Source organism: Candidatus Lernaella stagnicola, from assembly GCA_030765525.1.
Taxonomy (GTDB): Bacteria; Lernaellota; Lernaellaia; order Lernaellales; family Lernaellaceae; genus Lernaella; species Lernaella stagnicola.
In genome coordinates this window covers 1-57,671 of the sequence record JAVCCK010000034.1, presented here as the reverse complement: position 1 = coordinate 57,671, position 57,671 = coordinate 1, and the positions used below count along the sequence as shown (strand labels likewise).

The 57,671-nt window shown below is 59.2% G+C and carries 47 protein-coding genes, 2 tRNA genes and 1 other RNA gene (1 of these 50 running past the window's edge); 24 read left to right on the top strand and 26 right to left on the bottom strand.

The window, feature by feature from the left end:
- Together P9L99_15070 and P9L99_15065 are read right to left on the bottom strand one after the other, a co-directional pair.
- Positions 1 to 294 carry the 5' portion of a MaoC family dehydratase N-terminal domain-containing protein gene (locus P9L99_15070; GenBank protein MDP8224679.1) on the bottom strand. 147 nt of this gene lie to the left of the window's left edge, so 294 of the gene's 441 nt are visible here — the first part of the coding sequence; the start codon lies at positions 292 to 294; the stop codon falls past the left edge of the window.
- Positions 295 to 378: 84 nt separating this feature from the next.
- Positions 379 to 2,298, bottom strand: a complete 1,920-nt coding sequence (locus tag P9L99_15065; GenBank protein ID MDP8224678.1) for a sulfatase-like hydrolase/transferase — start codon at positions 2,296 to 2,298, stop codon at positions 379 to 381.
- 197 nt (positions 2,299 to 2,495) lie between these two features.
- On the opposite strand from P9L99_15065, the gene P9L99_15060 reads away from it, so the two are divergent.
- Complete coding sequence (locus P9L99_15060) at positions 2,496 to 3,284, top strand: inositol monophosphatase family protein (GenBank protein ID MDP8224677.1); 789 nt, start codon at positions 2,496 to 2,498, stop codon at positions 3,282 to 3,284.
- A 98-nt stretch (positions 3,285 to 3,382) separates the two neighbouring features.
- Positions 3,383 to 4,036 carry an NAD(P)H-dependent oxidoreductase gene (locus P9L99_15055; protein MDP8224676.1) on the top strand — a complete coding sequence of 218 codons (654 nt, stop codon included), beginning with the start codon at positions 3,383 to 3,385 and terminating at the stop codon, positions 4,034 to 4,036.
- A gap of 107 nt (positions 4,037 to 4,143) precedes the next feature.
- Here the strand turns inward: P9L99_15055 and P9L99_15050 are convergent, their stop codons facing one another.
- Positions 4,144 to 5,667, bottom strand: a complete 1,524-nt coding sequence (locus tag P9L99_15050) for a CoA-binding protein (GenBank protein MDP8224675.1) — start codon at positions 5,665 to 5,667, stop codon at positions 4,144 to 4,146.
- Positions 5,668 to 5,853: 186 nt separating this feature from the next.
- Here P9L99_15050 and P9L99_15045 point away from each other — a divergent pair, with 186 nt between their 5' ends.
- From P9L99_15045 to P9L99_15035, 3 genes are read left to right on the top strand one after another with little or no spacing between them, the layout of a single operon-like run.
- Positions 5,854 to 7,056: an MFS transporter gene (locus P9L99_15045; protein MDP8224674.1), complete on the top strand. Its 1,203-nt coding sequence runs from the start codon at positions 5,854 to 5,856 to the stop codon at positions 7,054 to 7,056.
- 42 nt (positions 7,057 to 7,098) lie between these two features.
- The gene (locus P9L99_15040) at positions 7,099 to 7,932 is read left to right on the top strand and encodes a MoxR family ATPase (protein MDP8224673.1); all 834 of its coding nucleotides are present in this window, start codon (positions 7,099 to 7,101) and stop codon (positions 7,930 to 7,932) included.
- A gap of 9 nt (positions 7,933 to 7,941) precedes the next feature.
- Complete coding sequence (locus P9L99_15035) at positions 7,942 to 9,141, top strand: hypothetical protein (protein MDP8224672.1); 1,200 nt, start codon at positions 7,942 to 7,944, stop codon at positions 9,139 to 9,141.
- Between the two features lie 294 nt (positions 9,142 to 9,435).
- On the opposite strand, the gene rny is transcribed toward P9L99_15035, so the two are convergent.
- The 6 genes from rny to P9L99_15005 form a co-directional block, all read right to left on the bottom strand.
- Positions 9,436 to 11,007 carry a ribonuclease Y gene (gene rny, locus P9L99_15030; protein MDP8224671.1) on the bottom strand — a complete coding sequence of 524 codons (1,572 nt, stop codon included), beginning with the start codon at positions 11,005 to 11,007 and terminating at the stop codon, positions 9,436 to 9,438.
- A 404-nt stretch (positions 11,008 to 11,411) separates the two neighbouring features.
- A non-coding RNA gene (gene ssrS / locus P9L99_15025) (6S RNA) lies at positions 11,412 to 11,598 on the bottom strand.
- A gap of 42 nt (positions 11,599 to 11,640) precedes the next feature.
- Complete coding sequence (locus P9L99_15020) at positions 11,641 to 11,925, bottom strand: cell division protein ZapA (protein MDP8224670.1); 285 nt, start codon at positions 11,923 to 11,925, stop codon at positions 11,641 to 11,643.
- A gap of 527 nt (positions 11,926 to 12,452) precedes the next feature.
- A tRNA-Leu gene (locus P9L99_15015) sits at positions 12,453 to 12,535 on the bottom strand.
- A gap of 34 nt (positions 12,536 to 12,569) precedes the next feature.
- Positions 12,570 to 13,022 carry a preprotein translocase subunit SecG gene (gene secG / locus P9L99_15010; GenBank protein MDP8224669.1) on the bottom strand — a complete coding sequence of 151 codons (453 nt, stop codon included), beginning with the start codon at positions 13,020 to 13,022 and terminating at the stop codon, positions 12,570 to 12,572.
- A 188-nt stretch (positions 13,023 to 13,210) separates the two neighbouring features.
- The gene (locus tag P9L99_15005) at positions 13,211 to 14,725 is read right to left on the bottom strand and encodes an agmatine deiminase family protein (GenBank protein MDP8224668.1); all 1,515 of its coding nucleotides are present in this window, start codon (positions 14,723 to 14,725) and stop codon (positions 13,211 to 13,213) included.
- A 242-nt stretch (positions 14,726 to 14,967) separates the two neighbouring features.
- Between P9L99_15005 and P9L99_15000 the strand changes: the two genes are divergently transcribed.
- The 4 genes from P9L99_15000 to P9L99_14985 all read left to right on the top strand — a co-directional run bounded on the left by P9L99_15000 (position 14,968) and on the right by P9L99_14985 (position 20,727).
- Positions 14,968 to 15,273, top strand: a complete 306-nt coding sequence (locus tag P9L99_15000; GenBank protein ID MDP8224667.1) for a hypothetical protein — start codon at positions 14,968 to 14,970, stop codon at positions 15,271 to 15,273.
- A gap of 583 nt (positions 15,274 to 15,856) precedes the next feature.
- Positions 15,857 to 17,902, top strand: a complete 2,046-nt coding sequence (locus P9L99_14995; GenBank protein MDP8224666.1) for a beta-galactosidase — start codon at positions 15,857 to 15,859, stop codon at positions 17,900 to 17,902.
- Positions 17,899 to 18,702: a hypothetical protein gene (locus tag P9L99_14990; protein MDP8224665.1), complete on the top strand. Its 804-nt coding sequence runs from the start codon at positions 17,899 to 17,901 to the stop codon at positions 18,700 to 18,702. The genes P9L99_14995 and P9L99_14990 overlap by 4 nt, the downstream gene beginning before the upstream one ends.
- 3 nt (positions 18,703 to 18,705) lie before the next feature.
- Positions 18,706 to 20,727 carry a glycosyltransferase family 39 protein gene (locus P9L99_14985; protein ID MDP8224664.1) on the top strand — a complete coding sequence of 674 codons (2,022 nt, stop codon included), beginning with the start codon at positions 18,706 to 18,708 and terminating at the stop codon, positions 20,725 to 20,727.
- 1,248 nt (positions 20,728 to 21,975) lie between these two features.
- On the opposite strand, the gene queC is transcribed toward P9L99_14985, so the two are convergent.
- The 9 genes from queC to P9L99_14940 form a co-directional block, all read right to left on the bottom strand.
- Positions 21,976 to 22,668, bottom strand: coding sequence for a 7-cyano-7-deazaguanine synthase QueC (gene queC, locus P9L99_14980; GenBank protein MDP8224663.1), 693 nt, complete (start codon positions 22,666 to 22,668; stop codon positions 21,976 to 21,978).
- Between the two features lie 69 nt (positions 22,669 to 22,737).
- Positions 22,738 to 23,598: a PHP domain-containing protein gene (locus P9L99_14975; protein MDP8224662.1), complete on the bottom strand. Its 861-nt coding sequence runs from the start codon at positions 23,596 to 23,598 to the stop codon at positions 22,738 to 22,740.
- A gap of 4 nt (positions 23,599 to 23,602) precedes the next feature.
- Positions 23,603 to 24,523, bottom strand: a complete 921-nt coding sequence (locus tag P9L99_14970; protein ID MDP8224661.1) for a hypothetical protein — start codon at positions 24,521 to 24,523, stop codon at positions 23,603 to 23,605.
- Between the two features lie 15 nt (positions 24,524 to 24,538).
- Positions 24,539 to 24,730, bottom strand: a complete 192-nt coding sequence (locus P9L99_14965) for a hypothetical protein (GenBank protein MDP8224660.1) — start codon at positions 24,728 to 24,730, stop codon at positions 24,539 to 24,541.
- Between the two features lie 48 nt (positions 24,731 to 24,778).
- Positions 24,779 to 26,797 (bottom strand): alkaline phosphatase family protein, encoded by a 2,019-nt coding sequence (locus P9L99_14960; GenBank protein MDP8224659.1) that lies wholly within the window; start codon positions 26,795 to 26,797, stop codon positions 24,779 to 24,781.
- 29 nt (positions 26,798 to 26,826) lie between these two features.
- Positions 26,827 to 28,971: an alkaline phosphatase family protein gene (locus P9L99_14955; protein MDP8224658.1), complete on the bottom strand. Its 2,145-nt coding sequence runs from the start codon at positions 28,969 to 28,971 to the stop codon at positions 26,827 to 26,829.
- A gap of 105 nt (positions 28,972 to 29,076) precedes the next feature.
- Positions 29,077 to 30,378 carry an alkaline phosphatase family protein gene (locus tag P9L99_14950; protein MDP8224657.1) on the bottom strand — a complete coding sequence of 434 codons (1,302 nt, stop codon included), beginning with the start codon at positions 30,376 to 30,378 and terminating at the stop codon, positions 29,077 to 29,079.
- A gap of 126 nt (positions 30,379 to 30,504) precedes the next feature.
- On the bottom strand, positions 30,505 to 31,203 hold the full coding sequence (locus P9L99_14945; protein MDP8224656.1) for a hypothetical protein: 699 nt from the start codon (positions 31,201 to 31,203) through the stop codon (positions 30,505 to 30,507).
- Positions 31,204 to 31,276: 73 nt separating this feature from the next.
- Positions 31,277 to 32,227 (bottom strand): GDSL-type esterase/lipase family protein, encoded by a 951-nt coding sequence (locus P9L99_14940; protein MDP8224655.1) that lies wholly within the window; start codon positions 32,225 to 32,227, stop codon positions 31,277 to 31,279.
- 146 nt (positions 32,228 to 32,373) lie between these two features.
- On the opposite strand from P9L99_14940, the gene P9L99_14935 reads away from it, so the two are divergent.
- Positions 32,374 to 32,970: a DUF4390 domain-containing protein gene (locus tag P9L99_14935; GenBank protein MDP8224654.1), complete on the top strand. Its 597-nt coding sequence runs from the start codon at positions 32,374 to 32,376 to the stop codon at positions 32,968 to 32,970.
- Positions 32,942 to 35,209: an ATP-binding protein gene (locus tag P9L99_14930; protein MDP8224653.1), complete on the top strand. Its 2,268-nt coding sequence runs from the start codon at positions 32,942 to 32,944 to the stop codon at positions 35,207 to 35,209. The genes P9L99_14935 and P9L99_14930 overlap by 29 nt, the downstream gene beginning before the upstream one ends.
- A 3-nt stretch (positions 35,210 to 35,212) precedes the next feature.
- Here the strand turns inward: P9L99_14930 and P9L99_14925 are convergent, their stop codons facing one another.
- The gene (locus P9L99_14925; protein ID MDP8224652.1) at positions 35,213 to 37,594 is read right to left on the bottom strand and encodes an HDIG domain-containing protein; all 2,382 of its coding nucleotides are present in this window, start codon (positions 37,592 to 37,594) and stop codon (positions 35,213 to 35,215) included.
- Between the two features lie 162 nt (positions 37,595 to 37,756).
- Between P9L99_14925 and P9L99_14920 the strand changes: the two genes are divergently transcribed.
- The 5 genes from P9L99_14920 (at position 37,757) to P9L99_14900 (ending at position 43,465) form a co-directional block, all read left to right on the top strand.
- A complete protein-coding gene (locus P9L99_14920; protein MDP8224651.1) occupies positions 37,757 to 38,539 on the top strand; it encodes an AAA family ATPase in 783 nt (260 codons plus the stop codon).
- Positions 38,539 to 39,168, top strand: a complete 630-nt coding sequence (locus P9L99_14915; GenBank protein MDP8224650.1) for a hypothetical protein — start codon at positions 38,539 to 38,541, stop codon at positions 39,166 to 39,168. The genes P9L99_14920 and P9L99_14915 overlap by 1 nt, the downstream gene beginning before the upstream one ends.
- 57 nt (positions 39,169 to 39,225) lie before the next feature.
- Positions 39,226 to 40,938: a hypothetical protein gene (locus P9L99_14910; GenBank protein MDP8224649.1), complete on the top strand. Its 1,713-nt coding sequence runs from the start codon at positions 39,226 to 39,228 to the stop codon at positions 40,936 to 40,938.
- Between the two features lies 1 nt (position 40,939).
- Positions 40,940 to 43,321 carry a hypothetical protein gene (locus tag P9L99_14905; GenBank protein MDP8224648.1) on the top strand — a complete coding sequence of 794 codons (2,382 nt, stop codon included), beginning with the start codon at positions 40,940 to 40,942 and terminating at the stop codon, positions 43,319 to 43,321.
- Positions 43,322 to 43,391: 70 nt separating this feature from the next.
- Positions 43,392 to 43,465 (top strand) — tRNA-Arg (locus tag P9L99_14900).
- Between the two features lie 184 nt (positions 43,466 to 43,649).
- Here P9L99_14900 and P9L99_14895 read toward each other — a convergent pair.
- The 7 genes from P9L99_14895 to P9L99_14865 are packed head-to-tail and all read right to left on the bottom strand — an operon-like array spanning position 43,650 to position 47,706.
- Complete coding sequence (locus tag P9L99_14895; GenBank protein ID MDP8224647.1) at positions 43,650 to 43,973, bottom strand: helix-turn-helix transcriptional regulator; 324 nt, start codon at positions 43,971 to 43,973, stop codon at positions 43,650 to 43,652.
- Positions 43,970 to 44,206: a hypothetical protein gene (locus P9L99_14890; GenBank protein MDP8224646.1), complete on the bottom strand. Its 237-nt coding sequence runs from the start codon at positions 44,204 to 44,206 to the stop codon at positions 43,970 to 43,972. Before P9L99_14890 ends, P9L99_14895 begins: the two co-directional genes overlap by 4 nt.
- Positions 44,203 to 44,499 (bottom strand): hypothetical protein, encoded by a 297-nt coding sequence (locus tag P9L99_14885; protein MDP8224645.1) that lies wholly within the window; start codon positions 44,497 to 44,499, stop codon positions 44,203 to 44,205. The genes P9L99_14890 and P9L99_14885 overlap by 4 nt, the downstream gene beginning before the upstream one ends.
- Positions 44,496 to 45,194 (bottom strand): hypothetical protein, encoded by a 699-nt coding sequence (locus P9L99_14880; GenBank protein ID MDP8224644.1) that lies wholly within the window; start codon positions 45,192 to 45,194, stop codon positions 44,496 to 44,498. The genes P9L99_14885 and P9L99_14880 overlap by 4 nt, the downstream gene beginning before the upstream one ends.
- Positions 45,184 to 46,440 carry a hypothetical protein gene (locus tag P9L99_14875; GenBank protein ID MDP8224643.1) on the bottom strand — a complete coding sequence of 419 codons (1,257 nt, stop codon included), beginning with the start codon at positions 46,438 to 46,440 and terminating at the stop codon, positions 45,184 to 45,186. Before P9L99_14875 ends, P9L99_14880 begins: the two co-directional genes overlap by 11 nt.
- Before the next feature lie 2 nt (positions 46,441 to 46,442).
- A complete protein-coding gene (locus P9L99_14870) occupies positions 46,443 to 46,958 on the bottom strand; it encodes a hypothetical protein (GenBank protein MDP8224642.1) in 516 nt (171 codons plus the stop codon).
- Positions 46,951 to 47,706 carry a hypothetical protein gene (locus tag P9L99_14865; protein ID MDP8224641.1) on the bottom strand — a complete coding sequence of 252 codons (756 nt, stop codon included), beginning with the start codon at positions 47,704 to 47,706 and terminating at the stop codon, positions 46,951 to 46,953. The genes P9L99_14870 and P9L99_14865 overlap by 8 nt, the downstream gene beginning before the upstream one ends.
- 532 nt (positions 47,707 to 48,238) lie before the next feature.
- On the opposite strand from P9L99_14865, the gene P9L99_14860 reads away from it, so the two are divergent.
- The 8 genes from P9L99_14860 (at position 48,239) to P9L99_14825 (ending at position 57,600) form a co-directional block, all read left to right on the top strand.
- Complete coding sequence (locus P9L99_14860; protein ID MDP8224640.1) at positions 48,239 to 48,676, top strand: ribonuclease H; 438 nt, start codon at positions 48,239 to 48,241, stop codon at positions 48,674 to 48,676.
- 198 nt (positions 48,677 to 48,874) lie between these two features.
- On the top strand, positions 48,875 to 49,666 hold the full coding sequence (locus P9L99_14855; protein ID MDP8224639.1) for a hypothetical protein: 792 nt from the start codon (positions 48,875 to 48,877) through the stop codon (positions 49,664 to 49,666).
- 771 nt (positions 49,667 to 50,437) lie between these two features.
- The gene (locus P9L99_14850; GenBank protein MDP8224638.1) at positions 50,438 to 51,622 is read left to right on the top strand and encodes an SIR2 family protein; all 1,185 of its coding nucleotides are present in this window, start codon (positions 50,438 to 50,440) and stop codon (positions 51,620 to 51,622) included.
- Entirely contained in the window at positions 51,619 to 53,340 is a 1,722-nt protein-coding gene (locus P9L99_14845; GenBank protein ID MDP8224637.1) for an ATP-binding protein, read from the top strand. The genes P9L99_14850 and P9L99_14845 overlap by 4 nt, the downstream gene beginning before the upstream one ends.
- A 420-nt stretch (positions 53,341 to 53,760) precedes the next feature.
- Positions 53,761 to 54,798, top strand: a complete 1,038-nt coding sequence (locus P9L99_14840) for a DUF3883 domain-containing protein (protein ID MDP8224636.1) — start codon at positions 53,761 to 53,763, stop codon at positions 54,796 to 54,798.
- A gap of 508 nt (positions 54,799 to 55,306) precedes the next feature.
- Positions 55,307 to 55,753: a hypothetical protein gene (locus tag P9L99_14835; protein ID MDP8224635.1), complete on the top strand. Its 447-nt coding sequence runs from the start codon at positions 55,307 to 55,309 to the stop codon at positions 55,751 to 55,753.
- Positions 55,750 to 56,214: a thermonuclease family protein gene (locus tag P9L99_14830; GenBank protein ID MDP8224634.1), complete on the top strand. Its 465-nt coding sequence runs from the start codon at positions 55,750 to 55,752 to the stop codon at positions 56,212 to 56,214. Before P9L99_14835 ends, P9L99_14830 begins: the two co-directional genes overlap by 4 nt.
- Positions 56,215 to 57,078: 864 nt before the next feature.
- Positions 57,079 to 57,600, top strand: a complete 522-nt coding sequence (locus tag P9L99_14825) for a hypothetical protein (protein ID MDP8224633.1) — start codon at positions 57,079 to 57,081, stop codon at positions 57,598 to 57,600.
- Positions 57,601 to 57,671 lie beyond the last annotated feature (71 nt).

The window sequence follows — 57,671 nt, the reverse complement described above, 5'->3', positions numbered from 1 at the left end:
GTTGTGCTTGACCGCTTTGTGGAAAATGAATTCCTGCTCGCCATGCACGAGCATCATCATGTTCAAATCCAGTTCCTTATCGAACAGGAACTGCGCGGCCATGTCCTTGGTGTAAACAACCGCGAAGGTCGGCGGCGCCACGATTTCCCCGTAGGGGCCGGCCGCGGCGGCTTTCTCGTCCACGCACAGCGGGTTCGTCTCGCCCACCGCGCGGGTGTACTCCTTGATTTTTTCGATGCCCACCACGTACTTCGTAGGCGGGTAGGTTTTGCCAACCAATTTCGGGTCGATCATGCCTGCCTCCGCATTGAGAATGAATTACCGCGGTCCCGATTATTCGCGGGGGGCGGGACCTTGTCAAACACCGAAGAGGACCGGTCAGTTGATGTAGCCCAGTTCGCGCAGACGATCGGTACGCGTCTCATCCAACTCCACCGAGGAACTTTCCATTTGGCCGTAGGCCTTGAGTTCGCGGCCGACGTAATGGTCCATATCATCCCGCCGCTTGTCGGCCTCGGCGGGCTTCGCGGCCAGCAGGTCGTTGATTTCGGCCCGGTCGTCAAAAAGCATCGGCGGCCGTTGGATATGGCGTTCGCCGTAGGTGAAATCGGTTTCGGTCAGGAATGTCCAGCCGCCGTTGCGATAGCTGTATCGATGGTTGCCGAACGCGTTCGTGTGACCGTAAGCGTTGTCGTGCTCGCGAATCTTGCGCCAGTCGCGTTTGAGCGGATCGGCCAGCCCGGCCAAATCCATCACCAGCGGCGGCAGCATCGACATCGAGGTGATCTCCTGCCGCACCACGCCTTTGGCCACGCCTTTGCCCGCCAGAATCAACGGCACGCGCAGCGACTCGTCGTGCAGTGCCACCGAGTGGCCGTTCCAACCATGTTCGAAGAATTCTTCGCCGTGATCGGCGGTGATGATCACTATCGTGTTGTCCAGCCCGAAGCGGTCCCTGATTCCCTTAAGCAAACCGCCCAGCGCCCGATCGACGTCGCGCACTTCGCCGTCGTAAAGCAGCCGCACGATGTCCTTCTTTTCCTGATCGTAGGGCAAGTAGATGTCAACGAAGCGATACAGCAGGTGCGTCATGGCTTCGTCGACTTCCCGCACGGTCGGCCCGGCAATGCCCAAATCCCGACGCGAAGCCGGAGTGGGCGAATACGGCAAATGCGGATCGAAGTAATGGACGAATCCGAACCACGGTTCCCGGGCCCGGTTGATGAGTTTCATCGCGCCGTCGTTGACTTCCCGCGCCTCGGCTTCGGGACGGAACAAGAAGCGGTCGAATCCCCGTCCGAAACCATAGGGCGGACTAACCAGAAAATTGCTGGTCATCGCAAAGGTGTGGAACCCGGCGTTCTTGAACACCTCGGCCAGCAGCGGCGCCTCGCGCGGTATCTGGCGGTCGAGCAGGTAGGTGCCGTGCACGTCGGGGATCAAGCCGGTGAGCATGGAAACGTGACCGGGCAGCGTCCAGGGGGCGTGCGAGTAGAAGTTCTCGTAGCGGGTGCCCTTCTCGGCCAGTTTGTCGATCACCGGACTAGTGAGATTCTTGTTGCCGTAGCAACTCAAGCCGTCGGCGCGCAACGTATCGATGCTGACCATCAGCACGTTCGGCGCACCCTGCGGGCGACCCATCGCCTTGGGCGCAATAATCACCGCGATACCCAGGAAGACAACCGCCCCCGCCGCGATCGCCGTCTTGCGCGTCATGGCCAGCGAGGGGATACGCCCGAAAGGCTTTTTCGGCAGGCGACCACGCAGCATGAAAAACACGCCCAGCGCCAGCGCGGCCGGAATCAGGAAACTCAAGAACAGCAGCGCCAGCACCAGCACGGGCTTGACCGTCACGGTGAAGGAAACCAGCGGCCAGATAAAACGCGTCAGAAATACCCGCGGCGTGACGTGATCCTGATACGGCAGGGGCAGCTTTTGCTCGAGCCCCTGCACCAAATGCGCGGCAAACAGGACGATGCCCAGCAACCAGAAAAGGACGGCCATCAGCATCGGTATGACTGCACGGCGACCGTCGCCGGAAATTTTCGTGAGGGCGAAACCGTATACCGACGCCACGAGGCCCCATATCACGCCCCATCGCAGGCCGTCGCCGACGTCGCGCGCCACGGTTTCAATGGCCAATCGGAACATGCCGTAGGGGAAGGCGGCCGAAGCGAAGGCCTCGACGATGCCGTAGATTAATCCCCACGCCAGACCGCTAAGCAGGCCAAACGCGAAATACGTCGCCACCGTTGCGCCGATGCCCGACGCTTTCTTGCTCGTGTTTTTTTCGGTCATGTTGTCAAATCCGAGTTCCAGATTTCGCTGTCCGCGACACCGTACCGCCCGCGCGGCCGGCGGCGTTTTCCATAAGACGTTCGGTTATACCGTCCGTTTCCGGGCGAATCAAGGCAACGAGGGGAATACCCGCCGCTCAGTTTGCGCGGCGGCGCGACAACTCGTAACATGGATACAATAACCAGTTGGGGGTCACCGTGCCGCATTCCGACTACACCCTCGCGCTCACCGTGGCGCATGAAGCCGGGCAACTACTGCAGTCTTTCTATGGAAAGGTCGTCGTATCACAAAAGGGCGACAAGGACCTGGTGACCAACGCCGATCGCGCCTCGGAAAAGCTGATCACCGACCGCCTGCGGCACGCTCGTCCCGGCGACACCATCATCTCCGAGGAAGGCACCTTCGTGCCCGGCGACAAACAGCGCAGTTGGATCGTCGATCCCTTGGACGGCACCAACAACTTCGCCCACGGCTTTTTCGCCTTTGCGGTATCCATCGCCCTGGTGGTAGAGGGCGAACTCAAGGTCGGCGTCGTGCACGCCCCCACCCTGGGCAAGACCTTCGCCGCTCGCGCGGGCACCGGCGCGACACTCAACGGTATTCCGGTGGGGGTCAGCGACATCGAACACATCGCCGACGCCATCGTCGCCACCGGCTTTCCCTACGCCCGCCGCACGCTGGCCCGCGACAATCTGGCCGAGTTCAACACCGTGATGATGGAAGCCCAAGGGGTGCGCCGCGTCGGCGCCGCGTCTCTCGATCTGTGCTGGGTCGCGGCGGGCCGTTGGGACGCCTTCTGGGAGTTGCACCTGAAACCCTGGGACGTGGCCGCCGGTATGTTGATTTGCCGGGAAGCGGGAGGACGCGTGACGGATTTCGCCGGGCAGCCGGTCGATTTGGACGAACCGGAGGTCGTGGCGAGCAACGGTCGCGTTCACGACGAACTAATGCGACTACTCAACGCGGCGAACGAATCCAACGCCTAATCTGTAATTAACCTCACCTGCGCGGCGACTACCCACCTGATTGATAAAAAAAAGCGCCTGGCCCGTATACCGCAGCGGTGCTCAGGAAGGAGAATACTATGAAAATACTGCATGTTAACGCGAACCCCAAACCGCTGGACGAATCAGCATCCAAGCAAATCACGGATGCCTTTTTTGCCACGTTGGCCTCCACCGACGCGGATTTGGAGATCACCCACCGTGATCTTACCGTCGACGCACCTCCTTTTTACTCCTACGAACACTATCGCAACTTCTGGTATCCGGTCGGCGACGCGCAGTACAAGCCCTCCGAGGAGGAGGCAAAACAAAGCGAGTATGCCCGGCGCGAGATCGAGCGATTCAACAAAACCGACGTGTTGGTCATCACCACGCCGATGTGGAATTTCGGCGTCCCGGCGACCTTGAAAGCGTGGATCGATCAGGTCCTGGCCCCCAAACATGCGTTTTCGCTCGGCCCCAGCGGAGTCAAAGCCCTGCACAACGTCAAGAAGGTCGTGGTGCTCTTGGCCTCCGGCGGTGCCTACCCCGACGGCGACCCGGTCACGATGCAACTCAAAATGGTATTTGGATTCGTGGGCATCAGCGACGTTCAGTTCGCGTGGGCCGACGGTCAAAACCCCGTTTTCTTTACCGACAGCGATGAACGATTGAAAAAGGCGAGGAAAGCCGCCGTGTCCTTGGCGCTGGAAATCACCGCGCAAGCCAACGGCATTCCGGCGGCCCAGGCCTAGAAACGAAGTAACGGCGACAGGTATCGGTAGCGGCCGAACCCATCAACTTCAACCAACGTACGGTCCCTAGACCGAACACGACGACCCGTCGATACCTGTCGCTTTCTTTACGACCGCTGTTGCAGCGAACGCCACCGTTGGTAGTAAGTCATCCCGGCCAACACGCGAACGGCCTTCTCGGGCGTGTTGTACGCCACGATGTGATTGCCGCGGGTATCATCCAGAATGACCCGGTTGTGCCGCTTGTCCAACGATACGTTGACGACCGGCTTGCCGTACTTCGTGGTCAACCACGCGATCTCGTCGCGCAGCGTCATTTCAAACGCATCTCTAATACCGGCGAAGCGCTGCTTGATCTCATCATCCACCACGCCCGGCGCTACGTCGGCCGTCACCTCGGCGATTTCGTATGCAAAAGACGAACTGCCGATCAGCCCCAGCGTGATCACCGCGTCGAAAGCGTCCGAAGCGCAGGCTTGCTCCAGGGCGGTGACGTACACGTCGGGGTCGACCTTGCCGACCAAATCAATGGGGTTGGAGCGGCTCCAAAAAGGCGGCAGCTTCTTGTCCATCACGCTGCGGATTTCGTCCGGCAGCGGCGGCAGATCCAAACCGTACTCGTTGCACAAATCCGTCGCCACCACGCCCCAGCCGCCGCCCAGCGTGATCACGCACACCCGGTTGCCGTGGGGCATCGGCAAATTCTCCATGCCCGCCGCGCCGTCGATCAAGTCCATGGGCTGCTTCACCAAGACCACACCCGCCTGACGCATCGCACCACGCCAGATATCGTAGCTGCCCGATAGGGCCCCGGTGTGGCTCGACGCCGCGCGCGCCCCGTCGTCGGTCCGGCCGCTTTTCAACACGACGATCGGCTTGCGACTGGCCACCTCGTGCGCCACCCGCAGGAAGAGCTGGCCGTCTTCGATCCCTTCCAAATAAACGAGCACCGCGGTCGTTGACTCGTCGTGTCCCAGGTAGGCCAGCAGTTCGGTGGCCGTCAGATCAGCTTCGTTGCCCGAACCGAAAAACTTGTTGACGCCCACGCCCTGCTCTTGCGCCCACAACATGACCTGCGCGCCCAAGTTGCCGCTTTGGCTGATCATGCTGATGCCGCCGGACGGCGGCGTGGAAACCGAGCCCGTCATGCACAGCTTTTGGCGGGTTGAAATCATGCCCATGGTATTGGGCCCGAGCAGCCGTATGCCCGCTTCCCGCGCAATTCCCACCAGTTCTTTCTCAAGCGCCGCGCCTTCCGCGCCGGTCTCGCTGAACCCCGAGGTCACCACCACCACGTTCTTGACACCGCTTACCGCGCACTCGCGCATCGCGTCCACGGCCTTTTCACGCGGCAACGTGATAAACGCCAGGTCCACCGGCCCAGGGCAGTCTTGAATGTGCTTGTACGCCGGGCGATCCAGGATCCGCTCGGCACTGTTGTGGATCGGATACACCTGCCCCTCGAAACCGCCCTTGAGCAAGTTGGCCGTCAGCAGGCTGCCCCATTTGATGAAACTCTGGCTCGCGCCCATGATGGCCACGCTGCGCGGATAACACAGTTGGTCCATCTGCTCGAACAGTCCCGGTGAAATTTCCAAGTCGAAGGCGCCGGAAGTTGTTTCGCGTGTCATCGTCTGCCTTTCGTGACGCAGTGTGTCGCGCAGTGTAGGCAGAACCCTTCCCGGCGGCAAGGCGGCTGTGAAATTTTCCACAGGTCACGCCCTTGCGAGCCGCTAGGCGAGCGGGTAAAAGAGTGGGCTTTCGTGAAACCGGCTTTGAGAAGACCGCACCCCCTGTATTCACACGAGGTGAACCGCTTGCCCGACGAAACGCGCCGCATTTTCGTGGTCCTTTGGCTGTCGCTGTTTACAGCCCTATTCGGCATGGGGATTCTAGCGCCCCTGCTGCCGACCTACGCGACGGAAATGGGTGCGTCGGGCACCATGCTCGGCCTTATTTTCGCCGGTTTTTCGCTCGGTCGCCTCATCACCATGCCCATTGTCGGGCACCTCTCGGACAAGTACGGACGCAAAGGTTTTATCGCCCTGGGATTGGGCGTACAGGTTGTGGCCGCAGTCGCCTTCCTCGCCGCGTCTTCCCCGACGCACTTGATGATCATCCGCATTTTCCAGGGTATCGCCGGAGCCACGGTGATCCCGATATCCATGGCGATGGTGGGAGAAATCAGCCCCAAGGGCAAAGAATCGACCTATATGGGTTATTTCACCGTCGCCCTGTTTACCGGTTTCGGATTGGGACCGCTCGTTTCCGGCTTCGTACGCGACTACATTTCGATGGACGCGAACTTCATTTTGCTGGGCCTGCTGTGCTTCGCGGCGTTCGTGGCGTTGTTGCTTTTCCTTCCCGCCAAATACCACGTGGAAAATCCGCGCAGCCAGATCGTGGTTCCCTATCGCAAGCTGGCCCAAAACCGAGTGTTGCGCGCCATGTTCTTTTACCGCGTCGCCACCTCGTTCGGCCGCGGCGTCGTGGCGGCGTTTTTCCCGCTCTACGGCGAGATGAACGCCGGCCTAACCGCCTCGCTCGTCGGCGTGGTCATCAGCGCCAACATCCTGGCCACCGCCGCGTTGCAGCCCTTTTTCGGCCGCTTGGCTGATCGCGTCGGGCGACGGCAGCTCATCATCGCCGGTTTGATCCTGCAGGCGATACCCATATTCATCATGCCTTTCCTGAACTCGTTCTGGCCGCTGCTTCTGCTCAACGTCTGGATGGGCGCAGCGGGGGCCGTTTCCCTGCCCGCCGCCAGCGGTTTGATCACCCAGCAAGGGAAAAAAGGCGGCATGGGCGGATCAATGGCTATTTTTAATATCGGCATGAGCGTCGGCTTGGGGAGCGGCCCGGTCATCGGCGGCCTCGTGAGCGATTCCGTAGGTTTTACCGGAACCTTCATCCTGGGCGGAATGGTCGTTCTGTTGGGTCTGATTCCGATTTTACGCATGCGTACCGCCGACTCCGAGCCCTGCGAGGGGCTTGACTGTGCCGAGGAAGCTGCCTTTTAAAAGTCAACGAACCCCGCGACGCTCGCGGAAAGGAGAGCCAACATGCCGAAGTTCACCGGCACCAGCACCTATATCCTGGACGATGAATTGCGCCGGGTGGTCAACGTGGCCATTCGCCTCGAACTGCCGCTCTTGCTCAAAGGGGAGCCGGGTACCGGCAAAACCCTGCTGGCGCACGCCATCGCCGAGGACCTGGGCTTTCCGCTTATCCAGCTCAACGTCAAAAGCAGCATGAAGGCCGTGGACGCGCTGTATCAATACGACACCCTCACGCGCCTTAACGACAGCCGCTTCGGCGACAGCCAACGCAACGTTTCGGATATCCACGACTACATCAAGATGGGCAAAATCGGCCAGGCCTTCACCCGCGACGAGCGCTCCGTGCTGCTGATCGACGAAATCGACAAGGCCGACGGCGACTTCCAGGACGATCTGCTCGACGTGCTGGACCAGATGAGTTTCGACATCATCGAAGTCGACGAAACGACCCACGCCCTCCACCGGCCGATCGTCGTGATCACCTCGAACGCGAAAAAAGACCTCTCCGATCCCTTCCTGGGCCGCTGCGTCTTTCACCACATCGCGTTTCCCACGCCGGACTTCATGCGGCGGATCATCGTCGCGCACTTCCCGGACTTGGCCGACCAGATCGCCGACGCCGCCATCGCCTCCTTTTACGACATGCGGAAAATCGCCGGCGTCGAAAAGAAACCGGCCACCCGCGAACTGATTCACTGGGTCCGCGCCCTGATCAGCGAGCCGGGTTTCGACATCAAAGACCTCTCCGACAGCCGCAAGATTCCCCTGCTCGGCTTGCTGTTCAAGAAATCCGACGACCTCCAGCGGGCGCAGCGTTCGTTGGGGCAAACCGCCTAGGAGCGGCCGATGTTCGTTGAGTTTTTCTACCGCCTGCGTGACTACGGGGTGCCGGTCAGCCCGACGAATTTTCTGCAGCTTCAGCGCGCCTTGGCCATCGGCCTGATTACCGATTTGAACGACTTCTACGTCGTCGCCCGCTCGCTGATGGTCAAGCGCGAACGCCATTTCGACCTCTACGACCAGATCTTCGCCAACTACTTCGAAGGGAAGAAAATCGACGAAGCTTTCGCCAGATCGCTCGAAGACGACTTGCAGCAACTGCTGCAGAAGTGGCTGGAGGATCCCCAATTCCATGAAAGCTTGTCGCCGGATGAACGGGAAAAAGTCAAAGGCATGACGCCCGACGAGGTGATGGCCTATTTCCTCGAACGACTACGCGAACAAACCTCACGCCACGACGGCGGCAGCCGCTGGATCGGCACCGGCGGCACCAGCCCGGTCGGCCACGGCGGCGAGCACCCCGGCGGTATGCGCGTAGGCGGACAAGGCAGAAACCGCAGCGCCATCAAGGTCGCCATGGACCGGCGCTACGTCGACTACTCGCAAGATACGCCCCTAACCGCCGAGCAAATCGGCGAAGCCCTGCGCGCCCTGCGCCACTTGGTTCCCATGGGTCCGCGCGACGAAATCAACGTGGAGAAAACGATTTACGAGACCGTGCGGCAGGCGGGCGAAATCGAACTCGTCTTCGACCGGCGACTGCGAGACAAACTCAGCGTGTTCCTGTTCATCGACAACGGCGGCTGGTCGATGAATCCTTTCGTCGAGCGCACCCGCGCCCTGTTCACCCACGCCCGCAGCAACTTCAAGCGCCTGCAAACCTACTTCTTCCACAACTGTATTTACGACACCGTGTGGGAAGACACGCGGCGCTTCTACAAACCGGTTCCGCTCGAGGATATCCTCCGCGCCGAACCCGAGACGCGCCTGATCATCATGGGCGACGCCTCCATGGCGCCCTGGGAATTGCTGCACCCGCGCGGGGCGATCGACGTGACCACGCGGCAGCGGCGCAGCGGCCTGGAGTGCCTGCGCGATCTGGCCGAACGCTTCCCGAAACACGTGTGGATCAACCCCATTCACTCCAACCGCTGGAGTTGGGCCGAAGGGGCGCACACCATCGAATCGATCAATGAGATATTCCCGATGCTCGACCTGACCTTGAGCGGAATCGAAAAGGCCGTCGAGCTTCTCAAAGGCAAATAGCCGACCGTTCCGGCCCCGTCCGATTGGCTCTCGGAAGCGGCACTTTCGCTAAAAAATCGGTGTCATTGTCAGCGACGGTGTCATTATCGGTGACGAAATCGTCATCGATCGCGTCGTCGTTGGTGACGTTCACGTTTTAATCAGTGACGAAATCGTCATCGATTGAGTCGCCGTCACCGATTATTTCGTCGTCACCCACGCTGAATATGTCGTTTTCCTCGTGCTGTCTTCGCGGCACGCAGGCATAAAAAAAGGGCGGCCCTGACGACCGCCCTCTCAAGATTCTTGCGTTGACTATTTCGCGTATTCAACCGCCCGGTGTTCACGGATGCAGGTCACGCGAATCTGGCCGGGATAGCTGAGTTCCTGTTCGATTTGTTTGGCGACGTCGCGGCTGAGTACCGCCGTCCGGTCGTCGTTGATCTGCTCCGCTTTGACGATGATGCGAATCTCGCGCCCCGCCTGGATCGCGTAGCAACTGTCGATACCGTCGAAGTCCTTGGCGATGCGTTCCAGATCTTCCAGGCGCTTGACGTAGCTTTCCAGCATTTCGCGCCGCGCCCCCGGCCTCGCCCCCGACAACGCGTCGGCGGATTGCACGATGATGTCCAGCACGGTTTCCTGCTTGACCTCTTCGTGGTGAGCTCCGATGGCTCGCACGATGTCTTCGTGTTCACCGTATTTGCGGGCTAAATCCATGCCGATAATCGCGTGGCTGCCCTCGACTTCGTGGTCGACGGCCTTGCCGATGTCATGCAGCATGCCGGCCCGCTTGGCCATCTTGACGTTCTGCCCGAGTTCGGCGGCCATCACCCCGGCGATAAACGCCACCTCCAACGAGTGCTGAAGGATGTTTTGGGCGTAGCTGGTGCGGTATTTCAGACGCCCGATCAGCTTCACCAATTCCGGATGGATGCCGTGAATGCCCAAATCGAAGGTCGCCTGTTCGCCCGCCTGTTGAATATCTTGATCGATTTCAACGGTGACTTTCTTGACGATCTCCTCAATGCGCGTGGGATGGATGCGCCCGTCGTTGATCAACCGCTCCAAGCTGATACGCGCGATCTCACGCCGTACCGGATTGTGGCAGGAAAGAACCACGGTTTCCGGCGTGTCGTCGACAATGAAATCGACACCGGTTTGAGCCTCCAGGGCCCGGATATTGCGCCCCTCGCGCCCGATGATGCGGCCCTTCATATCGTCGTTGGGTAGCGACACGACACTGACCGTGCGCTCGGCGACGTACTCGCCCGCGTAGCGTTGGATCGCCAACGAGATGATTTTTTTCGCCTCGTTGTCGGCCTTTTTCTTAGCTTCCTCGATGACTTCGCGAATCGTTTTCGCGGCGTCGTGCTTGGCGTCGTTTTCCATCGCCCGCATCAAGTGTTGTTTGGCCTCGTCCTGGCTCATGCCGGCGACACGTTCGAGTCGAGTTTGCCATTCCTCGATCAACGCATCGTATTTCTTTTCCTGCTGGGCCAGCGCGGCCTCCCGAACGACCAGCACTTTTTCGCGGGCCGTTACTTCGATTTCCTTCTCGTCCAGCAGCACCACTTTCCGCTCGAGGTTCTCCTCCTTTAGCGCCAAGCGTTTTTCGGCATTGTCAATCTCGCCCTGCCGCTGGCGCATCTCACGTTCGACCTGCTCCTGCAACTGCAGGCGCCGGTCCTTCATCTTTAATTCAGCCTCTTTTTCCAGAGACTGGGCCTTCGACCTTGCGTCGGTAATTATTCGTTCCGCCTGATTCTCGGCGTCATCAAGCCGGCGCCGGGCGAGTGAGCGATGCAGCAAGATGCCGCCGCCCAACCCGAGCCCCAAAGCAACCAACGCCGCCAAGGCGGAAATAACGTAGTGAATAGATTCCACAGTGTTGCTCCTTCAAACAGTTTATGTAATCGCCCGTTTTTCATCGGGACTGGGCGCTTCCCGTCAAAATTTAACGCAGCGGAGGTCAGGTCAAGATGAGGTGAGTTTCGGGCGCGGCGCTATGCGCCGCAACGGCAGCCTAAAAGGGCGTACGAAGACACTAGAGGCGGCGGCGCGACTCAATGCCGGGCGCGCGACCTCCTCTGACTAGCTTTTGCAAGTGTTTTCGCATGGTTATCAAAATTGCTCTCGTTCCCTCCCGTTTGGCTGCCAATTTCTTCGGCACGGGAACAAATGCCGAAGTTTTCTTGAAGCGGCCGACGAATCGGCCGAATTACCTGTGTCTCTCCCTCAATCTTGATGCCCCGCCGGAAGCAAGCTTCCTTTGGGATCTATGTATAAAATCTTCCCCCGCGCAAACCGTGTGATCCTTTGTCTAATAACCCTACCCAGTAATGTCAGGTGGGCACGGTTTTACTACTTTAGGCAAAGCCTGCGCACCGCCTCGCTCACCGTAGCAGGGAATCGTTCCCGTTTTTAGGCTACTGGGTTATAAGCAAAAAAGCCCATCACGCGTAAGCGCAGGGGAAATCGCTTTTCAGTTTCAAACAACGTATCGACACCGACGGTCAACTATTGGAGTTTGCTGTCAATATAATTGACCAACTCCAAGCATTGCCGGTCGACTTTCTCGCAAATCTCTCGTTGCAGCCCGAGCTGCTTGAAAAACTCATCGGCGATATCAAGCGCCGTCAAAATCGCGATATTGATTGTCGAAGACGACTGCGAAGCGGTTTGAATTTGCTCCATTTTGTCGTTAACGTATTCCGCGATTTCGCGCACATAACTCTCGTCACTGTCGGTACTCAACAGCATCTTTCGACCGAGAATTGTTACTTCAACGACGTTGTTCGCCATGCTCATCACCCGTCTGTGATCAATTCGCATCTTACGTTGCGGCAAAAGGCCTTGTCAATCATTTCCGCCCTTTTTTGAATAATTTGCCAATGCTTCTCTCATTTTTTCCCTCAAGTCGCCACAACCACCCGACATGTCCAATAAAACACGCGGCAGGACAAGCCTTTAGGCTCCCTCCCGACAAAGTTGACGGAAAGGGAGATTGAAGCCCGGCCGGTGTTGCCCGCGGTCCATAAAAGTGGTTTTCGCCGACCTTCGCCAAGGCGGCGGTCCAGCCATGGACCGCGGGTGGTGAGCAAAAAAAAAACCGCAGGCATGCCGCGGTCTCCATTGTGCTGAAGGGGGGATTTGAACCCCCACGAGCGTCGCTCACGCTGCCAAACGCGCCTACGGCCATCCCTGGCCTGCGGCACACACGGTCGGCAAAAAGCGTCGTTTTTACCGACCTTCGCCAAGGCGGCGGTCCAGCCATGGACCGCGGGTGGTGGGCATAAAAAAAGACCGCAGGCATGCTGCGGTCTTCGTTGTGCTGAAGGGGGGATTTGAACCCCCACGAGCGTCGCTCACCACCCCCTCAAGATGGCGTGTCTACCAATTCCACCACTTCAGCGTCTTGTTGATAAGGAGCAAAAACTACCAGGCGATCAACCGTCGCCCGGCGAATCCGAGCCCGGAGCCGATGCCGGTTTCGCATCGCCCGCCGCCGGCGCAGCGGCTGCGTCGGTCTCGTCGCTCGGTCCGGCATCGCCGGTCGCCGGCGCGTTCGCGGCGTCCGGTGTGGCAGCGGCCGGTGCCGTCGCGCCCGGTGCTGGGTCGGAAATCGGCAGCGTGGCCGCGTCATCCGCCTGGTCGGTGACGGTTCCCGAACGGGCACTCAAGTACGCCAATCCCAAACACGTCAGCATGAAAACTACCGCGACGACCGTGGTCGCGCGCGTCAAAAAATTACCCGCACCGGAACCGCCGAACATCGTATGCGACCCGGCGCCGCCCAACATCGCGCCCAGATCGGCGCCTTTGCCGGCTTGCAGCAGAATCACCAAAATTAAGGCGATGCAGATCAGTACGTGAATTACCGAAACAATCATCAAAAGCATTCGTTCTTCATCCTTCGCTTTCTCCGCAAAATCACAGGCGGAAGAATATAGCGACCTCCCCCCGCAATTGCAAGGCCTTTTTTCGGCCGCTTCCCACCTTCAATGGGCAGGGGAAAGCTTCTGAAATACAGTGTTTAGCCGACTTCCTCCACACCGGTCAGCGCGCTGAATCCGGCCGCGCGTTTCGGCTAGTTGCACCCGCCGCTGTCGTCGTCATCATCGTCATCGCCGCCGCCTCCGACGTCGTCGTCGGACGCATCATCGTCGGTGGCGTCGTCATCGTCGCCCGCGGTATCGTCGTCGTTATCGTCATCGTCGTCCGCGGTGTCGTCGTCGCCCGCCGTGTCATCATCGCCCGCGGTATCGTTGTCGTCGTCGTCGTCGTCGTCGTCATCATCGTCGCCGGCCAAACCGTGAACCGACCGTTCCATCGTCACGCAGTGTACCGCGCCGAGCCACTCAATGATCGCCTCGGAGTCCACACCGATCACTTCCATGTCTTTGCCCGCGTAATAGTCCTCGTACGCCTGCAGGCCATCGGTGTCCATGGGGATGTTGTACGTGGGCACCAGTATTTTGTTGTTGATAATCAGCGAGTTCGTGTACGAGCGGTAGATATCCATCATGCCGTAGAAAGGCTCCCAAATCTCGTAGACCTCCGGCATCGGAACACGAATCACGTCGAACGGATCACCGTCCATGTTGGTCGCCGCGGCGATTTGCGTCGCCACGCCTTCCAACCGGTCGTAGTTTGGGTCGCCCGCTTCGTACTGGCCCACCATCACGGTATTGCGGCCCAGCAGCTTGGCGTACATATCGATGTGCGTGGTGGCCTCGCCGATCAGCGGCTGCACCATGATGTGCTCTTCGCAGCCGAAATAATCTTCCAGCTCCTGTTCAATTTGCGTGAGCGGTCGCGCCGGGTTGAAGGTTTGAATGCCGGTCGAGGTGAAACACGTCCCCTGCCCGTCGCTCATGTAGTTGCCGCCCTCGAAACTGATGCTCCAACTGTAGGACGGAATACTCCAGATACCGGCCAACAGACCGGCGACATAGTTGTCTTGCGGGTAGAAGTAGTTCATGTCGACCAACGACTGCACCGATGCTTTGTCCACGAATTCTTCCAGGAAAATCGGGCCGTAGTCCCGCGTCCAAATCGAGTCCGTATTCATTTGATAGTAAATGAAATTATCGCCCGTGATTCCCGCCCCGGACAGGTGAGCCTTTAGCGCGTTCTCCGAAGCCTGGTTCTGCACCAATATGTACACTTCCAGGTTCGGGTCGCCGTCGAATTCCGCAAGCATCCCGTCAAATGTAACTTCCAGCGACGAAGTGCCCAGCGGGTAGCGAATCAGCACGCCCATCACTTCTTCGAATTCGGCAGGAGTCCGCACCGGGTTGGTCGGCGCGGCCTTGGCGCCCGTCGGTAGAATCGGATCCGGATCGATGCCCTGCTTGTGCAGCAAAGCGCGAACGTAGACCTCGCCCTCCGTGTCGGTCAGGCCCAGTTCTTTGAAATAGCCGTTCGCCGCAAATAAGTGCATGTACGCAGGTACGTTCGGCGACACGTGCAGGGCTTTGAGTTCCGGGCTTTGCTCCAGCCGTTGCAGGGCGGCCCTCAGTGCAACCGGATCAGCCAACGATGAATTCGCAAAACCGCAGATGAAAACCAAGACGACAACGAGCAACACGGTGCGTTTCATTTTCGTTCCTTTCACGCCCCCTTCACGGGACACCAATTTCTACACCTTTTACGCGCTTTTGGAAAGCACGCGTCCGCCGCGTCGAGATTGAATGCCGCGTGCGACTTACGTCGTCACCTTCTCGAACGTGCGAGATTTCCGCGAGGCATTTTTCCTCATTCGGTCGGAATCAGCCGTTGCGTCCGCGGCGGGTTCATGGAAGAATGCGGCGTCAGTTTTCTCTGTTTTTGGGAGACGTTGAGATGTTGAAAAACGGCCAGTGGATAAAACTCGTAACCATTATCGCTTTCGTGGTCGCCGCCTGTTTGACCCTGGCGCCGCAGTGCCCCGACGTATGCGAGGACCACTCGGATTGCGCCGACGGCTCGTACTGCAAACGGCTGGTGGGCGATTGCGACGGCACGGGTATCTGCGATCCCAAGCCCGAAGGCTGCTACGAAATCGTCTCACCGGTATGCGGCTGCGACGACGTCACGTACCTGAACAATTGCTACGCCGCCATGGCGGGCTATAGTGTGCAAGACGACGGCGAGTGCCCGATCAAGTAGCGTCTTCGCTCACGTCGCCAATCAAAGCCAAGCCCATCGTAGCCAATAAATGATCCGCGCTTTTTGACGCCTCGCACGGCCGAATTTGAGGTTATTTCCTCATCGATTTCGCCTGCCTTTCCCCGCCCCGGCAGGCCGATTTGCAGCGCGACGACCGCTTTTTTACGCTCCGGACGCGGGTTCTAATTCTCTTAAAAGGAACGTAAGCCTATAATATCACTGGAACTTTGCCCAAAGCCAGGAAAGCCTTGCGCCGCGCGGTCAAAAACCTTAACTTTCTGCGTGTTGATTGATTGCGGCACCAGGTGTCGATAATCATTTGGATGGATGGTTAGGGATTCGTAAACAGGAGTCAATCATGACTAAGAAATTTATCTACGTGTTTTTTGTCAGCACCATGACTCTCTTGGTGCTCGTCGCGGCCAATTACCTGTAAACCGAAAAATCGTCTCACCGGGGCGCGGCCGTTGCCGCGCCCTTTCTGTATTAAAATCATTTCGCCCTTGATCCCCTTCGCCGAAACCCGCATTAAATACCAAGCGGCGGTCGGCGGCGCACCGCCCCAAACCAAAAAGGATTTCCCGTGAGTGTCACCCTAGGTGATCAGGGCCTCATTCTCGACGGCCAAAGTCTCCCGCTCGTGTCGGGCAGCGTCCATTATTGGCGCCATTCCGCGAAGGATTGGCCGCTACTGCTGGACCGCGTCGTCGCGCTGGGCTTCAAGATCATCTGCGTGTACCTGCCCTGGTCGGTGCACGAAGCGGGCGTGGGCACCTTCGACTTCGGCGAAATGGACCCCGCGAAAAATGTGGGACGCTTTCTGGACATGGCGGCGGAACGTGGTTTGTACGTCCTGGCCCGGCCCGGCCCGCACATCAACGCCGAGTTGACCTACTTCGGTTATCCGGCCCGTTTGTTCGCCGACCCAATCTACCTGGCGCGCAACGCTCGGGGCGGAACGGCGATCCTGCCGGTGCCGCCGCGCAGCTTTCCGGTCATCAGCTATGCCTCTGAGGCGTTCTGGAAAGAGCTTACCGGATGGTTCAACGCCGCGGCGACGATCGTCCGCCCGCGGTTGTACCCCGACGGGCCGATCGTGGCCGTGCAGCTCGATAACGAGATGAGCTACTTTTTCCGCACCTCGGCCTACGACATCGATTACCACCCGGACGCGCGCCGCAAGTGGCTGGATTTCGTCACCGAGAAATACGGCACCGAATACAAGGTCTCCGACGCTTACCACGCCAGCAAACTGCCCTCGGAGATGCCGCTGCCCGACGACTTCACCGCCGCCGAGCCCCCCGATCTGCCCTTTTATCTAGATTGGATGGAGTTCAAAGAGCATCACCTAGTCGACTGCCTGGCGCGCCTGCGGCGACTTTGGGAAGAGCGCGGCGTCACCGACACGGTGTTCTTCCACAACTATCCGGTCTGCGAGGCGCGCTCGCCCTTCAATCTACCGGCCGCCGAGCGGGTGGTCGACTTTTGCGGCGTCGACTTCTACATGCACAAGCACGAGTACCACGACCTGAAACGCAAGCTGCTGTTTCTGTCGGGCCAGTCGCGCTTCCCCGTCAGCCCGGAATTCGCCAGCGGCTGCTATCTCTGGTGGCCCCCGGTCGACTTGGAAGACCAGGTCTTCACCAGCAAGGTCGCCTGGATGTTCGGCCTGAAGGGCATCAACTTCTACATGCTGGTCGAACGGGATCGCTGGTACGGCAGCCCGATCACGCGCACCGGCGCGGTTCGGCGCGAGTACTGGGATTTCTTCGAAGCCCACCTGCAACTGCTGGAACGGTTGCGACCCTGGGAGTTGCAGCGCACGGCGAATGTCTGCCTGCTATCGGTGCGCGACTACGAACGCCTCGAGGGAGCCGCCACCGCCGCTTCTCCCCTGCCGCCTCTTGGTCTCGGCGCTGCCGTGCCGCCGGAGGACCTGTGCTACGAGCACACGATCGGTTTCGAGCGGCCGGTCCAGTACCTGCAAGCCAAGGCGATGCGCAACTGGGAATACGCGCTGACGGCCAAGAGCATTCCGTACGTCATCGGCTCCAGCGATATGAGCCTCGATGAGCTTTCAGCGTTTGACGTCGTGATTTGCCCCACCTTCGAGTTTCTGTGCGGGGTCACGCAAAAAAACCTGATGCACTATTTGAACAAGGGCGGGCACCTCGTTTGCGGCCCGGACATCCCCGGCCTCGACGAACTCATGGACGAATACGCTCTGCTGATGAGTTACGCCACGCGTCCCACGGAGAAGCTGGAGTGCGACGCCGATATCGACGTGCTGCTTTGCGAAGCGGGGCGCGGCGAGATGATCCTGGTCACCGACGTGCCGCTGCCTAAAGAGAAGATCATGCCGGTCGCCGAGACGGTCTTCGATCGTTTCGACCTCAAATCGTCCTACGCGGTCACGCCGCCTTGTGAAACTTCGCTGCACGAAGCGCCGGGACGGCAAGTGCTCTACATCGCCAATCCCAGCGCCGAGCCGTGTCGTTGCCGGGTGCAACTACCCGAGGCGGGTCGCTCGTTCGTCGACCTGGAAACCGGCCACCGTTACCTCTCGGATTCCGTGCTGGAAATCGACTTGGCGCCCTACACGGTACGCATCCTGGAGGTGCGCCGATGATCGCCGAGCAGATCCTGATCACCGATGTCGACGCGCGGCAATGGATCAATCTGCTGGCCATGTTCGGCGGCGACGGGGGCGAACGCCCCTCGATTCTCGTTTGCCTGATGGATGAAGAACGCTGCATCAAAGCCTGGCACAGCCAAAAAGGCGTGTTGTGGGATTTCCGATTCGGCGGCCAAGGCGACTTGGAGGAAGTGCGGCACGCCGCCGACGCGGAGTTTTTGTTGCTGCTTCCGCGTTGCGGCTTCCAGGAAATTTTCTATCACGCGCAGTCGCGGGTCGATCCCTTCGACGATTACCTGAAGCAATTGCTCGATTTGGTCGGCGGCGTCCAGGATGCCATGGACGAAATCGGCCGTTGGTACCCGAAAAAGCCCTTCACGTTGAAACTGCCGACCTACGCCTCCCTCGACGGCATGTTCAATCGCCTGTGGCCCGACAACACGACCCTCGGGTTTTTCGTCTTCGATCGCCGCCACGTTCACACCTCGGTGATCCTGGGCAAGGCCAGCGGGCAGATCAACTTATTCACCACGCTCGACGCCTTCGGGATGGGCGAAAACAGCCTCGACTTCCGTATGGGCCACAAAACGGTTGCCGACATGATCGCGCAGCGCTACGCACCTTTGCACGCCGCGCTCTTTATCGAATTGCCCTGTTTCCAGGAGATGCGACGCGGTTCGAAGCCGGCCACCTACCTGCACCTGGCCGAGCAACGCGGCCGAGCACTGATCTACCCCAAGCCGTTTTCGCTGCGCTGGCGCCTGTGGGCGGCCCGCAAGTTCACGGGGCGATAGCTCGTGTCCGGCGATCTTTCCCGCCCGACCGGCGCCCTCATTCTGGTCGCCATCATCGCTTTCGCCCTGTCGATGAACCTATGGTTCATCCACGTCGACCAGCGGCCCTGCAACATCAACGAACTCTCCCACATCATGGGCGCGATCGACTTCGTCAACCTCGCGCCGGTTCGCCCCAGCCTCTACGGGGCCTATCTGGAGGCGTTCAACGGCTATCCGCCGATCGGCCTGGTAACTTCGGCGTTCTATGTCCTTTTCGGCCGCACGCACAATGTCGCCGCCGCCAGCCAACTCCCCTTCACGATGTTGCTGCTGTGGGCCCTGTACGCCCTAGGCGCGCGCCTCGTGGACCGCAAGACGGGCCTGATCGCCGCGGCGTTGGCGGCCCTCTCTCCGGCGACGGTGGAGTTGTCTCGACAATATCTGCTCGAAATGCCGCTGACGGCTTTGACGACGCTCGCTGTGTTTCTGATGGTCATCTCCGAGGGATTCACCCATAAACGCTGGAGCGTGCTGGCCGGGTTGGCCGTGGGCCTCGCGGCGTTATCCAAGCAGACTTTTTTCCTGTTTCTGGCCGGACCGGTCGTTTTCCTGCTGCCGGCTTGGATCCGCGCCATCCGTGAGGACACGCCCCCCGCCGCACCGCCCGCCCCGCGCCGCCGCGTCGTGTTGGAAACGCTTGGCCTGGTTGCGGCGTCTCTGCTGGTGTCGTGGCTGCTTTACGGTCGGCATCGTTCCACCATTGAGAACTGGTTCGCGTCGTATCCGCAGTATCAGCTTCCCTACGGCTGGATATTCTTTCTGGTTACCGCCGCGCTGCTGTTCGGCATCGGTTGGCTGGCGTGGCACCGCTCGACGCCGTGGCGCAATGGACTACTGGCGGCGTTGCTGGCCGTGTTCGTCGCGTCGCTGTGGTATTTCCCAAAAGGGGTTTTGAATTTCGTCACCTACCTGGGCCAGATGCAGCTCAACGTGGAGAAATCCGGGATGTCCCCCGGAACCCTGCTGCGCTTTTACCGCGGACACGCAACCACCTATTACCTCGGCCTAAGCACGTGGCTGGCGATGGCCGGGGCGACATTTATGGTGGCGCTGTTTCTGGCGACCAAACGGTGGCTGTCGCGTTGGTTCTACCTTCGCGAGTTGGTGCCGCCGCGCGCCTCGCTTTTGCTGATGGCTCTGTGGTGGGGCGTGCCGTTCGCCGCCTTCTTTTTCATCAGCATTCAAAACGAAATGAACACCGTGCCGCTGGTGCCCCCCTTGGTGCTGGCCGCCGCGACGGTAGTCACACGGGTCCGCCTGCCGCTGGCCGCCAAAACCCGGAAGGCCATCGCCGCGGGCCGTCTGCAACTGACGCCGCGTTTTTTGCGGATCGCCACGGGCGTCGTGCAGGTTCTGCTGGTCACATTCTTGATCGCCGGCGGTGTGTTGATGTCCTTCCCCTGGTCCGGTGAGAGCGGCCAATTCCGCACCCTCCCCGGTTGGTTGAATCAAGAGAAGATCATCGCCGATTGGTTCCCGCGCAAGATCGATCCGACCGCCTACCTGGTGCCGCGCACCGAGTTGTGGCACGAAACGGAAATCGCCGAGGCGCTTTTTGATTCGCTTCCGGATGTGCCCGACGGGCAGCCGGCGCCGCGCGTGCTGGCCATGGACGTCGAATTTTACTTCTCGTGGAATACCTTCTGGTACATGGCCAAGCTGATGAATAAACGGGTGGATATCCGCACGCCGTGGTACGCCGATGCCGACATCCTGGACGAAAACTCGCCGGATTACGTGCAATCCTACGATCGGATCCTCTATCGCACCTCCGATGAGCCGATCTATCAGGAAGAAAAAATCCGCAACGACTACCGTAAGTACCGCAATTTCCTCAACGGTTACCAGTACCTGCAGCAACGTCCCGCCGAGTTCGCCGCGCGTTTCCCGGTCGTAGCTTCTTTTCCGCTGCCCGACGGCACGACCGCCGTGGTTTTGCGACGCGACTGGACGGCCCCTTCGGATAATTATTCACCCGAATAAAAATACCGTTGAAATTCGGTCGCTTTTGGCGTATGTTCTGCCTGTTCTATTGGATTTCATTGGGGTTCCGGAATTTTGGACATTTTGTTTTGGCATTTCGATCACGCCGGAGGTAGTGCGGTGTCGGCTGAATTGTTATTCAATGTGGGGGAAATGTTTGTTCTCATATCAGTGTTGATGGCCATGCGTTTCGCTTCGAAAACGCACGCGACCGACACCGAAAAAAAGGCTTACGTTTCGTAACGGTGCTTTTCTAAAACTCGCAGTCACCCCGACTCGTCTTTTCCACTAAAAATCTATAACTATATAAAATAACCGCTCTTCATGCCTCATCCCCGCTCTGGCACCTTCCTTGTAATACTTCTTTGCGTCGTTTCACTAGCGAGAGGAGGCGAACGAAACGCCATGGAGGAAATCGCGATCAATCTTCTGGTCGCGACCGTCCTGTACGTCATGTACTTGGTTACGCGGCCGCGCCGGCCTAAGGCACCACACTACCACGTGCGGTGATGTGGTCGGCCTCGCAAGCCGGTAGCCAGGTGGACAAGGGACGGGTGTGCGCGAAAGCCAGACGTGCGGCCGAGGGCCGAGGCGGATTGTTCGTCCGCAGGGGGGAGACGAGCGCCTCGCATCCGACCGGTCGAACGTAGGCGAAAGGAGGATTGGAAACTCACATGGAAGAAATTGCGTGGAATCTCGGTGTCGCATCAGCGCTTTGGATCACCTTACTGGTTTTTCGACATCGACGGCGTAAGAGTTAGCATAAGCGTTCGGCGGAGCGGTAAACACATCTTGGTCAGGCGGACGTCTCCGCCGAACGCACCAGATCTTACGAATCGTAAATACGCCTTTCGATTCTACCCGCAGCAGCTTCGACGTCGATCACGATATTTCACCGTAAACCGTTGTTTTTGAAACGTATTTTTTGACAAAAAACTTTGGCACCGGACTTGTAATGAACCCATACGAACGTACACGGGAGGCAACGATGGGCGAATTGATAGTCAACATGGGAATGGTCACGGTGTTGCTTTTCACGTTGAGCCTTTGCAAACGAGTTTGGGAACACGGAGGTTCGTGATGGGAGAAATTGCCGTAAATCTCGGTATGGTTACTGTGCTTTTGACAACCCTGGCCATTTTCAACTGGCTTTGGCGTTAGGATCCGCTCGGCGCCCGGTCTCGACCGACCCGCCGGGCGATTTTTTTAACCACGCAAAATCCCTTGGACGAACCGGCTGTAACCGGTTTACCCAACCAGCGCCGGGTCCGGCAAACCGGCCGCCGCAAAGCCCTTGGCCCTGAGCAAACAACTGTCGCAACGGCCGCAAGGCCGCCCCTGGGCATCGGGGTCGTAGCAACTGTGCGTGTTGGCTAGGTTGACCTCGAGTTCCACGGCGCGACGTACGATTTCCCCTTTGGTCATGTCGATCAGCGGCGCGTGAATCGCAAAGCGCCCCCGCCCCTCGACCGCGGCCTGCGTCGCCAGGTTGGCCGTCGTTTCAAAAGCGGCCAGAAACTCCGGACGGCAATCCGGGTATCCGCTGTAATCCAACGCATTGATCCCGATGAGGATATCGAAAGCGCCGACGGTCTCGGCATACCCCAGCGCCACCGAGAGGAAGATCGTGTTGCGGGCCGGTACGTACGTGACCGGAATGCCCGTGGCGATTTCATCGGCCGAGCGCTCTTTGGGCACGTCGATATCGTCGGTGAGGGCCGAGCCGCCCATCCAGCGCAGGTCGAGCGGCACGATCTTGTGCGCCGCCACTCCGGCCGCGCGGCAGACGGCTTGGGCGCGCTCCACTTCCACGACGTGGCGCTGGCCGTAGGTGAAGGTCAGCGCGTGGACCGCAAAGCCCCACTGTTGGGCGATAGCCAGCACGGTGGCCGAATCCAGCCCGCCGCTGACCAACACGACCGCCGTGTTTCGGTCGCTCATTTTCGTCACTTCCTTTGGGTCTTTTCCGCACTATGACGGCGCCGCCGATGGTTGGCAAACCCAGTGGTTTCAGCTCCGGTTGGCGGCTCGCTTGAGATCGTCCAGGAGGCGCGAGGGCACCATCAGGTCGCCGCGGCCGAAACCGAGGCGGACATCGGGTTTGACGGCCCCGTGGAAATCGCTGCCGCCAGTCATCAGCAGGCCGCGACGCTCGGCGATGTCGTGCAGGTACAACACCTGGGTCGGGTTGTGGAAAGTGTAGAAGACTTCGAGCCCCGCCAGCCCCAAATCGATGAGTTCGGAGACTGCGTCGTCGATTTCCAGCGGTTTCCAGCCGGTCATCACCGGGTGGGCGAACACGGGCAGGCCGCCGGCGCCGCGAATCAAACCCATAACCGTAGGCGCATCGAAACGCACCTTGGGCAGGTAGGCTTTGCCGTGATTTCCCAGATACTCGCGAAACGCTTCGTCCGGCGTGGCGACCACGCCTTTTTTCAACAGCGCCTTGGCGAAATGGGGCCGCCCGACGACGCTACCGCCCGCTTCGGCTTCCACCTCGGCGAGGGTCAGGTCGATGCCCAATTCGTGGAAGCGGTCGATCATTCGGTCGTTGCGGGTCTCACGCTGTCGTCGCGCCCAGTCGAGCTTGCCGGCCAGCATCTCGTTTTCCGGATCGATGTAATAGCCCAGCACGTGGATTGTTCGGTCGCGGAAATCCGTGGACAACTCGACGCCCGGCACGACCTCGAGATCCAGTTCCAACCCGGCGGCCAGACCCGGCGCCACGCCGTCGATCGTATCGTGGTCGGTTATCGCCACGGCGTCCAAACCGGCGTCTTTGGCGCGCTGCACCAGTTCGCGCGGGGTATCCGAGCCATCCGAAGCCGTCGTGTGGGCATGCAGATCGATGCGGCCGGTCACAGGCGTCATGGGACTAGAAATCCACCTTCATCGGCCCCTTCAACGCAAAGGCCACGATGAGGGTTTCGATCAAGTAGATGAGGATCCAGTGCCACCACCCGTCGCGACGGGGGTAGAGAATCTCGACCGATTGTATCGCGCCGGTCAGCGCCGTTTCGCCGGGGAACTCGAAGCTGTCGCCGAAGCCGCCGCGGTGGCGCTTGCGCGTGATCGGGAAGAGCTGTTTCAACTTATCGGGCTCGGTGACGATGACCGATTTTTGCGCTTGGTGCTCGCCGATAGCGATCGTCAGCGTGTGTTCCCCAGGCGTTTGCCCGTTGATGCGCCAATGAACTTCGGGCGACGGCGGTTCTTTTTCCAGCCGCGAGTCGCGGAGCCAACCGCCGATCAAGGGCCATTGTTCCCAATCGCTTTTCGGGTGCTGTGGGAAGGGAATCCGGACGCCGTCGGTAGTCGTTTTGACGCCGGCGTCGGCAGTCAGGTTGGCGTGCAGATCAAAGAGGTTGACCGTCGGGTCGACGACCGCCACGACTTCCACTTCGGCGGCGTCGTGCTTGCCGGTTTCGTCGATGACGATCGGCGAGAAGCTGTAGAGGTTGTCAACCTGCACGAGCATCGGCAGGATGGGGATCATCATCAAAACCAAGGGCACCATCTGCCGGGCGAGGTACACGAAGATCCACCCGAAAGTGCGGGCGATGGAGCCCAGCAGCACGCCCAGGCTATCGCCGAACAACACCATGGCGAGGAAATTAGCCTTGATGAGGTCTTTCGCGCGGGTGATGCCTTTTTGGTTGGAAAAGTACTTCCAGACCACCAGCGCGAGCACGGCGGTAACCAGCGAAAAAATCGCCAGCGCCACTTGCGGCCAAGCCGCGAACATGCGGGCAAACGCGGCAAATACGGCCCACATGCCATTAAAAACGGTCAACATAAACAGGCCTATCCTTTAGCTGATGTATCCGAGCCCTTGCAATTTCTTCTTGATTTCCTCTTCGCTGTCGCCCTCATCGATAGCGACGAGTTCTTTCTCCAGCACGTGGCTGACGAACTCCTCCACCGACGAGTAGCCCGCGATTTCCGCGAACTTCTTGACCCGGACAAAGAGGTCTTTCTCGAGTTTCACTTTCGGACCGAACATCGTTTCTCCTCACCTAACAAAGGGCGGCCGGAGCCGCCGAAAACCGATTCACTTACCGGTAAATACGTTTCTACCCTTCATTTGCGGCGGCCGCGGAATATCGAAGTATTCCAAAATCGTCACCGGCAGATCGAGCAACGACGGATCGCCCAGCTTGATCGGCTGGCTGGTGTACAAAACGCCCGGCACTTCTTCGGTGGCCATGCAGTGGTCGCCGCCCCAGGCGTCGGTGTTCTTGCGCAGGTAATCGCCTTCGGGGAAGGAGCCGAGGGCGGTTTCCCAACTAGCGCGATACCCTCGCGCAAAGCCGACGATCAAATCCGGCGCCCGTTTGGCGTACTCACCGTGATACACCTCGGACGTTTTATAGACGTGACTGACCACCTGCTTGCCGTTTTCCGGATCGGTGATCGTCAACAGCTTCTCGACGATTTCATCCAGAATGCGGTCGGCGTCGGCCGGCCCGACGATGCCGTTTTTCTCGCGCCCCATCTGGTTGAGGTAGATGCCGTTGATGCCCAGCGTGTAGGCCTTCGTGCCGTACCAGTTCACGTTCGCCAGGAACTCCGCCGCGCGATCGTCCGTATCCCGCAGCGTGATGTAGCCCTGATCGAGCAGCCACGAGGAAACATGGAACGACTTGCGGTACGGCGCGAAACCGTGATCGCTCATCACGAGCAAGGCAGTCTTTTCGTCGATCAGCTTCATCGCGTCGCCGAGTGTCTTGTCGAGTTTCTCATACGTGTCGCGCACCACGTTGACGTAATCGCCGTCGCGTACGGGATCGAAGGCCGGATGATCCGGTTCCATCGTTCGCCAGAACATATGTGTGAGCAGGTCGGACGCCGAGAAATAGAAGAACAAGAACCCGTCTTTGAACCGCGAGAGCTCGTAACGGTACATTGCCGACTTTTCCTCGAACACCTTTTCGGCCTGCTGCAAAAACTCCGCGTTGGTGAAAATACCGGAGGAAAGCGCCTTGGTGTCCTCGGCGATCCCCTGCGTGTAGTACGGCTTGCCGTCCATCGCTTCTTCGGAGAGTTCCTTGGCGTAATCCCCAGGCGTGCTGATGGGCATCACCGGGTCGCTCGGATCGATGTTGATCGGCGAGACGTAGAGCGCGAAGCTCGGCGTGACCGATTTGAGCAGAAAACGCACGTTGCCGCCCACCTTCACCACACCGGGCACCAAAGTGAAATCGACGTGTTTCCACTCGCTCCACTCGCCCACTTTAAGCGTGAAACGCTCGGCGTTGAGTTCAATCACCGCCGCGCCCGCGTCGGTATCCACGTAGGTTCGAAACGGTACTTCGGCGTCGGGCGTCGACTGCCCCTTCTCGGTTTGCACGTAAGTGTTTTTCGGGCCGACGATCGCCGCCTCGACGATGCCGTCCACCACGTCCACCGGGAACACCTTGCCGCCGGTGATCTCTTTGTCAGGATTCTCGGGCGGGGGGTCGTCGGTGAAATACGAGAAGCTGCCGTAGCCGCCGAGCAAATCCGGCGTACCCATGCCCGAAAGCGACCGAAACGGCCCTTCGACGGGTGGGAAATTGCTGGGTATCGCGACCACAGTCGCGGGCACGTTGTTATCGGCCAGGTATTCCCAAAACGCCTTGCCCTTGCGCAGCAGCTTCATGTCGCCGCCGTCGCGCGGGAATTTGTAATTGCCGATTTTCCAAAATTGGCTCGGCGACTCCGCCTTGCTCGTGGAAAGAAACGGCAGGTAGGTTTTGGGGTCGCGATGAATGAAGTCGAAAATGCCGTGCCCGCCGGGGTCCACGCCGGTGATGAAGTTCGACCATGCCACCGGGCTTTGCGGCGGAATCGACGTGATCAACTCCGAAAACGACCCGGCATTGCGAAGCTTCATCAGGTTCGGCAGCCGCCCCTCTTCCATCCAGCGGCGAGCCAATCTCGGGTCGAAGCCGTCGAAGGCGATCACCAGCAGTCGGCGTCCGTCCTTGGTGGACATGCCCGAATGAATGGTTTCGCTATCGGTGCCGCAACCCACGGCGAGCGCGGCTGTCGCGCCGGCCATGCCCTTTACGAAAATGCGTCGATTCATGCCTTTTTTTCTTAAAATGTGGTCGCGGCTCATGACGCCGTCTCCTTTTCTTTTTTCACGAGTGACACGCCGTCCATGTAGGCCGGACTATCCACGCCGAGCATCTGCAAAATCGTCGGCGCCAGGTCCATGATGGACGGGTCGGATTTGTTGATGGGGAAGTTGGTGAACAGGGAGCCGGGCACGCAACGCGGGTCCATGCAGTGGTCGCCGGACCATGCTTTGGTGTTGTCTTCCAACACGCGCTCGTCCACTACGCCGGTCGTGCCGTCCCAACTGGCGCGGTAGCCGACGTTGTAGCCGATAATCAAATCGGGTGCGTTGGCCTTGTACGGCCCGGTGTAAAGATCCTCGGCGTCCCACACGTCGTTGATCGCCGTTTCACCGCGCTTTTCGTCGTACATCCCGCGCAGTTTCTCGATGATCTCCCGCTTGAGCGCCGCGGCGTCCTCCGGCGCGACGATCCCCTGCCCCTCGCGCCCGGCGATGTTCAGGTACATGCCGCCCAGCCCCACTTGATAGGCGCGCGTGCGGGACCAATCGACATCCGACAACCATTTGCCGGTGCCGGGTTTGGCACCCTCTTTTAGGTACAGATAGCCGTTCAAGTACAGCCAAGAATTCAAGTTGATGCCGCGTATGAAAGGCTTGAAGCCGTGATCGCTCATCACGATCAGCGCGTCGCCCTTCTTGAGTTTCTTCAAGGTGCGGGCGAGCAAGTCGTCGCTCCACTTGTAGAGCCGGAGAATCGCATCCTTGTGTTCGGGCGAATCGTCTTCGCGCAGCGCCGGGTGGTCGTCGACCAGGTAGCGATAGAACATGTGCTGAATGCGGTCGGTGTCGTCGAATACGCAGACGACGCAGCCCTGCTTGGTTTTCTTGAGCGCGTCGAAAAACATCTTTTCGCGCTCTTGGTGAATGAGATCGGTTTCGGTCAGGAATTGGCCGTCGGTCAGCAAGCGTTCGTTGAGCACCCAAGTGTCTTCGGCCAGGCCGAGGTTGGCGTAGGGGCCGATCAACTTGGCCATATACACGCCGTATTGCGGCGGATGACTGATGGGAAACACCGGCTTGGACGGGTCGAGGTTGATGGGGGTGACGTACAGGCTGACCTGATCGCCCGCCTCGGTGAGCATGAAGCGCGCGATACCGCTGACCTTCAGTTTCAGCGAAGCCTTGAACTGCAGCGACACCCAGTCGGAAAACTCGCCGATCTTCAGCGGCATATCTTCGTTGGGCAGCGAGAGAATGTGGCCCTTGCCGTTGTTGGACACCTTCACCGAAAAGGGAATTGTCAGTTCCGGCGCCTCTTCCAGCAGGCCGTCGGGCGGACCGGTCAGTTCGCCGTGGAAGACCGCGCTTTTCTGCTCGTCGCGCCGCAGCGACAGGATCACGCCGCCCTCGCTGGCCTGTTGGTCGCCGACTTCCCGGTCGTCGGCCGATCGCGTTGTGAAAAAGCTGAAGGTGCCCTGGCTGCCGCGCAAGTCCGGTACACACATGCCCGAGATCAGCACGCCGTTGAATTTCTCCGGCGGGAAAGTGATCGGCACGCGAATGATGTTGGAGAAAATCCGATGCTCGCCGAGCACGGTCCAAAAAGGTTTGCTTTTGCGCAACAGACGCAGTTCCGGTTTGCCCAGCGGTATTTTGTATTTGCCCAATTGAATCGACCGCTGCGACTCGCCGATGTAGGCCGAGGACAGCATCGGCAGGTAGGTGCGCGGGTCGCGGGCGAGGAAATCGTAGATGTTGTGCCGGCCCGGGTTGGCGCCGGTCATGAAACTCGACCACGCCACGGGGCTCACAGCGGGGAACGTCGTACCGAGCCGGAAGAATCCGCCCTGCCCCAAATCGCCGGCGGCGAGTTTGGAGAACGCGGGCAGGTGGCCCTCGGCCATCCACTTTTCGACCAGGTCGGGATCCAGGCCGTCCAAACCCAACACCACAACCCGCTTCACCAGCGCCCGCTTGCGCGCTTTACGTTGACGCAAACGTACGATCAAAAAGCGAATCGGCCAGATCGCCAGCATCGCCACAGCCACGAAAAAAGTGGCCACCATGAAGAAAATGCCGGTGCCGAAGGCAATGCCCGCCCCAGGTCCGACATACGCGAAGGCGGGCACTGCGGGTAGCAGAACCGCCGAAATCACAAATAAAAGCGCAAACTTACGCATGAATTGTATCCTACCGTCCATTCTGGCGACACATCACGGCCGCGATAAAAAGTAGGGCGCCTACCGCCACTAGGCAAGCCGCCCCTCGCTTATTGCGAATTCTTACTACTTGAGGTGGTCCAAAATCAACCCCGCGACCTGCGTGATGATGGGGACCTCGTCCACCGGTTTCGTCGTCCATAAGAAGGCGTCGTTTTGGTTGTGCATGCCGGTCAAACCGAAATGACCGAACACTTCCCGGCGATCCGGCGAGCCCTTGAAATCGAAACCGTCGATCGAAACGGCAACCAAATCCGGCCCCTGAGCGGCAAACGGCCCGTGATACGCTTCTTCCTGGTGGAAAAAGCGCCTCACCAGTTTCCGGCCTTCGAATTCCAGTTCGCCCAACGCGGCTTTCACATCCTCGACGACTTTCGCCTTGTCGGCGGGATCTACCCCACCCTTGGGAAAGCGGTCACTGGTATGCACGTAAATGCGGTTGGGATCCATCAGGAAAACCTTGGATTCACTGGATATCTCACCCAGTTCGGTCGGCTCTTCGGTGTCGAATTTCATCAGGCCTTTTTCCAGCAGAAAGCGCGTCAGGGCAACTTCCTTTTCCAGCGCGCAGAACCCGTGGTCGCTGAGCATGAAAAATCCGGACAGCGAGTCGTCTTTGGTCGCCTTGACGTAGCGCTCGGCCATTTCGCCGGCGAAGGCGTCGACGGCGCGGTAGTAGCCGATCGCGCGCTCGTGGTGCCGGTGGTTTTCGTCGGTGAGCGCGTGCCACAGATAGTGGTGGAGGCGGTCGGTGCCGGTCACGACCAGTTCGAAGTAGTCCCACTCTTCGTTATCCCAGAGCAAATCCACGGCCTTGCGGCGTCCTTCGAGGGTACGATCGAGTTCCTGGAAGGCGAAGTTGTGGTTTTTCCGGGCGATGTTGGTGTCGATATCGATGTCGTAGTCGAGGCGTTTGAGTTTGCCGATGTACTTGGCCGGAAACACCGCCTTGTGCATTTCGATGGCCACGAAGCCGGAGACCAGCACGCCGTTGATCCGCTTGGCCGGATAAGTGCCGGGCTGGTTGAGCACGATGCTGCGCTTGCCCTGCTTTTCCAGTTGGTCCCAAATCGTCGGCGCCTTGATGTGCGTGAAATTCGGGAAATACATATCGTAGGAATTTTCCAGCAATTCCGTGAAGCCGAAGACGCCGTGCGTACCGGGATCGACGCCGGTCATGAAACTGGGCCAACTTACCGAGGAAATTTCCGGCACCGTCACTTCCATGCGCCGCAGGTTCCCTTGGTCGAAAATTCGCTTCATGTTCGGTAAAATGCCCTGCGCCAGAAACTGTTGCAGCAACGTGTGCGGTACGCCATCCAAGCCGAGCACCACGGCTTTTTTCTTTTTACGGGAAAACAGACTCATGACTCGCCTCGTTGTCTAAGGTTCTTAAGGTCGAGACCATAACGCCGGGCGGGTGTCCTCGCAAGTCACCGGGTGGTCGGCCGGAAAAATCGGAAAGACGAAAATTCTCACGAACGAAAGCGATTCCTAGTCGGTAAAAGTATGCCGATTTTGCCTTTCGTCTTTGGCGTGCGTGGTCGTGAACGTATATCCGGACTGCGTGCATACGCTGAAAACGAACGTGACGCCTGGGTCATCGGCGAGGTGCTTGTCCACGGTAAGCAGTTCCTCGAGTTCACAGCTATAGCAGGCGTCGTGATCTTCGCCGCCTTGCCTTTGAAAATAGACCTCCTCCGCCAATTTCGCGCAACGACCGCTGCTCTGGGCTGACGCGTTGTAGGCTCGCTTTTTCGGGGAAAAGAAAAGCGACGCGACCAGGAGATACGCAATCAAGGCGCAAATGCAGCCGCTGACGACCACTCCGATGGTAGCCGGAGTCAGGCCTTTGAACCTTGTCGAATCGCGCTTGATCTTCCGCAGCGTGGTAATCCCGATCGCCAGAATGATGATCGGCAAACCGAAGAAAATGCAGCCAATCAACTTATCTGCGGATTCCTTGGCTTCCGGACCCAACGCCGCGTCGAAAACGATAATGAGTTTTACGGTTCCCAGCAGAAGTAAGGGGTACGCGAGGGCGAGAATCCAGGCAACGTGTACGCAAGGATGTGTCACGGGTTCGGGCGGCTCGGAGTGGTCCGCATCGAGCGGGGCGCCGCAATGGGGGCAGACGCCGGTATCTTCCGAATGGATCGCCGCGCCACATTTCGCGCAACATGGGTGTGCCATGAGAGAGCACCTTTCGGCTGCAAACAATTCCGCGACGAGGTCAATGTATCACAGAGGATCCGGTCTCAACAGCTTACGGCCTGCGCAGTCCTTTTCGGACCAACGGCGCGACGAGTTCGGCGAGGCGGTCGGCGCCCTTCTGATTAAAATGAACTGTGTCGATGAAATTTTCCGGCTCGCGTATCCCCTCCGGGATGTAAAAATACACCGCTTGGCTATCCATCGCGGCGTCGAACATCAGCCGGTCATAAGCGCGGTTGACCAAGCCGCGCCCCACTTCCACTTCCGGAATGAGAATCACTCGCGCCCCGGCCGATTCGGCGGCGTCGACAATTTTTTGCAGGACGACGGCGGAATCCAAGCGGTCGGCTTCGCTCGGCTCAAAACGCGCTCGGCGTGCGCCCACCACGGCGTCGCGCAGGTGGATGTACAAACGCGAACGGTGCAGGCGATCGATAACCGCGATGGCCGCGCGGTTCGTCGTCCCGTAGCGAAGCGCCATTTCGGCCTCGTCCGGCGTGCCCTCAAACCCTTCCAACAATCCCGTGGCGTATCGCCAGTAGGCGATGGTATCGGCGCCGAACTGCTCGTTGCCGCCGTAATAGAAAACGAGGAAATCCGGTTGAGTGCGTAGCAAGACCTGCCGCAGGTAGATGCTCAATTGAAACGAGTTGTAGCCGCCCCACCCGGCGTTGCCGACTTGAAACCCCGTCCCGAGACGCGCTTCCAGGCGGGCCGGATAAGCCTGCTCGGCGCTCAATCCCGCGCCATAGGTACTGGAAGATCCGAGACAAAGAACCCGCCGCTCGCCCGGCGGCTTGGCGATCGGCCAGCTTTCTCCACGAAGGGCGATTGACGTCGCCTCGTCGAAGATGCGGAATAGGTTGGTGTGCTCGCGTAAGTTCCAAGTACGAAGCTTGTCGGGCAAATCCCCGTTGTCGATGCGGCCGGCGGGGTCGAAATGGTCCAACGCCGCTTCGATTGTGAACCACACGAGAAGGGCGACAGTCAGGACAAGAGCCATCCAAACCGCTTTCGGGATTCCGGCGTGAGACCGCGTTTTCATCGCCGGGAAGCTTAACCCGGTGGCGGCCAACTTGAACAGCCCGCGGCATTGCCTGTAGGATGGCGGCGAAAATCCCTATGCGGCAAGGAGTCTCATTGCACCGAATGCGTCGACATCAATTGGGGGCTTGTCTCGCAATCGGCGTTCTTTTGCTGACGTGGAACGTCGTCCAGGCGGCCGAAGCGACCCTGACCGGAGCGAGCAGCCAACGCGCGGGGCACGTGCTGTCCGTCTCTTTTAAGGTAGAGGGCGCGTTCACGCCGAAAATGGAAGAGGCCATCCTGTCGGGCATTCCGCAAACCTTCACGTATTTCTTCGAGGTCTACCGCGTGGTCAACGCGTGGCCCGATCAGCGCATCTACAATTGGCAGGTGCGGCGCACAATCAAATACGACACGTTGAAAAAGGCCTTCACGGTCACGCTGGGTTCCAACGAGAAAGACCGTCAAACCAAAGACCTAAGCGAAGCCAAGAAATGGTTGACTGAGTTCCAGGGTTTTCCCGTGGCGGTCGTCCCGGCGCTCCAGGCGGACGCAAGCCACTACGTGCGCGTCAAAGCGGAGCTTGATCCCGTGGATTGGCCGCTGTACCTCAACCGCATCTTCTTTTTCGCCAACCTGTGGGATTTTAAAACGCCGTGGTTGCGAATTGAACTTCCCGACGGAGTGAGCGATGACACGCCAACGAACCAGCCGGAGTGATCCGGAGCGGGATGCCGTGCGGCGGCGTCGCGAACTGATCGCCGCTGGTATCATTGCGCTGGTTCTGGCGATTTTGTTCTGGTCGGAAAGCGTCTTTTTCGATTTCGCCGGCGACATCGGCCAAGGCAACCTGATTTTTTTCGCGCTCATCAACGTCAACGTGATCCTGGCGTGCGTGCTGCTTTTTCTCATCCTTCGCAATGTGACCAAGCTCGTGTTCGAACGACGACGCGGCGTGCTGGGCGCGAAGCTGCGCACCCGGTTAGTCGTGGCGTTCGCGGCCTTCGCGCTCGTGCCGACGTTCCTGCTCTTTTACGTGGCCATGACCTTTATCAGCAATTCCATCGAGCGCTGGTTCAGCCTGCAAATCGAGACCAGTCTGAACGAGTCGATGGCCATCGCGCAGAACCTTTATCGGGTTACCGAGAGCCGGGCCGTGTCGCACGCCGAGCAGCTCGCCGAGTCGTTGTCCATCGAGGACATGGTCGCCGTTTGGCGCGACGACCAAAACGAAACGGCGCAAACGGAGGCCGCCGAGAAACTATCGGCCCTATTGGCCAAGCGGCGGGAAATCATCCTCGTCGAGTCGGTGGAGTTGTATCCATCGCCCACGGCGAAACCGCTCGTGAGTGTCGGCGGCGCCTTGACGGCAAAGGCGTGGCGATCCAGTCCGCGCAAATTCATCGAAGCAGGCTTCGCGGGTGAGACAAAGAGCCGTACCGACACGATGGGCAGCGGTGAATTGGCGCGAGGCATGGCGCCGGTTCTCGACACGGAGAACGGCGGCGTCAAAGCGGTCGTTGTCGTTGGTTTTCACGTGCCCGCGTCGCTGTTGGGCCGCCTGAAGGTGATTCAGAAAACCTACGACGAATACCGCCAACTCAAGCTGCTGCGCACGCCGATTCGCACGAATTACTTTGTCTACCTGGGCTTGATTTCGTTCTTCATCTTTTTCTCGGCGACGTGGTTCGGCTTCTACCTGGCCCGGCAGATCACCGAGCCCCTCCAGTTGCTGGCCGAAGGCGCCGAGGCGGTGGCCAAGGGCGAACTGGATGTGCGGGTCGAACAGGTCGCCGACGACGAAATCGGCGCTCTGGTCTACACCTTCAACAAGATGCTCGACGACCTCTCGGCCAGCCGCCTCGCGCTCGAAACAACGATGACCAACCTCGAGCTTTCCAACGTCGAGCTCGAACGGCGGCGGGCCAGCATGGCCGCGGTGCTCGACAACATCGCCGCAGGAGTGATCGCCTTCGACAGCCAGGCGCGGGTGACAACCGTCAACCCGAGCGCCGAACGCATTTTGGCCATCACCGCCGCCGACACCGTCGGCCGCCGCGGCCAGGACGTGTTCGCCGAACAGCTCATTAACGCCTTCCAAGCGCTGAGGCAGGAGGCGGATCGCAGTGCCTCGGCGGTCGTGCAGCGGCAGGTGGAAGTGCAAATCGCCGGAGAACTGCGCACCTTGCTCGCCGTTTTTTCTCGTTTTCGTAGCTCGCCGCAGGGGCCGGAGGGCTCGGTGCTGGTTGTGGAGGACCTTACCGAACTGCTACGGGCGCAGCGCGTGGCCGCGTGGCAGGAGATCGCGCGGCGGATCGCCCACGAAATCAAGAATCCGCTCACGCCCATTCAGTTGGCGGCGCAACGTTTGCGGCGGCGCTACGGTTCGCGATTCGACCCGGAAAAGGACCAGGTGTTTTTCGAGTCCACCGATATCATCGTGCGGCAGGTGGAAGAGATGAAGGCGATGGTCGGCGAGTTCTCGGAATTCGCCCGCATGGCCGAGGCGAAGCCCTCCCCCACCGAAGTCGCCGACGTCGTGCACGAGGCGGTCGTGCTGTTCCGCGAAGCGCACAAAACTATCGCGTTCGAATCCCACATCGACGGCGACATCCCCCGGCTGATGCTCGACCGCGAGCAGATCAAGCGCGCCCTGATCAACGTGATCGACAACGCCGTGGCGGCCATTTCGGGATCGGGGGAAATCACCGTGTCGGTGCGCCTTTCCGGCGGCGGCAAACACCTGCTGCTGGAAGTGGCCGACGACGGCGAAGGCCTACCCGGCGCTTACCGCAGCCGCTTGTTCGAACCGTACTTTTCCACCAAGAAAATGGGGACAGGTTTGGGTTTGTCGATCGTACACCGGATTGTTCACGACCACGGCGGCACCGTGCAGTTGCGCGACAATCAGCCAAAGGGAACAATCGTAGTGATCGAAATTCCGGTCAGGGCCGCGTAGCCTTTAACTCGACCAATAGTTTTTGTTGAAAAGCCCGCGCAGCAGCGATTTACGCATTTGGTCCGGATAGGCGATGCGGTCGTGCTGCATGCCGATCACCACGCCGGTCACGGCTTCAACGATTCGATGAAGATCCGGTTCGGTCAGCGGGCATTCGTCGAGTTGCCCGTCGGCGCGGATACGGTCGATCATCTCGCGAATCATCGCCGACACGTTTTCCGGCGTGCGGTCCTTGAGGGTGCGGCTGCGCGCTTCCACGACGTCGCACATCATCAGAATCGCGGTCTCTTTGGTCTGCGGTTTGGGCCCAGGGTACGCAAAGAGCGACTCGTCGACTTCGCCGCCGTTCTCGTCGGCCTCTTCTTTCGCTTTCGCTAAGAAGTACGTCACGGAGCGGGTGCCGTGGTGCTGTTCGATAAAGTCGATGATATCCTGCGGCAGGCCGCTCTGCCGGGCGAGTGTGACGCCGTCGGGCACATGACTGATGACGATGCGGGCCGATTCGATCGGGTCGCGGATTTCGTCGTGCGGGTTCTCGCCACGCTGATTTTCTACGAAATAGCGCGCATTGGCGGTCTTACCCACGTCGTGGTACATCGCGCCGATGCGCACCAGCAATCGATTGGCGCCGATCGCTTCGGCGGCCGCTTCGGCCAGCGAACTGATGGCGATCGAATGGTGGAACGTGCCCGGCGAGAAACGGGCCAGCCGCTTGAGCAGCGGGTGCTCGTAATTGGCCAGTTCCAGCAGGGAAATATTGGTCATGTAACCGAAGGCATACTCGAATACGGGCGCGAGGCCCAGCACCAGAACTCCGGCCAACATTCCGCTGAGCATTCCCACCCCGGGGGCAACCAGCAACGCGTCGACGGAGTAATCGCGCTGCAGGAAGGCGTCGATGATCGCCATGCCGATGAACGTCAGGCCGACCAAAAGCCCGCCCTTCAATACGTGACTGCGACGCGTCACGTCCCGCATTGAGTGGATGCCCACGAACATGATCAGAAAAAGCATGGGCAACATCTGCGGGTTCGGATTAAAGGCGAGCACGCTCAAGAAGGTCAGCACGACGGTGAAAATCATCGCCGTCTCAAAGCGTGTCAGGAAGCGCACCAGCATCGCCGGGGCGGCGATCGGGAATAGAAACACCATCAAGCCCGACGGCATATTCGGAAACAAGTTGACCAGTCGTTCGTCGAACCACGACGCAAAGCGCAAACCGAACAGGCCAAAGACGAGCAAGACGCCCATCATCATCGCGTCGCGGTCGGAGATCACGAATCGCGATATGTTGATATCAGTCAGCCAGAACGACAGAAGCAGTGTCACAAACACGAGCAGACTCATGCCCAAGAAGCTGAACGCCCAGTCGGCGGCGGCGGTCTTCTGCCGAATGTGGAGAAAAACCAGGGCGATCTGGCGTGACACCTTCACCCCATCGCCGATAATCGACTCGTTTTTCTCGAAGGCGATGGTCACCGGTACGATGATGTTCGCCGCTCGTTGCTTCGCCGTGGCCGTGGCCGCCGCATCATAGATGAGGTTCGGCTTAACCTGCGCCACGGCAATGCGGAGCGACAGACTGCGTAATTCCGCCGGGATATTTTTCACATGTTCTTCGAACAGGTCTTGCAGGCTGCTCTCGGCCTGGCGTGGAGACACAAAGGCGGCCAAGTCTTGCGGATACCGCAATTCCGCATCGCCGCGTACCCGCACGGCCACCCGGCCGGGAACTTCGTTGTCGCCATCGCTCTGCAACGCGCCGCGCACTTCTTCCAGGTCGAAGGTGACGTAGTCGGAATACACGAAGCGCAGCATCTCGATCACCGGCTCGATCAATTTCGGCGCGAATTGCCGCTCCACCAGGTTTTCGAATTCCCGGTCGGTCAGTTCGGTACCAAGCTGCGTGCCGAATGGAACGCGCTCGGCCACCAGCGTCTTTTTCAATTCCTGTTGAGCGGCGATGAGCTTTTCGGCTTTTTCTCTTTTGCTTAGCCTCTCGCTCTCCAACGCGTTTAACAGAGCGTACAGCGAATGCATGTCTTCGAAGGCCTTACGAAGCCGCGCGCCGATTCGCTTGAATTCTTCGGGGTTGTATTCGAAAACCGGAGGCACCTTGTCCATCGCCTCGCGACGCGCTTCCAGCGTGGCCTCGTCGTCGATAAAGGAAATCGGAAACGGCGCCCGGTAATTGCCCACGTTGTACTCGCCGATCTCGTAGCCGGGAACACGGCTCAGCAAGTTCGGAGAGAGGGCCAAGGCGACCAGCATCGCGAAACCGGCGAGCATCAACCAGCGACGCCAGTGGAATCGCTCGAAAAAGTCGCGCGCCGAGGTTCGCGGCAAGCCGCCCAATCGCCGTCTCGCGCCTTTCTTTTCCGACACCTGATTGCTCCGCTCGTGAGATACGTTTATAAAATAAGTTAAATCATAGTCAGCTAGAGAACCAGTCGGTCGTTTTTGACCGAAAAAACCGGTGTTTGATTTGACAAAGAAAGCCGCCCGGTGGAAACTCTAGCAAGCCTAACGTGATCTATAGAGAAGACCATGAAAACCATTGCGATTGCAAACCAAAAAGGTGGTGTGGGCAAAACAACGGTCGCCGTGAACCTCGGCGCCGGGCTGGCCAGACGCGGGAACAAGGTGCTTGTCGTAGACCTTGATTCCCAATCTAACGCCACCCAAATCCTGCACCGACCGCTGGAAGAAGAAGAACCCAGCATCTGTGAAGTCCTGCTGGACGAAGGGGACCTCTCCGCCATCGTCGTGCCTTCATCGGTCGAAAACCTCTTTTTGGCCCCGGCGGGTGAATCGCTGGCCAACGCCGACCTGAATTTGGCCGCGATGATGGGACGCGAGTTGTTCCTGCGTAACGCAATCGAAAAGATGAAGCCCGATGGTTACGACTACGTGCTGATCGACAACGGCCCCTACCTGGGATTGCTGACCGTCAACGCCCTAGTCGCCGCCGACTATGTGGTTGTGCCGGTGTCGTGCGAGTACCTGCCGTTGCTGGGTTTGAAGTTTCTGCTGCAAACCATTGGCAAGGTGAAGACGAAATTGCACCCTGGTTTGTCGATTTTGGGTTACGTTATTACAATGTATGATAGGCGTGAGTCGATTACGTTTAAGGTCGAGAACACGTTACGCGATCGATTCGGCGATGCCGTGTTTGGAACGCGTATCCGTATCAATACGAAACAGAAAGGCGCTCCGAGTCGCGCGCAAACCATTTTTGAATACGAACACAACGCCAGCGGCAAGGGCACCGTGGATTTCGAATCGCTTACCGACGAGGTCATGGCCCGCGTCGAAGGAGGGGAAGGTTAATGGCTCCGAAAGATAACGAGGGGTTCGACGACATTTTTGCATCCACCGCAAAAAAGCCGAAGAAAAAGGCCACCAAGAAGAAAGCTCCCGCCACGAAAAGTGCGCCGAAAAAAGTTGTCAGCGCGGCCGTGCCGTCCCGGAAAACCGAAAAACTTGCTGCCGATCCGACTGCCGTGCTGCAAACGGCCTGGACGAATCACAAGCAGGAAGTTCTGTATCGAAAAGCGAAGGAAGACCGGCTGCTCGTGTTCACCGTGAGCGTTCTGATCGCCTTGACCGCCGCGGTGGCGTACCTGCTCCACGGTTCGCGCTTGCTGGATTGGTCGGGATTCTATCGTTTCATCATGCACTTGTTTTTCGCCGGCGTCGTGCTCGGCGTCGCGTTTGCCGGCAACGCACTGATGGAACTGAACCGCAAACGCTTGCAAGACGTCTTAGCGATGATTGTCAAAATCCAGGAAAGCCTGGGTCTGTTCGACGAGGGCGCGGTGCCCGGAAGCGACGGCGCGTTTTTCCCGAACACATACAAATTCGTCGGCAGCATGAACGATGACGAGACCAACTACGCGCAAATGATTCTCAAAGTCTCCGCTGCGGCAGCGGCCTTTACCATTTTGTTGTTGGTCTAAAGATAGGCGGATATGGCACACATTCTCGTTGTCCAGTGGCACTCGGAAATACGGAGCTTGATGATACTGCTCCTGCGGCAACGAGGCTATGACGTGACGGCGGTGGCCGATGTGGCCGCCGCTTCGGCCCTGGAAGAAACCGATTTCTCCCTCCTGTGTCTCGACTTGATGACCCCGGGCCTCGACGCCGCTCAGCCCCTCGAACCGATTCGTAGTGGGGAAATCGGTGCACACCTCCTTCACGTGCCCGTGCTGCTGACCGATGTCAACGGCATCATCGAGGGAGGCCAAATCGAAGTCGCCAGTGCCGGTGCCGACGGCCTGTTTACCCCTCGAACCGGGCGCGGTTTTCCCTTCCTGGTCGAGGTGGAACGCCTCGTGCCCCCGCCCCCGCAGTTGCCCGGCCCGGTGCATACCTGGCGGTTGGATAAAAACGAGCTTCCCGCGTTCCTGTATGCGTGCTTCCTGTTCTCCGTGCATGGTGTGCTCACGTTGCGCGACGGTCGCATTTTCAAGCAAATCCATTTCTCCGACGGTTGGATGCGCACCGCCTCCAGCAGTCTGGAAAGCGAATGGCTCGGCAAGTTGCTCCTGGCGCGTCACCAGGTTTCTCCCGAAGCGCTCAACGAAGTCGAACGCGCCCTGTCTACCTCGGAACACAAAATCGGCGAGGAGTTCGTCGCCCGCGGGTACCTCACCGACGAGGAACTCATTGAGGCGCTCAACCAGCAGTATGCGTCCATCGTCATGTCGGTCTTCGAGTGGGACTGGGCGGAAGTCAGCCTCGATGACGGGCACCCCAACCCCGGCCCACAACTGGGCAGTCACCCCTTCAAAATGCTCCTCGCCGGGCTCAATTTCGGTTTTACCGAAGAGGAAATCGACGAACTGCTCGGCGGTGTCGATAGCTACCCGACGCCGACGCCGTGGACCGCGTTTCGCATCGTGGACGTTGAACTCAACGAGCACGAACGGCATTTGCTGCCGCTGATCAACGGGCAGCGGGCGATTTCCGACTTGATCGCCGAAGCAACGATTTCCTCTGAAGCAACGAAAAAGTTTCTCTACGCCCTCTCCACGATTCGCGCCCTCGTTCTGACGATCAAACCGCACAACCTGCCCGCCACCTTTGAATCTCAAATCGGCGGCGACCACCAGGCGATGATCGAAACCGCCTTCTTCCAGGAGTCCGACCGGGACCTGGAGATGGACTTCATCGACAAGCCCGATTTCGACGATCTGGACGACGTGAAAGACGATTGGCGCACGCAATTAACGATGCCCGATATCAAACTGGGTATTCGTTATATCTTGTTGGTAATACTAGCCTTAATCACGTTTTGGATCGGCCTGCAGATTCTCGTCGAACGTGAAGTGGACTCGCGTATCGCAGCGAAAAAAGACGAGATGGTCAACAAGCAAATCGAGATGGTGCTGATCAAAAAACCCGTCTACGTCGAAGCGGATCGGTTGCTCGTCGAGGCCACGCTGCAACTGCGCGACAAAGGATGGGAAGGCATCAAGGGGGCTCGTTCCCTCATCGGCGGCGCCCTGGCCATCGACCCGCGCTTTGAAGACGCCCGCCGCATGGCCCATTCGATCGACTTGGCCGAAGAGGCGAAGGTCGCGTTCGATAACGGTCGCCTGGATCGCGCCAAGTTGTTTTACACCGAAGCCATCAGGTTGGCGCCCAACAATCCACTGCTCGTCGACCTAGCGAAGCAAGCCGGCCTGCCGAACCCGGAAGGCACGACTGCCGGCAAGCCGTGACATGAATATTCCCGGCGCCGCTTTTTTCGCACGGCTTAACAATCGCCCGTTTTGGCTCCTGGCCGCATTTTACTTGCTCCTCGGAATCGTTCTCGCCGGGCTGCCGCTGACCAATTACCTGGGCCTCGAATTCTCCCTGGTGATCGGCATTTTCGCGGGCCTGTTCGGCGGCCCCTTTGCCGTCTCGTTATTCCACCGGCGCTACGGCGGCGACGACCGCGTCGCGTCGATGACGCAGGCCGCCCAACACGGCGCCGGGACCATCTGGCTGGAAATCTCCCTCGCCCACTTCGCGGCGATGGCCCTCGCGTTCCTCGGCCTGATCGCGCGCGGCTTTTTCGTGCCGCCCTGCGCGCCGTTTCGTGGTGCGGGATTCTTCCTGCTCATGCCGGTAATCAGCGCCCTATACGCCGGGGCTTGGGGAGTGGCCGCCGCCGGGATCCTCGCGCGCCCGCGTCGCGCCAAAATGCTCGTGACGCTGCTCGCCCTCGGAACCTTGGTGATGACCGGCCTGGATTTCCTGATCAAACCCACGGTGTGGCTGTACAACCCGTTTTTCGGTTACTTCCCCGGCCCCATCTACGACGCCGCCGCCTCGCCCGAAGCGCCCCTGCTCGCCTATCGGCTGGCGAACCTCGCCGAAGCTTGCCTAATCGTGCTGATCGCCGCGCTGTTCTGGCAACGGCTGCTGCCCACCGCGTCGCGACGCCGGCCCACCGCCCTGCACGTGGCCTTGATCGTGGCCACCGCCGCCGCGTCGTTGGTCGTGCACGCCAACCGCTTCGCCATCGGCTTCGACATGAACGATGACGAATTGCAAAGCCGGCTCGGCGGGTACTTGCCGACCGAGCATTTCGACATCTACTATCCCGCGCGCCAAGACATCGAGCGGGAAATCATGCACGTGGCGATGGACCACGAATTTCGTTTCGCGCAAATCGAGCGCGAGTTGGGCATCGATTACCCGCACCGCATCACGAGCTATATCTATCCCGACGAAAAAACGAAAAAGAAATGGATCGGCGCCGGCGGCACCGAGTACGCCGACTGCGCCAAGCACCAAATGCACCTGAATTGGGAGAGCTTTCCCCTACGTATTCTGCATCACGAAATGATCCATGTGATGCTCAGCGAATACGGCGTGCCCCCGCTCGGCTTCTCCAGCAGCATCGCCGTCACCGAAGGCGTAGCCGTGGCCTTCGGCGGACCCGAGCGTTGGGAGCAGGACCTCGACCGCTGGGCCGCGGGCATGAAGGCCATCGGCCGCCTGCCCCAAATCGAAAGGATCATGGGCCTGCGCTTCTGGGAAGAGTCCGGCGCGCGCGCCTACACCGCCGCGGGCAGCTTCACTCGTTTTCTCACCGGTCAAGAGAACGGTCTCCAAAACGTGCTGCGCGCCTATCGATGGGGCGACCTCGAGGCCCAATTCGGCGTCCCGCTGCGCGAGTTGGAAAAGCAATGGCTCGACCACCTGGCGGCGGTTGAAGCCACGCTGACCGCAGCCGAAATCGAACGCGCCCGCTACCGCTTCGGCTCGAAATCGATTTTTGAGCGCCGGTGCCCGCGCGAAGTCGCCCGCCTGCTCAACGAAGCCGACCGCAAACAATCGCAACGCTACTTCCACAAGGCCGACCTGCTCTTTCGGCAGGCTGCCGAACTCGACCGCGACAACCCCCGCATTTGGCGCTATCGCCTCGCGCCGCTGCTGCGCCTGGGCAAAATGGACGAGGCGCGCGTCTTGGCCGAGCAGATCATCGCCGCCCAAGGCACCGCCGCCGCCCCGGCCACCGACCGCAAGGGGCGCATCGTCGGCAGCCAAATCGTGGCGCAAGACGCCGAGATGATCCTTGCCGGCATCGCATGGAATCAGGATGAGACTGACGCCGCGCGGGCCATCTACCGGCGGGCGATGGACGCATCCTACCGCTCCGGCCGCGTGCGGGAAGCCGCCTGCGCCCTCTACGCGCTGGATCATCCGGAAGTGGAAACGCCCCTGCGCAATTATCTGGTCGACCTCACCGGCAGCCGCACGGGCAGTTGGGATCTGCTCGCCGCCGCGCTCGACGACACCACCGACCCGGTTGTGATCTACCTGCTGGCCCGGCGGGCGCTGCGCCAGGAAGCCTTCGCCTATGCGGCCGAACTGCTGGACCGGGCGCTGGATTTGGGGTTGCCGCACGACACGCTCGTGGAAGAGGCGTGGCGCGGTAAAGCTTTCGCCTATTTCATGCTCGGTGATTACGACGCGTCGCGGGCGGCGTTTTCCGAGGCTCGCGTGCGGGTCTTGGCGCGCGGCGATTCGACGACCGGCCTTGACGATTGGCTTGGCCGCACCGCCGTCTGGACGCAGTTGCGTCACACCCTGCGCGGCGGTCGCCGATGAACTCCGTGGTTTTTGTCGCCCGCACCCTTTTCGCCGCCGCGCGGCTTGTGTTATATAGACCGCCGCTTAGGCGCCAGTAGCTCAGATGGATAGAGCAGCGGACTTCTAATCCGCAGGTCGTGGGTTCGAGTCCCTCCTGGCGTGGTAACCTAAAGCCCCCGATTCTAAACAGGAATTGGGGGCTTTTGCTTTATAAAGATAACTGCAAAATACCAAGTGTTGTGCAAAATGTTGTGCAAAAAGAATAGCGCGATAGCTTATCTTGTCGCCGCGATTGGACATTTGCTTCTCGAAAATATTACGCATCATCGAGCGTCCTCACCGATAATCAAGGAGTGCTTTCCATCGCGAGTTTTGGCAGGATTGCGGCGAATTGATCGGTATCCAGCACGTCGATCAGCGTTATTTCAAGTGCCTCGCACAATTTACATAGCGTAGAAAGCCGGGGATCGCTCCTCACCTCGACGGCTTGCACGGTCGTGAACGCCAGGCCGGTCGCCTTGGCAAGATTGGCCAACGACACGCCTTTCATTTTACGAATCGCCCTGAGCCTTACGCCGACCGGCGGGGTTTCAGTTTGAGCTATACTAGGGCGCGCGGGCTGCACGACGCCGTTAGACAAGTTTAGGGTCTGAATCTCTGGGTCTTTCATCTTTTTCCTCGATGCTGAAAAAGTTTCTTCATCTCCGATTTACGCGCGGTTTCATTGGTGCGCCTTCCATACTCGTAGCTTACCTCGCAAGATTTTCTGTCCATGAGAAAGTTAAAAATAGAATCCCCAAGCAGATCATCCTGGCTTCCGTTTATCGTCATCGCCGACGAGACCGTTCCCGGCAGCATCCACCGCCAGCTGCTAGGCCACGAAGCACGACCGTTGCCGTTCATCTCACCTCCTTGTTCTGATCGTCCTCACCCAGAAGATTATTGTTGTTGTCTTCAGCTTCCTTCAGCTTCTCCTGTACTAGGTGCTCGACGAGCGGCCAGTACGGACCACGCGGAACCGGCCGCCAGTAGAACACTTCGTCCACATCTTCCGGTTCAGGCTTCGGTTCATCTAAGAGAACCATGCTACTCTCCCAGTCGATGTCGTGGCCGTCGGCTTCCAACTCCAGGAGCCTAAGGAGCAGTTCGTCAAGATCACGACGAGTTTTTTCGCTCTGGCTTGGTTTTGTCGTCATCTCTCCCACAGGTCCTCCCCCATGATTTCTCTCGCCTTCTCGATGAAGACCGTGTCCGTCGATAGCTTCCACCGCCAGGTCTTCAAGTCCTGTACGGGGACGTGCTCCTCAACCACGGTCGCCGGTGCGGTCTCAAACCACTTCCAGAAAGCTTTGGACAGGGCGAGGTACGGGCGCGCCAGTGACGCCATCCAACGGATCGCCAGGTTGAAGCCCGATCCGGACTCCCGGTAACCCCAAAGGTAGTCTAGGGACACCTCCTCACCGAAGAGGTGGAGCGCCCGCCCGCGTAGAAACGCCCGGCTCGTGCGGATCACGGCCAACGTGTCGATCTGGAACTGCTCTAGCGTGTTATCAGGCGGCAACTGGTGCCGGAACTTCTTCCAGCGGTCCACGGCCCACTTAGTCGGCAACATGCTCGGCGACGCCTCCCAGCCGCGTTGTAGCTCGTCCACGGTACGCCACAGCACGCAGCGGAGAAACTCCCGCACGTCGATGGCAGCTTCGTCGCAAAGGGCCACCGTGGCGGCGAAGACCCGCCAGTTCCGGTGCGCTCGTGGGTCTGAGCGTCGCACAGGCAACCCGTTGATGTTTCGGCAGCCGGTGGCCAGCTTCAGCTTGGCGTAGATACGCCCTGCCTCGACGACGCGGGCCTCGAACTCGTTCAGCTGGGAAAAGTCGAAGTTACGATTCATCCTTTTTTACCTCCTTCTGATCGTCTTGGAGAGTACAAGGTGACGAGGGGAGCAGACCGGGGGCGCCAACGATCACGTGGTGCCGAACCGGAGGTCCGAGGGCCGCCGGTGCTTCCAACGACGAACCCTCTAACGACGTTGACGACGAACCGTGATCGTCCGCTGCGGATTGATCGGTTGGTTTCGTCATCTCAGCCAGAGCCGCCAGGATGTCGCGGCCTGCCAACGAACCGCAGGCCCCCTGGTTCGACGAACCGCCGACCGACGGACCGGCTGACGCTTCTACCGCTGGATGACCTGTCGGTCGTACCGCTTTACCGAAGCAGTTCGCTGTGGTTTCCTCGACGTTTCCAAAAGAGGGCTGCCCGCAGGGCAGGTCCGCCGAGATAGGGGGCTGGCCCCCTGTCGAGGCGGACGTTGTCGGGTTCGTACTCGTCTGAGACTCGTGGTTGTACTCTCGTAGTTGTACGTTGTTCGGGTTCTGACACGACGATTGTTCGGGTTGTGACACGTAAGATTGTTCGGATTTTGACACGACGATTGATCCGTTCTTGACATGACGATTGTTCGGAATTTGACACGACGACGTTTGTGCCGTGGGGCGCGGGATCACCTTCCGAGTGGCTGGTTCGTCGGGTGCCGAGCCCGGCTTCGTCACGACCATCCCCAGAGTTGTTAGCGAACGCAGGACCCGGTTAACCTTGCTCGTTGACCAGCCGCAGATCGTCGCCAGCTTCTTTACCGGCCATCGGCATCCGCCCCGCGTTCTCATCGTCCCGGCCTTCAGCACCGCGGTCAGTCGGAACTGCGCATCCGTGAGGTCGGGACGTTCGATGAAATCCTTGTTGGAGAGCTTAGTCCACCGCCACCCCTCGGGATTGGAGCCGTCGCGGGGACCACCTAACGGCAGTTCCAGGTATCGCTTCGCCGAATGTCCAAACCTACGCTTCGTGTGAACCTGGTCGGCCCTCTCCAGTTGGGCGATCGTTGTGGAAACCTTGTTTCTCGCCCACCCTGTCCTTTCGCCAAGTCTCACGGTTCCAGCCCACGAGGGATCGACCTTGTAGGTGCCATCGTCCTTTCTTTCCTCGATGGTCGTGTACCTCCGTAGGACAAGACGGATGCGGAACACGTCATCTGGAAGATCGGGGGCGTCGAGTATCCAGGCGTTCGGGATCACGCTATAGCTGGGCTTCTTCGGCTTCTTGGGGTCCAAAGGCGAGGGATGAAGGCGCGGGCGGCTCATCGCTACACCACCTCGTCCGTGGCCGGACCCGGTTCATCGGGTGGGTCCTCGCGGGTGACCTGGGCGTCATTCAGTCTCAGGTTCAGAAATCGAAACGAACGCGGCCTGCCGGTTTTTCCGAGCTCAACCTCTACAGGAAGAACGCGCCCAGATAACTCGACCATGTTAATAAAGTGGCCGACGTAATCGACGACTACTGCACAGAATCCGATAGACCGTTTGCGATTGACCGTGAGGACGACGACGAGGGGAAGGCCGGAGTCGCCCAATATCGACATAGCCGACCTGGCGACGGGTACTCGAAGATCGACGTTGTCTGTCTCCTCGTTGCTCAGAGCCAGCACCATCCACTCTTTTGAGCAATCCAGCTGTTCGTTGGTCGTGACGATCTCGACGGTCGATCCAGGCAGATCGAACCGCCAAAGCAGGTGTCCACTCTTCTCCCGCACGCCGATGAAGCGCGCTTCCGTGAAGGTTTTCTTGCGGCGTGATTCCGACGTGACTATTCCCTCACGCATGGGCCACCTCCTCCTCGGCAGCGGGGGAGTCGGATGCTTCGGTGTCCGAGCGCTCGGACACGTCCTGGGAGTCTTGTTCGGGGTACAGCGTGCAATAGAGTTCGGCCGCCTTCTCGGCGAGACCCTTGAGCCCTTCGACGATGAGTACCAGGTCGTCGGATGCGACGGCATCCGAGTCCTCCAGCGTGTCCAGACTCTCCCTAACGCGCTTGAGGTCGTTGAGCACCCCTTTCACTAGGTCGCGCTTCTTGGTTCCGATCGCCTCCTTGATTCTGTCGGCGAGGGCGTCAGTCGACCAACCCTTCTTCACAACCTCCAGCGCGAGTTTCAACTTCAACGCCGGGTCCTTCACCCGCAGCAGACGGACGCGGTGGGTGTAGCTCAGCTTCGCCTTTTGTTTGACCGATATGCCGAGCCTCTCGTCGTCGAAGCCGACGGCGATCATCTCGTGCAGGGTTGACCGTGGGAGCATCGCCCTGCCCCGATGCGCGAGCGCTTGGGCCAACCGGCGGACCGAGTTTTCCTTCGGTGACCGAGACCGAAAGCGCTTCTCGTCGTTGCCGAAAAACGTGTCACGGAGAAGTATCCCGACCTCAAGCTTGCCCATGTCGGTTACCTTAAAATGTTCCTCCACTTTCTGGGCGATGTCGCCATAGGACTGCTGTTCGTATGCCTCCAGCGGCTGCTCGATCCATCCCGCGACGTCGTTTTCATTTTGTGCCGACGCGCTTTTCCCTTTCGTATTCATCCGACCTACCTCCAATTTGGGTGCCGAAAGCTGCGATGCCAACCGTTGGCCCTCAGTTTCGCCACCGTCTGCCTTTAACTTACAAATGACCCAACCCGGGCCGCCGAAAGGGCCGACCGACGCCCCCCCCCTCCCGTGATGACCCCACCGACTATCGAGGCCAAAGGCTGGTATTTGCTTGATAATTTTGCTATCAGATGGTAAAATCATTGACTCGTTTAAGGGGCCGACGTCGGGGCGGAGGAGTTAGAGCGTCGCTCGAACTCGCAAGTTGGAACGAATTTGGGTCGATTAATTTTGAATACACTTCAACGGGCAAAGCCGCCCAGATCGTCTCAACAACCCACCTTGTGATCCGGCCCCATCTCTGTTCCGCAGCTACCCGGGGAATCCTGGTCTACCCATCGGACTGCTCCACCAGCCCCCCCCACCCAACCACCCTCGGGCATCATCACCGAAGACCTCCTGTGGCCGAAGATAAGAGGGTCATCAAACTTTGACGGGGCGCCCGTCAGCATCAGGAGGAGCAGTTATGTCCTACAGCATCTACACCGACGGTTCGATACATGAAAATCCCGGCAAAGGCGCTTGGGCGTGCGTAATCGTTCATGACAACGAACGACAGGCGGTTGTCGGATTCGCGGAAAGCACTACGTCGAACCGGATGGAGATTCTCCCCGCTATTGAGGGACTGAAGAGAACGCCGGAGAGGGCCAAGGTCAAAGTCGTCTCCGACTGCAAATACCTCGTCGACGGTTTTAACAAGTGGATGGACAAGTGGATCGCCCGGCACTGGCTCAACTCCGGCGGCAAGCCCGTGCTGAACCAGGACCTATGGCGCGAGCTTCGGAAGCTGGTCTCCACGCGCGAGGTCGAGTTCATCTGGGTGCGAGGGCACAACGGACACGAGATGAACGAGGAGGTCCACCGATTGGCTTGCGAAGAGCTGGACCGGCAAATCAACGAGTAAGAACATATAACCGATAGACAAGGAGTTGACCATGCAGAACGAACCCATCTTTCCCAGTATCGCTGTGCTTGTGCCCGAACCGGTCGAACTGGCCTGCGACGATCCCACTGGGGACGAGAACGCCGAGCCGCGCATCCCATCATCATCTCACTGGGGACATGACCTACCCATGCGTGAATCCGTGGAAAGGAGATTGTTATGAGACTTTTGATGGCAAAGATTGACCCCGTACGGAGCCCGACTGGTCTCGGGTTCTGGTTTTTCGCTCAGCGCGGGGATCGGACGCAGCGCCTCCGAGCCGAACTAGCGGCGGTGGTTGCGGCGGACACACGGTTTGGCGCCCTCATCAAGCGGTGGTGTCAGCTAGAACCTGGAACGACCGTTTTCGTGTTCCAGGCGCCGATCCCGGAGCCGGTCGTTTTCCACGAGCGCCGGGGAGACGGAGGCCAAGGATATCGGAATCTGGAGGACCGTATTGATTCTTGGAGGCGGGAGTATCCCCCAATTCCCGAGCGTCGAGAAATCGTCACCCTCGCCAGCGGGTGCTGCGCAGCTGACCCGGCCACGAACGGTGATCCCGCCGACCACCCTGCCGCCTTGTTGTTCCGCGCGCTGGCTGAGCATCGTTTCATGGATCAGAACCCGGCGAGCGAGAACGAGGGGGCGGAGCGAACACTCGGTAGTCGCCAGCGGCGCAAAGAGCCCACGCCGGGTCGGCCCGCGCTTGCCGATCTCGTATCGGAGGTTCATCGCATCCTCATCTTGGAGCGACCAGAACCGGTTGCGCTGGCTTGGAGGCCCGCCGCGACAATACACGAGGCGATGGCCGACGTACTGAAGACCGTCGGGCGGCTGGATGGAAGTTGGACTCGGTTTTTTTCCCAAGAGGGTGAGGCCCTCTTGGGGGAGCTAGTCTACGACGCCCTCGGGTGCACGGTCAGTGCTAACCAGCACCGCAAATTGATCGCGAGGCTCCGCCGCTTACCGTAGCCGCCGACTTTTGGGATGGCGACCATCATCGTTCGCCGTTCTGGTGGGGCGGTCTCGCGTCGCGGCGCTCCAGGTGGTTGCAACCTTTTGAGTAGGGGGGTGAGGCGACGGACACCGGGTTGGCGAAGAGGAAATCTACGCTGAGATTCACAAGTAGCAAAAAGAGCGCAGTGGAGAGCTTGAGACCTGGGAACCTGCTGGTAAAAGGTTGGCGGCAGCGATTGACTGGAATATCTTGATCTTCTCAGCACAGCTCGTCGAGCCGGTAATTCGGATCATCTATATGGTGTGGAAAGACAGGCGGAGAAACAGCAGTCTCTATCTTGGGATTGATCCAGAAAAAGACCTGCAAATAATGATCGACGTTGACACATCCGAAGCTGACGTTACTGTTTTTCATTAGGAAAATCGTAGAGTACCGCAGTACAAATCGGTTCGGTGAGGTATCGAAAAAGAGAATCGAGGAAGTAATTGGTACTGGAGCTTGGATGCGAAAGGACTGAAAACCATATGACCGACTTACACCCCAAACGACAACCGACAACGAAACTCTTGACAAATTATCTGTATTTTCGGTTGCCCCCAGTTTCAAGTAGTGCTAATTTAATTCATTAGATTTTCACGCCTCCTGAGTTTTCTCGACGAACGTGACGCAGACGCCGTAAAAATAGATGAACGCTCGCAGGGTGTGATCTTACGCGGCCTTTGCGCGTGTCATTTTGCCGAGGCTACCGAACATAAGTACGCTGATGCGGTTGCAAGAGGACAGACATGAGTGCAGAAATTGTGGCGTCTGTGGACCGAGACGTTCCTATTGTCGATCTCAGTCCTTTCCGGAGAGACCCCTGGTCGAAGCCGGTCGAAGACTTGATTCAGCTGCTCTCGCAGGGCAAGAGAGTTTTTCTGACCGGAGCCGGGTGTAGTCAGTGTGCTGGACTCCCACTGTTGGGACAGTTAACAGAAAAGGTCGAAGGGAATCTGAAGCCTGAGCAAGCCACCTCCCGTGCGATCTTGGAGGGTCTGAAGGCGAATTTCACTGGCGGCATAGGGTGCAACATCGAAGACTATATGAGCGAACTGGTAGACCTCATCGCCATCGCTGATCGTCGTCACACACGCTCGGTGGCCCCTGTGCACCTGAAGATCGGTGAGCAAGAGTACACGAGGGAAGGCCTGGTCGAAGCTCTATCGGTCCTGAAAATGGGCATCGCCGACACGATCCGAAGCGTTCGCACAGACGTTGCAACCCATCGAGACTTCACCAGGGTGGTACACCGAACGCTGCTCTCGGGCAAATCGGACCAAGGGCCACCGGTTGACTACTTCACCCTAAACTACGACACGGTCTTGGAAGACGCCCTTTCGTTGGAACAGATACGTTACGCAGATGGGTTCTACGGCGGCTCAACCGGCTGGTGGAACGTTGGTTGCTATCAAACGTCCGGTGTCCTCGCTCGGGTGTTCAAGCTCCACGGTTCCGTGGATTGGTGCCTGCTCGATGGTGACACCCTCCCCCGCCGCATCCGCGCCGGGTTGCAGATCGCCGGGCACTCGGAACCGGTTCTCATCTGGCCCGCCACCACGAAGTATCGCGAAACTCAGCGCGACCCGCACGCCTTGATGCTCGACTACCTACGCCGTGAGTTACGGCCGCATCCGGGTCATGAGGTAGTGTTGGTTATCTGCGGCTATTCCTTCGGGGACGCCCACATCAACATCGAGATAGACCGGGCCTTGCGGGAGTCGGCTCAACAGTTGACTTTGTTGGTCTTCACCAATGCCGACGTTCCTGACGGCCTGCTCAAGCAGTGGACGGACGACCCCGCCTTGTCACCGCAGGTCCGGGTTCACGCCAATCGAGGCTTCTTTCACGCTGACACCAAGCTCAAGTCGGAGGAGCCGTTACTCTGGTGGAAGTTTGAGACCCTCGCCCGGCTGCTGGGAGGAGAGCGATGAGCGCCGCAACTCGGAGACCCGGAGAACCGATAGACAACCTGGGCATAGGCGTTATCGTCGAGGTCGACGGAACCCACATCATCGCGGAACTGGACGCAGGTATCGCCGAGCTGTCCCGCGTTTACGGTGGCGTGATTTACCCCATCGGTCAGTTTGGTTCCATCATCCGCATCCACTTCGGCAGGCGCATCATCTACGGTTACGTCAGCCGCCTCCGGATGAAGAGCGACTACGAGCGGGAGAAGGGGATCATCACGGCAGGATCGCCCTCGGCGCGTATCGTCGAGGCCGACCTCTTCGGAGAGGGCGAGTGGCGTTGGACCACCGCGAAGACACCGGCCGTCTGGGAACTGGACTTCGAGCGTGGCATCTCGTCGTTTCCACTACCGCAGCAGAAGGTTTACCTTACGCCCATGACGGAACTGGCTTTCATCTTCGGCCAGCGGGGTAAAACAGCCATCGAGATAGGGGAACACGTGGGCTCTGGCGGAGCGCCCGCCTTCGCCGACCTGAACGAACTTCTCGGGAAGCATACGGCCGTTCTCGGTTCGACGGGCGCGGGAAAGTCAGGAACAGTTGCGGCGATACTCCACTGCGTTCTTGAGCGCGGGGAGCAGAGAGGTTATACGAAATGGAACCCTCGTATTGTCCTGCTTGACCCACACAACGAGTACGGCAGGGCTTTCGACGGGCACAAGCGGCTCTCCACCGACGAGGGGACGCTTTTCCTCCCCTACTGGCTGTTGAACTTCCAGGAAACCATCGCCCTGCTCATCGGGAAAACTGAGTTTGTGGCAACTTCCCAAGCAAACATCGTCAAGGACGCGCTGATGGTGGCGAGGCAGGAGGCCGCCGCGAAGCCCGTCTTGAACCTCGATCCGCAGCTTCTAACCGTCGACTCGCCAGTTCCGTACTCCTTAGAAAGGTTCAAGGCCCTGGTCGAAGCGAAGAAACCTACCCAGCCAAGCAAGCAGGACAAGCACAACTCGATCCTCGAAAAGCTAGACATCTTGAGACGAGACAGTCGTTTCAGCTTCATGATGCAGGAGTGGGATGGGGCCTCTGATCCGTTCAACGTAGTCGTAGGGCAGTTCCTAGGAAACGGACACCCAATGCGGATTGTGGACCTCTCAGGAGTCCCCAACGAGGTGGCCGGGGCGGCGAGTTCCGCCATCGCCCGAACACTCTTTTCCGTGAAGCTCTGGCAGACGCCTGACGAGAGAGAACAGAATCCTATTCTTCTGGTGTGCGAGGAGGCGCACCGTTACGTGCCGAACGTCGGAGAAGCGCAGTACGAAGCAGCTCAAGAAGCCATCCGGCGGTTGGCCAAAGAAGGGCGAAAGTACGGGATCGGCCTGATGCTCGTCTCGCAACGACCAAGTGAGGTGGAAGCGACCGTCCTTTCGCAATGTAATTCCTGGATCGTTCTTCGGATCACAAACGACACTGACCGCGAGCACGTAAGGGCGATTCTTCCCGACTCTCTCTCTGGCCTGACGAAGGTCTTATCGGGACTGCGCCGACGAGAAGCTATTTTCGTCGGCCAAGCGACTTCTCTTCCCTCAAGGGTCTTGATCAGGCTTCTTCAGGATAACCAACTACCGCGCTCTCAGGATGTTGACTTCGACGCGGGATGGCAGCATGAACAGGTCGACGACGCCCTCCTGATAGAGATCGGAAACCGTTGGAGATGTCAGCAACGTAAGACGCTAAAGTAAGGTGCGCGAATGAGGTTGAAAAACAATATGGGCGTGTCCAATAATTCGGCAGTGCAAAGAAAACACGATAAAGAGTCTATGTGATGGTCGACGAGGGGATCGAAAGGTTCATCGCCCGGTGGGCGGCCAGCAGCGCCCACGAGCGTGGCGTTTACCAGCAGTTCTGCCGTCCTCGGCGTTGATCCTCCGGACCCGTCGTCGCTGGCGCGGCCGGACTACTGTTTCGAGAAGCCGGTCGTCATCGCCCACGAAGACGGGCGCATCGCACCTCGGTCGAGCAGCACCTGCGCACGCTGGCGGAGCTTGGGGCGCTTTTCACTATCGGCGACGGTTTGAAAAAAGAACGATGGTGTGTAGTTATCTGATCGCGGGCGATCCATCGCCTCTGGCCCAACGTGGATCGAATCAGGGAGAGGAAAGATGACAATTTCAGGGAAAATCGTTTTTTTGAGAACCGGTTGGATGGAAGAATATTGGGGAAGAAGAGGGGGAGGAGACGAAATCATCGGAGGTGGGTCGTTCAATGAAAAAAATCAGTGGGGCGGCCACGAGGAGTTTAACTTCAAACCATTCAGGGGAAATTGTTACGGTTACGCTCCGGTCGAACCAAACCTCGCACGGAACTTTTCAAATTCCGAGGCGGGAGCGGTCGATAGTCTGTTGGTTGTTTGGTTCGCGCTGCACCCTGAGGGGGGGCAGGTGATTGTCGGTTGGTACAAAAACGCCACGCTATTCGGGAAAACCCAAGAGTACGGAAGGTCTGGAGAGGACGGAGACAATTGCTGGTACATTGCCCGCGCCGCCCAAAATAACTGTTACATGGTACCGGCCCGAGAACGGAACTTTCCAGTCCCTCTGTCGCGCCAAGCGGGCCGAGGATTCACAGGCAGCAACGCACTGTGGTACTGTGACCCAACAAAGAACAAAAAGGTCGCCGCCTACGCCCGGGCCATTTTCGACTATGTCGACTCAAATGGCAACCCCACAATCGGTGGCAAGAGGACTCGAACGGTTGATGCGAAGCGTAACCGGCAAGTGGAAATGGCCGCAATAAAATGCGTGACAGATTTCTATGTTGCCAGGAAGTACGACATCGTGTCGGTTGAGTCCCTCTGTGTCGGTTGGGACCTCGAAGCAACAAGCGGAAAAGAGACCCTACGCATCGAAGTCAAAGGGCGGAGCGGCCCCGACCCAGTCGCCGAGCTTTCGCCGAACGAATACCGTTACTTTTCAAAATTCCGACCGGGCTACCGTTTGTGCATTGTCACCAACGCCCGTGGAAAGAAACCGGTTCTTTACAAGATCGCCCCGAAGGGGAAAGAAATGCGCGTCGAAGTGTACCGGAAAAAAGGAACGACGAGGCAGAAGTGGTCGAAAACAAAAAATCGGATGCGCCAAGCACGTGTGGTGGAGCGTACGGGGGCGACTATTTCGACGGAAAGGTTTTGCGAGCTTTGACCTTCGAGAAGCGGCAGAGCGAGTGCTGACGGAAAACGGCAACAAGCCGCTCCACCAACGCGCGACCACCGAACGTGCGACGCAGGCGGGGGGGGCTCGTCACGAAAGGCGCGACGCCGGAGGCCACGATGGTGGCTGCCATCGGCGGTGAAGACCAAAGGCGGGTACCAGGCGAAGTCATAGACCACTATTCTTAGGTTGAAACTCGGCCAATTTGCAGATATTTTCTGCAATATGGTTACTAAAGGCAGGAAGCAGTTTCAACTTGATGGGTTGGTCGGTTGGGTGGCCGTGGTGCTTGGCTTCGTCGAGGTCCTATCCGCCATGCTCACCGTTTCGTCGGTCCCGCGGAAGTCAGTGGCTTTCCCCACGGCTACGCTGGCCTACCGGCTCAAGGGACGGCGTGGCCGCGGTCATCGTGGCCGGTTTCGGGTGGTGACACTCCCGGAACTCTCTCCTCTTTCATCTCGCTTTTTTTTCAGAAACCGTTGAAGTCAGGAGTTGAAGAGTGCACAAACAGGAAGAGCTGACCACATTTGCCACAGTATATCGCAAAAAAATCGAAGCCGGGGCTTCCGCTGTAACAGGTTGGGAGGCGGCGAAACAAGCGCTAGTTGATCGGTTGTATGTCGTCGCCAATCATTTAATAAAACTCGGTATCCCGGTTGAGATAAACCACGAACAGAACGTCCGGTCGGTCGGTTTTTCTTTGCCTGCGCGAGAACTTTCAAGCACGGTGATTGCGCCGCGCCACGACCTCCTCTTCACCCTTGCCCCGGAACGGCTTGTGAAAATCTGCGATGGAACGGGGTACCTCTTCGCCTCGGTTGAGCCTTATGAATTGGTCCAGAAGGACTGTCTTGCGATTGAAAACGCTATCGCCCGTTTTTTCGCAAACGTTGTCGCAAATCCCGGGCTTCAGTTCACAGAGGAAATCCAGGAGGCGGTATCTTGAAGACGCTCCGAGTTTCAACGGCGCGTTTTCTTTCGCTTTTACTTTTGCTCGCCCTGGTGACCTGCGCCTTCGCGGCTGAATGGCCGGGCGAGGCGACGGTGCAGTCGGTCACCGACGGCGACACGATTGTCGTCAAGCTCCGGACCGCGCAAACGGTCCACGTGCGCGTCGTGGGCATCGACACCCCCGAACTGGGGCGCGACGGCCGCAAAGATCAACCCGGAGCCGTGGCCGCCAAGAATCGGCTGACGGAACTCGTGAAGGGCCGCACCGTGAACCTGGTCTACGATGCGCTGAGCAACCGCGAGGACCGCTACGGCCGCCAACTCTGTTATGTTGAGCTGGACGGCCGCGACATCGGCCTGCAATTGCTCGTTGAAGGGCACGCCGCGCTGATGACCCGCTTCGCTTTCGCGCGCTACGATTTGTACGTCAAAAGCATGTTGTCAAGGAGCCAATAAATCGGGCCTAACCCCGGCACAAGTTGCGGCCTCGCGGGCGTACGCGGACCTGCTGGAACTGCTGGCACGTTTGGGTCTTTTGTAGGCAATTGACGACCAAAACTCCGCCCCGTGTTCGGCCAGCCAGGCGCGGCGTCGGACGAAGTCGGGCATCGCCGGTTCCAGGGCCTGCCAGAACTCGGGCGTGTGGTGTGGGTGGCGCAGGTGGCCGACGCGACGGCGACAACGGCGCGTTTCCACGGTTCGACCGCCGCGAGCCAGGGCATCACCTGGCGCGTCCGGCAGCGACAGCTCCGCCAGTCGGAGCGACCCTGCCCGCGATGTCACAACTGGCGGAACTGTGAGCCAGATTGAGCGGCGCACTGGCGTCGTTGTCGACGTGTTGAGAGGGCGTCGCCGGTCTCGTCTGATCTCTAGGGAAAGAGTGGTTTTCTGTAGCATGGTCTCACGGCACTACCACCCCGGGCCAACGAAGGCCCTCCAGGCTGCTTCAGTCAAACGACAACCGACAACGAAACTCTTGACAAATTATCTGTATTTTCGGTTGCCCCCAGTTTCAAGTAGTGCTAATTCAATTCATTAGATTTTCACGCCTCCTGAGTTTTCTCGACGACCTTGACGCAGACCCGGTGCGGATAAATTACGGCCCGCAGTGGGAGCGCGTTGCGTAGAAGCGCGCGACCTCTCGTTGGGAGAAACGGCGGTGTTATGGCTTTACGCTTTTGGCGCAGGTTAAAGATCGCCCCCGGCCTCCACGTGAACCTCTCGAAGTCCGGCGCGAGCCTCTCGTTTGGCCCCCGGGGCGCAAAGTTCACGGTCGGCCCCCGGGGCACGCGGAAGTCCGTCGGCATCCCCGGCACTGGCTTGTTCTGGTACGAAGACAAGCGCTGGTCGAAAGGCCGGGCGGCGTCGGGAGCCGTGGCGGCCCCTCCGCCGCCCGAGGTCCGGCCCGCTGACCGCCTGACTCTCGGCTTCTTCCAGCGCCTGGCCGTCTCGAAGGACGAGGAGGGGTTCGTCGACGGCTGCCGGTGCATGGTCACGGGCGACGACGAGGCCGCCTACGGGCACCTCCGGCCCGTAGCGGCGGGGCAACCCGACGCGGCGTTCCTTGCCGGGGTTCTGGCCCTGAAGCGCGAGCGGTACGGCGAGGCGGAGCAGCACCTTCGCCTTGCGCTTGAGGGTGCAGCGGAACTGCGGCGGTTGTTCGAGAAGTATGGGGTGGACGCGCACGTATCGTTTCCGGTGACTGAAGAAGTGACGGCGATCGTGGATGCCGACCGGCGTGGTGTCTTGCTGCTTTTAGCAGAGGTTTGTCAAGCGCTGGATAAACCTGTAAGCGCCGGTCGAAAAGTGAAGCACATGGCGGTTGAAAAGTGCAACACCTGAATCAAGGTTAGTGTTTCCTCTCTTGTTCTGTCAATGCACAGTTTCAATGAGCGTATTCAAGCACTTCCAGG

Coding starts and splice junctions, on each gene's coding strand:
- P9L99_15065 (MDP8224678.1), bottom strand. CDS start 2,298: ATGACCGAAAAAAACACGAGCAAGAAAGCGTCGGGCATCGGCGCAACG.
- P9L99_15055 (MDP8224676.1), top strand. CDS start 3,383: ATGAAAATACTGCATGTTAACGCGAACCCCAAACCGCTGGACGAATCA.
- P9L99_15050 (MDP8224675.1), bottom strand. CDS start 5,667: ATGACACGCGAAACAACTTCCGGCGCCTTCGACTTGGAAATTTCACCG.
- P9L99_15040 (MDP8224673.1), top strand. CDS start 7,099: ATGCCGAAGTTCACCGGCACCAGCACCTATATCCTGGACGATGAATTG.
- P9L99_15035 (MDP8224672.1), top strand. CDS start 7,942: ATGTTCGTTGAGTTTTTCTACCGCCTGCGTGACTACGGGGTGCCGGTC.
- P9L99_15020 (MDP8224670.1), bottom strand. CDS start 11,925: ATGGCGAACAACGTCGTTGAAGTAACAATTCTCGGTCGAAAGATGCTG.
- secG (MDP8224669.1), bottom strand. CDS start 13,022: ATGCTTTTGATGATTGTTTCGGTAATTCACGTACTGATCTGCATCGCC.
- P9L99_15005 (MDP8224668.1), bottom strand. CDS start 14,725: ATGAAACGCACCGTGTTGCTCGTTGTCGTCTTGGTTTTCATCTGCGGT.
- P9L99_15000 (MDP8224667.1), top strand. CDS start 14,968: ATGTTGAAAAACGGCCAGTGGATAAAACTCGTAACCATTATCGCTTTC.
- P9L99_14990 (MDP8224665.1), top strand. CDS start 17,899: ATGATCGCCGAGCAGATCCTGATCACCGATGTCGACGCGCGGCAATGG.
- queC (MDP8224663.1), bottom strand. CDS start 22,668: ATGAGCGACCGAAACACGGCGGTCGTGTTGGTCAGCGGCGGGCTGGAT.
- P9L99_14975 (MDP8224662.1), bottom strand. CDS start 23,598: ATGACGCCTGTGACCGGCCGCATCGATCTGCATGCCCACACGACGGCT.
- P9L99_14970 (MDP8224661.1), bottom strand. CDS start 24,523: ATGTTGACCGTTTTTAATGGCATGTGGGCCGTATTTGCCGCGTTTGCC.
- P9L99_14965 (MDP8224660.1), bottom strand. CDS start 24,730: ATGTTCGGTCCGAAAGTGAAACTCGAGAAAGACCTCTTTGTCCGGGTC.
- P9L99_14960 (MDP8224659.1), bottom strand. CDS start 26,797: ATGAATCGACGCATTTTCGTAAAGGGCATGGCCGGCGCGACAGCCGCG.
- P9L99_14955 (MDP8224658.1), bottom strand. CDS start 28,971: ATGCGTAAGTTTGCGCTTTTATTTGTGATTTCGGCGGTTCTGCTACCC.
- P9L99_14950 (MDP8224657.1), bottom strand. CDS start 30,378: ATGAGTCTGTTTTCCCGTAAAAAGAAAAAAGCCGTGGTGCTCGGCTTG.
- P9L99_14945 (MDP8224656.1), bottom strand. CDS start 31,203: ATGGCACACCCATGTTGCGCGAAATGTGGCGCGGCGATCCATTCGGAA.
- P9L99_14940 (MDP8224655.1), bottom strand. CDS start 32,227: ATGGCTCTTGTCCTGACTGTCGCCCTTCTCGTGTGGTTCACAATCGAA.
- P9L99_14935 (MDP8224654.1), top strand. CDS start 32,374: ATGCGTCGACATCAATTGGGGGCTTGTCTCGCAATCGGCGTTCTTTTG.
- P9L99_14930 (MDP8224653.1), top strand. CDS start 32,942: ATGACACGCCAACGAACCAGCCGGAGTGATCCGGAGCGGGATGCCGTG.
- P9L99_14920 (MDP8224651.1), top strand. CDS start 37,757: ATGAAAACCATTGCGATTGCAAACCAAAAAGGTGGTGTGGGCAAAACA.
- P9L99_14915 (MDP8224650.1), top strand. CDS start 38,539: ATGGCTCCGAAAGATAACGAGGGGTTCGACGACATTTTTGCATCCACC.
- P9L99_14905 (MDP8224648.1), top strand. CDS start 40,940: ATGAATATTCCCGGCGCCGCTTTTTTCGCACGGCTTAACAATCGCCCG.
- P9L99_14895 (MDP8224647.1), bottom strand. CDS start 43,973: ATGAAAGACCCAGAGATTCAGACCCTAAACTTGTCTAACGGCGTCGTG.
- P9L99_14890 (MDP8224646.1), bottom strand. CDS start 44,206: ATGAACGGCAACGGTCGTGCTTCGTGGCCTAGCAGCTGGCGGTGGATG.
- P9L99_14885 (MDP8224645.1), bottom strand. CDS start 44,499: ATGACGACAAAACCAAGCCAGAGCGAAAAAACTCGTCGTGATCTTGAC.
- P9L99_14880 (MDP8224644.1), bottom strand. CDS start 45,194: ATGAATCGTAACTTCGACTTTTCCCAGCTGAACGAGTTCGAGGCCCGC.
- P9L99_14875 (MDP8224643.1), bottom strand. CDS start 46,440: ATGAGCCGCCCGCGCCTTCATCCCTCGCCTTTGGACCCCAAGAAGCCG.
- P9L99_14870 (MDP8224642.1), bottom strand. CDS start 46,958: ATGCGTGAGGGAATAGTCACGTCGGAATCACGCCGCAAGAAAACCTTC.
- P9L99_14865 (MDP8224641.1), bottom strand. CDS start 47,706: ATGAATACGAAAGGGAAAAGCGCGTCGGCACAAAATGAAAACGACGTC.
- P9L99_14860 (MDP8224640.1), top strand. CDS start 48,239: ATGTCCTACAGCATCTACACCGACGGTTCGATACATGAAAATCCCGGC.
- P9L99_14855 (MDP8224639.1), top strand. CDS start 48,875: ATGAGACTTTTGATGGCAAAGATTGACCCCGTACGGAGCCCGACTGGT.
- P9L99_14850 (MDP8224638.1), top strand. CDS start 50,438: ATGAGTGCAGAAATTGTGGCGTCTGTGGACCGAGACGTTCCTATTGTC.
- P9L99_14845 (MDP8224637.1), top strand. CDS start 51,619: ATGAGCGCCGCAACTCGGAGACCCGGAGAACCGATAGACAACCTGGGC.
- P9L99_14840 (MDP8224636.1), top strand. CDS start 53,761: ATGACAATTTCAGGGAAAATCGTTTTTTTGAGAACCGGTTGGATGGAA.